At 49.0% G+C, this 57,671-nt stretch carries 49 protein-coding genes and 2 pseudogenes (2 of these 51 cut by a window edge); 21 read left to right on the top strand and 30 right to left on the bottom strand.

The genetic code is table 11. From position 1 onward, the window contains the following. On the top strand, positions 1–144 hold the 3' portion of the coding sequence (gene kdpE, locus BM331_RS04435) for a two-component system response regulator KdpE (protein ID WP_083414678.1). It extends 618 nt beyond the left edge of the window; 144 of the gene's 762 nt are visible here — the last part of the coding sequence; the start codon falls outside the window, past its left edge; it ends in the stop codon at positions 142–144. Here kdpE and BM331_RS04430 read toward each other — a convergent pair. From BM331_RS04430 to BM331_RS04415, 4 genes are all read right to left on the bottom strand, one after another. Then, complete coding sequence (locus BM331_RS04430; RefSeq protein ID WP_083414677.1) at positions 116–1,972, bottom strand: AMP-dependent synthetase/ligase; 1,857 nt, start codon at positions 1,970–1,972, stop codon at positions 116–118. The genes kdpE and BM331_RS04430 overlap by 29 nt on opposite strands. Next, positions 1,969–4,305 (bottom strand): acyl-CoA dehydrogenase, encoded by a 2,337-nt coding sequence (locus BM331_RS04425; RefSeq protein WP_074927409.1) that lies wholly within the window; start codon positions 4,303–4,305, stop codon positions 1,969–1,971. The genes BM331_RS04430 and BM331_RS04425 overlap by 4 nt, the downstream gene beginning before the upstream one ends. Positions 4,306–4,580: 275 nt before the next feature. After that, positions 4,581–4,961 (bottom strand): DoxX family protein, encoded by a 381-nt coding sequence (locus tag BM331_RS04420; protein WP_074927408.1) that lies wholly within the window; start codon positions 4,959–4,961, stop codon positions 4,581–4,583. Positions 4,962–5,009: 48 nt separating this feature from the next. Further along, positions 5,010–5,873, bottom strand: coding sequence for a pirin family protein (locus tag BM331_RS04415; protein WP_074927406.1), 864 nt, complete (start codon positions 5,871–5,873; stop codon positions 5,010–5,012). A 153-nt stretch (positions 5,874–6,026) separates the two neighbouring features. Between BM331_RS04415 and BM331_RS04410 the strand changes: the two genes are divergently transcribed. The 3 genes from BM331_RS04410 (at position 6,027) to BM331_RS04400 (ending at position 8,012) form a co-directional block, all read left to right on the top strand. Beyond that, entirely contained in the window at positions 6,027–6,941 is a 915-nt protein-coding gene (locus tag BM331_RS04410) for a LysR family transcriptional regulator (protein WP_256214817.1), read from the top strand. Then, positions 6,938–7,228 carry a hypothetical protein gene (locus tag BM331_RS04405; RefSeq protein WP_074927403.1) on the top strand — a complete coding sequence of 97 codons (291 nt, stop codon included), beginning with the start codon at positions 6,938–6,940 and terminating at the stop codon, positions 7,226–7,228. The genes BM331_RS04410 and BM331_RS04405 overlap by 4 nt, the downstream gene beginning before the upstream one ends. A gap of 88 nt (positions 7,229–7,316) precedes the next feature. Then, on the top strand, positions 7,317–8,012 hold the full coding sequence (locus tag BM331_RS04400; protein WP_074927401.1) for an FAD-dependent oxidoreductase: 696 nt from the start codon (positions 7,317–7,319) through the stop codon (positions 8,010–8,012). Positions 8,013–8,147: 135 nt separating this feature from the next. Here the strand turns inward: BM331_RS04400 and BM331_RS04395 are convergent, their stop codons facing one another. The 11 genes from BM331_RS04395 to BM331_RS04350 form a co-directional block, all read right to left on the bottom strand. After that, positions 8,148–9,131 (bottom strand): multicopper oxidase domain-containing protein, encoded by a 984-nt coding sequence (locus BM331_RS04395; RefSeq protein WP_074927400.1) that lies wholly within the window; start codon positions 9,129–9,131, stop codon positions 8,148–8,150. Between the two features lie 72 nt (positions 9,132–9,203). Then, positions 9,204–9,938: a DUF2325 domain-containing protein gene (locus BM331_RS04390; protein WP_074927398.1), complete on the bottom strand. Its 735-nt coding sequence runs from the start codon at positions 9,936–9,938 to the stop codon at positions 9,204–9,206. A gap of 158 nt (positions 9,939–10,096) precedes the next feature. Beyond that, a complete protein-coding gene (hemP, locus tag BM331_RS04385; RefSeq protein WP_074927396.1) occupies positions 10,097–10,285 on the bottom strand; it encodes a hemin uptake protein HemP in 189 nt (62 codons plus the stop codon). Between the two features lie 165 nt (positions 10,286–10,450). Continuing rightward, on the bottom strand, positions 10,451–10,576 hold the full coding sequence (locus BM331_RS12160; protein ID WP_256214816.1) for a hypothetical protein: 126 nt from the start codon (positions 10,574–10,576) through the stop codon (positions 10,451–10,453). A 53-nt stretch (positions 10,577–10,629) separates the two neighbouring features. Beyond that, entirely contained in the window at positions 10,630–11,754 is a 1,125-nt protein-coding gene (locus BM331_RS04380; protein ID WP_074927394.1) for an ABC transporter permease, read from the bottom strand. 5 nt (positions 11,755–11,759) lie between these two features. Then, positions 11,760–12,908: an ABC transporter permease gene (locus tag BM331_RS04375; protein WP_074927391.1), complete on the bottom strand. Its 1,149-nt coding sequence runs from the start codon at positions 12,906–12,908 to the stop codon at positions 11,760–11,762. Beyond that, positions 12,905–14,677, bottom strand: coding sequence for an ATP-binding cassette domain-containing protein (locus BM331_RS04370; protein ID WP_074927389.1), 1,773 nt, complete (start codon positions 14,675–14,677; stop codon positions 12,905–12,907). Before BM331_RS04370 ends, BM331_RS04375 begins: the two co-directional genes overlap by 4 nt. A 2-nt stretch (positions 14,678–14,679) precedes the next feature. Then, complete coding sequence (gene hlyD / locus BM331_RS04365) at positions 14,680–15,687, bottom strand: secretion protein HlyD (protein WP_074927387.1); 1,008 nt, start codon at positions 15,685–15,687, stop codon at positions 14,680–14,682. Between the two features lie 418 nt (positions 15,688–16,105). Beyond that, positions 16,106–18,199 carry a TonB-dependent hemoglobin/transferrin/lactoferrin family receptor gene (locus BM331_RS04360; RefSeq protein ID WP_074927385.1) on the bottom strand — a complete coding sequence of 698 codons (2,094 nt, stop codon included), beginning with the start codon at positions 18,197–18,199 and terminating at the stop codon, positions 16,106–16,108. A 93-nt stretch (positions 18,200–18,292) separates the two neighbouring features. Next, positions 18,293–20,014, bottom strand: a complete 1,722-nt coding sequence (locus BM331_RS04355; RefSeq protein ID WP_074927383.1) for a sirohydrochlorin chelatase — start codon at positions 20,012–20,014, stop codon at positions 18,293–18,295. 79 nt (positions 20,015–20,093) lie between these two features. Then, positions 20,094–21,410, bottom strand: a complete 1,317-nt coding sequence (locus BM331_RS04350) for a DUF2325 domain-containing protein (protein ID WP_074927381.1) — start codon at positions 21,408–21,410, stop codon at positions 20,094–20,096. A gap of 227 nt (positions 21,411–21,637) precedes the next feature. On the opposite strand from BM331_RS04350, the gene BM331_RS04345 reads away from it, so the two are divergent. The 5 genes from BM331_RS04345 (at position 21,638) to BM331_RS04325 (ending at position 29,254) form a co-directional block, all read left to right on the top strand. Continuing rightward, the gene (locus BM331_RS04345) at positions 21,638–22,318 is read left to right on the top strand and encodes a hypothetical protein (RefSeq protein ID WP_256214815.1); all 681 of its coding nucleotides are present in this window, start codon (positions 21,638–21,640) and stop codon (positions 22,316–22,318) included. Between the two features lie 125 nt (positions 22,319–22,443). After that, positions 22,444–24,930 (top strand): TonB-dependent receptor, encoded by a 2,487-nt coding sequence (locus tag BM331_RS04340; protein WP_074927377.1) that lies wholly within the window; start codon positions 22,444–22,446, stop codon positions 24,928–24,930. Positions 24,931–25,334: 404 nt separating this feature from the next. Beyond that, positions 25,335–27,449, top strand: coding sequence for a TonB-dependent receptor family protein (locus BM331_RS04335; protein ID WP_083414675.1), 2,115 nt, complete (start codon positions 25,335–25,337; stop codon positions 27,447–27,449). Between the two features lie 66 nt (positions 27,450–27,515). Beyond that, a complete protein-coding gene (locus BM331_RS04330) occupies positions 27,516–28,754 on the top strand; it encodes a sialidase family protein (protein ID WP_074927375.1) in 1,239 nt (412 codons plus the stop codon). Further along, complete coding sequence (locus tag BM331_RS04325) at positions 28,754–29,254, top strand: thioredoxin domain-containing protein (protein WP_074927373.1); 501 nt, start codon at positions 28,754–28,756, stop codon at positions 29,252–29,254. The genes BM331_RS04330 and BM331_RS04325 overlap by 1 nt, the downstream gene beginning before the upstream one ends. A 3-nt stretch (positions 29,255–29,257) precedes the next feature. On the opposite strand, the gene BM331_RS04320 is transcribed toward BM331_RS04325, so the two are convergent. Then, a complete protein-coding gene (locus BM331_RS04320) occupies positions 29,258–29,449 on the bottom strand; it encodes a hypothetical protein (RefSeq protein WP_074927371.1) in 192 nt (63 codons plus the stop codon). 12 nt (positions 29,450–29,461) lie between these two features. Between BM331_RS04320 and BM331_RS04315 the strand changes: the two genes are divergently transcribed. Then, a complete protein-coding gene (locus BM331_RS04315; protein WP_074927369.1) occupies positions 29,462–31,993 on the top strand; it encodes a 3-hydroxyacyl-CoA dehydrogenase/enoyl-CoA hydratase family protein in 2,532 nt (843 codons plus the stop codon). 49 nt (positions 31,994–32,042) lie between these two features. Then, positions 32,043–33,242 carry an acetyl-CoA C-acyltransferase gene (locus tag BM331_RS04310; RefSeq protein ID WP_074927367.1) on the top strand — a complete coding sequence of 400 codons (1,200 nt, stop codon included), beginning with the start codon at positions 32,043–32,045 and terminating at the stop codon, positions 33,240–33,242. 54 nt (positions 33,243–33,296) lie between these two features. Here BM331_RS04310 and BM331_RS04305 read toward each other — a convergent pair whose 3' ends face one another. The 5 genes from BM331_RS04305 to BM331_RS04285 form a co-directional block, all read right to left on the bottom strand. Then, complete coding sequence (locus BM331_RS04305) at positions 33,297–33,635, bottom strand: MliC family protein (protein ID WP_074927365.1); 339 nt, start codon at positions 33,633–33,635, stop codon at positions 33,297–33,299. Between the two features lie 23 nt (positions 33,636–33,658). Next, positions 33,659–34,513, bottom strand: coding sequence for an HNH endonuclease family protein (locus BM331_RS04300; protein WP_074927363.1), 855 nt, complete (start codon positions 34,511–34,513; stop codon positions 33,659–33,661). Continuing rightward, positions 34,510–35,238 carry an OmpA family protein gene (locus tag BM331_RS04295; protein WP_074927361.1) on the bottom strand — a complete coding sequence of 243 codons (729 nt, stop codon included), beginning with the start codon at positions 35,236–35,238 and terminating at the stop codon, positions 34,510–34,512. Before BM331_RS04295 ends, BM331_RS04300 begins: the two co-directional genes overlap by 4 nt. Continuing rightward, positions 35,235–36,467, bottom strand: a complete 1,233-nt coding sequence (locus BM331_RS04290; protein WP_074927359.1) for a hypothetical protein — start codon at positions 36,465–36,467, stop codon at positions 35,235–35,237. Before BM331_RS04290 ends, BM331_RS04295 begins: the two co-directional genes overlap by 4 nt. Positions 36,468–36,577: 110 nt before the next feature. Further along, positions 36,578–36,982, bottom strand: coding sequence for a hypothetical protein (locus BM331_RS04285; protein ID WP_074927357.1), 405 nt, complete (start codon positions 36,980–36,982; stop codon positions 36,578–36,580). A gap of 268 nt (positions 36,983–37,250) precedes the next feature. Here BM331_RS04285 and BM331_RS04280 point away from each other — a divergent pair, with 268 nt between their 5' ends. The 5 genes from BM331_RS04280 to BM331_RS04260 all read left to right on the top strand — a co-directional run bounded on the left by BM331_RS04280 (position 37,251) and on the right by BM331_RS04260 (position 42,962). Beyond that, a complete protein-coding gene (locus BM331_RS04280; RefSeq protein WP_074927355.1) occupies positions 37,251–39,650 on the top strand; it encodes a DNA internalization-related competence protein ComEC/Rec2 in 2,400 nt (799 codons plus the stop codon). Positions 39,651–39,823: 173 nt separating this feature from the next. Beyond that, positions 39,824–40,141, top strand: coding sequence for a flagellar transcriptional regulator FlhD (gene flhD / locus BM331_RS04275; RefSeq protein ID WP_011633826.1), 318 nt, complete (start codon positions 39,824–39,826; stop codon positions 40,139–40,141). A gap of 26 nt (positions 40,142–40,167) precedes the next feature. Next, positions 40,168–40,743, top strand: coding sequence for a flagellar transcriptional regulator FlhC (gene flhC, locus BM331_RS04270; RefSeq protein ID WP_074927353.1), 576 nt, complete (start codon positions 40,168–40,170; stop codon positions 40,741–40,743). 279 nt (positions 40,744–41,022) lie between these two features. Next, the gene (gene murJ, locus BM331_RS04265; RefSeq protein WP_074927351.1) at positions 41,023–42,549 is read left to right on the top strand and encodes a murein biosynthesis integral membrane protein MurJ; all 1,527 of its coding nucleotides are present in this window, start codon (positions 41,023–41,025) and stop codon (positions 42,547–42,549) included. 185 nt (positions 42,550–42,734) lie between these two features. Continuing rightward, complete coding sequence (locus tag BM331_RS04260) at positions 42,735–42,962, top strand: hypothetical protein (RefSeq protein WP_074927350.1); 228 nt, start codon at positions 42,735–42,737, stop codon at positions 42,960–42,962. A gap of 297 nt (positions 42,963–43,259) precedes the next feature. Here the strand turns inward: BM331_RS04260 and bamC are convergent, their stop codons facing one another. The 5 genes from bamC to BM331_RS04235 form a co-directional block, all read right to left on the bottom strand. Then, positions 43,260–44,420 (bottom strand): outer membrane protein assembly factor BamC, encoded by a 1,161-nt coding sequence (gene bamC, locus BM331_RS11830; protein WP_074927348.1) that lies wholly within the window; start codon positions 44,418–44,420, stop codon positions 43,260–43,262. Positions 44,421–44,429: 9 nt separating this feature from the next. Then, a complete protein-coding gene (gene dapA, locus BM331_RS04250) occupies positions 44,430–45,308 on the bottom strand; it encodes a 4-hydroxy-tetrahydrodipicolinate synthase (RefSeq protein ID WP_074927346.1) in 879 nt (292 codons plus the stop codon). 90 nt (positions 45,309–45,398) lie between these two features. After that, positions 45,399–47,990, bottom strand: coding sequence for an ATP-dependent chaperone ClpB (gene clpB / locus BM331_RS04245; protein ID WP_074927344.1), 2,592 nt, complete (start codon positions 47,988–47,990; stop codon positions 45,399–45,401). Between the two features lie 318 nt (positions 47,991–48,308). Then, positions 48,309–48,572 carry a F0F1 ATP synthase subunit B family protein gene (locus BM331_RS04240; RefSeq protein WP_074927342.1) on the bottom strand — a complete coding sequence of 88 codons (264 nt, stop codon included), beginning with the start codon at positions 48,570–48,572 and terminating at the stop codon, positions 48,309–48,311. Positions 48,573–48,900: 328 nt separating this feature from the next. After that, a complete protein-coding gene (locus BM331_RS04235; protein ID WP_074927340.1) occupies positions 48,901–50,394 on the bottom strand; it encodes an FMN-binding glutamate synthase family protein in 1,494 nt (497 codons plus the stop codon). Positions 50,395–50,433: 39 nt separating this feature from the next. Between BM331_RS04235 and nadC the strand changes: the two genes are divergently transcribed. Then, positions 50,434–51,330 carry a carboxylating nicotinate-nucleotide diphosphorylase gene (gene nadC, locus BM331_RS04230; RefSeq protein ID WP_074927338.1) on the top strand — a complete coding sequence of 299 codons (897 nt, stop codon included), beginning with the start codon at positions 50,434–50,436 and terminating at the stop codon, positions 51,328–51,330. On the opposite strand, the gene BM331_RS04225 is transcribed toward nadC, so the two are convergent. After that, positions 51,270–51,896, bottom strand: a complete 627-nt coding sequence (locus BM331_RS04225; RefSeq protein WP_074927336.1) for a phosphoribosyltransferase — start codon at positions 51,894–51,896, stop codon at positions 51,270–51,272. The two genes, nadC and BM331_RS04225, sit on opposite strands and share 61 nt — an antisense overlap. 187 nt (positions 51,897–52,083) lie before the next feature. Further along, positions 52,084–52,233, bottom strand: a pseudogene (locus BM331_RS11585) (IS481 family transposase); the annotation flags it as partial. A 294-nt stretch (positions 52,234–52,527) separates the two neighbouring features. On the opposite strand from BM331_RS11585, the gene BM331_RS04220 reads away from it, so the two are divergent. From BM331_RS04220 to BM331_RS04205, 4 genes are read left to right on the top strand one after another with little or no spacing between them, the layout of a single operon-like run. Next, positions 52,528–52,863: a hypothetical protein gene (locus tag BM331_RS04220; RefSeq protein ID WP_074927334.1), complete on the top strand. Its 336-nt coding sequence runs from the start codon at positions 52,528–52,530 to the stop codon at positions 52,861–52,863. Between the two features lie 13 nt (positions 52,864–52,876). Next, a complete protein-coding gene (locus BM331_RS04215; protein ID WP_256214814.1) occupies positions 52,877–53,047 on the top strand; it encodes a hypothetical protein in 171 nt (56 codons plus the stop codon). A 60-nt stretch (positions 53,048–53,107) separates the two neighbouring features. Further along, positions 53,108–55,267 carry a TonB-dependent receptor gene (locus BM331_RS04210; protein ID WP_256214813.1) on the top strand — a complete coding sequence of 720 codons (2,160 nt, stop codon included), beginning with the start codon at positions 53,108–53,110 and terminating at the stop codon, positions 55,265–55,267. Between the two features lie 5 nt (positions 55,268–55,272). Further along, a complete protein-coding gene (locus BM331_RS04205) occupies positions 55,273–56,493 on the top strand; it encodes a PepSY-associated TM helix domain-containing protein (protein ID WP_074927332.1) in 1,221 nt (406 codons plus the stop codon). Positions 56,494–56,841: 348 nt separating this feature from the next. On the opposite strand, the pseudogene BM331_RS11410 reads toward BM331_RS04205, so the two are convergent. Together BM331_RS11410 and BM331_RS04200 are read right to left on the bottom strand one after the other, a co-directional pair. After that, a pseudogene (locus BM331_RS11410) lies at positions 56,842–57,022 on the bottom strand (hypothetical protein); the annotation flags it as partial. A gap of 89 nt (positions 57,023–57,111) precedes the next feature. Beyond that, on the bottom strand, positions 57,112–57,671 hold the 3' end of the coding sequence (locus BM331_RS04200) for a flagellar hook-length control protein FliK (protein WP_074927330.1). Its footprint extends 727 nt past the window's final position; only the last 560 of its 1,287 coding nucleotides appear in the window; the start codon falls outside the window, past its right edge; it ends in the stop codon at positions 57,112–57,114.

The following is a 57,671-nucleotide window of genomic DNA, read 5'->3' as shown; positions in this document are numbered from 1 at the left end:
GAGATCGATCCTTCGCGTCCACGACATCTGTTGACCGAAGCGGGTATAGGTTACCGCTTTTGCAGATTGGAAAAATATCAGTCAAATGGCGGTACTACGAGTGCGATCAGCGTCGCTAATTGTTCAGATTTTCCTGGCGGCTGACATAAAGCTTGTCAATTTCGGTCTGGTAGTGTTTATAAATATTTTTTCGCTTTAATTTGAGGGTGGGAGTGAGCATTTCATTCTCTACTGTCCAGGGTTCAGGGATCAGCAGTACACGGTGAATTTTGGCGTAGCCCGGGAAGCCGCTGATCTGTCGGGCAATTTTTTCCAGAATGATTTCTTCAGCATATTCATCATAAGCCAGTGCATGCGGATCATTTTTTGCATTGCAGTGTGTAGCAACAACTTCCCATCCATGCTTGCTCAGGACAACCAGTGCGCTCAGATAAGAACGTCCTTCGCCGATAACCATGATCTGTTCGAAGATCGAGTCATGCAGAATGGCCGCTTCCATGTCGGCTGGCGGTATTTTCTCACCGGTGGACGTGACGATAATATCCTTCAGCCGACCGGTAATAGTGATTCTTCCTTGTTCATCGATCTGTGCAGTATCTCCGGAATCAAGCCACCCATCTGCAGATAAAATGGCGTGAGTGGCTTCTGGATTGTTCCAGTAACCCAGCATGACGTTAGGGCCGCGAATCAGCAAGGCATTCTGTTCGCCTAGTTTGACCTCCACTCCGGGAATAGGCTTGCCGACGCTGGCTGGAACATTATCGTTCAGCCGGTTGGCACAGACGACCGGGCTGGTTTCGGTCAGGCCGTAACCTTGCAGGATAGGTAATCCCAAGGCGATAAAAGTATGCGAAACTTCTGGCGATAATGCTGCGCCTCCGCTCATTACCTGCCACAGGCGTCCGCCCAGTTTTTCCATCACCTTGCGCGCTACCAGCCGATCAAGTAGCGGCCACAGCAGGTGCGAAATCCGCCAGCCAGTGCGCTTCTGCTGATATTCAAAACGGCTGTATCCCACATTGACGGCCAGCTTGAATAACAGTCTGGCCACTGCAGAGCCTTCGGCCAGTTTTTCCTGGATTCCCGCATAGATTCTCTCGTAAATTCTGGGTACCGAAATCAGAATGGTGGGCCGGACGATCAAGAGATCTTCCGGTAACTGGCGGGTGGAACGTGCATAGGCGATTGTTGCGCCACACAGCATGGGAGTGTAGTAGCCGGCTGTGCGCTCAAAAGTGTGGGACAGCGGCAGAAATGACAGCAATATATCATCCGGCGTCACCGTAACAATCTGTGCACAAGCATGGGCATTGGACAAAACATTGTGATGGCTCAGCATTACTCCTTTCGGGCGGCCAGTTGTACCGGAAGTGTAAATAATGGTGGCCAGGGAATCAGGCTGATTCTCAGCGAGTGGGCTATTCTCCGATTTTTCCGGCAGCCAGTCTTGCAATGCAATGGCGCGTTGGTCGCCTGTCAGATGAACGTCTTGTGAAGTGGCGTTTATAATGACGATACGCTTCAGTTGGCTAAGTTGACCGGCAACTTCGCTCAATGCATCCCACCGTACCATGTTCTCCAGCAACAGCAGACTGGCACCTGCATTATCCAGACACCAGGCGGCATTTTCAGCTCGATCCTCGATATAAAGCGGTACGACCACTAATCCCAATCCAAGTGCTGCCTGTTCAAACATGACCCATTGCGGGCAATTGCGCACCATGATGGCTACCCGATCGCCAGGAGAGAGATTTTCCCGAGAAAGCGCAGTCTGCCAGAGTTTAACAGCGCTGGCCATGTCATCCCATGTGTAATCCAGCCAGGCTTCCTGGCTGACATCGTAGTCACGATAGGCGGTTGTATGGGGGGTACGTCTGACCTGTTCCCGGAACAATCCATCGAGCGTCCGGGCCGTTTCAACGGGGATCACGCCCATGTCCCGGGATGGTGTGGCAGCGGTTAAATGATTCATGCCGGAATTTCTCCTGGTGGATTACCTGCCTGCTGCAAATCAGGAGAGAAATCATCCACCATGATGACACGGCGACGCAAGGCTTTCATTTCTGCCAATAAAGTGGCTTCTCCATCGCTGATAATACCTTGTGCCAGTGCCTGATTGATTTGTTCATCTTCGTGGGCAGTCAGGGTTTTATCTTTGACTGCTTGCCTCAGTCTGGCTTCAATTGGTTCGCAGGAGATGGCGTTAGCCATGGCTTGCCCGAGTAATGCCAGGGGGTCATCCTTGTCAACTGGCAGGTAAATTCCCGTTGTCAGGCGATCACGTGCTTCTCCTGGGGTCAGAATAAGCCGGGCGACTTGATGTGAAAGCGTATCGGAAGGCGGCTGGCAGTGCATGCCGCGCGGAAAAACCATGAGTCGCAACAGGCACCGCGTAACTTTACTTACCGGGAAATTAAGCAGGAATTCATGGAATGCCTGCTGCATGCGGTAGAGTGCATCCTGCATGGACCAGTGTAAAAATGGCAGATCGGCAGCAGGGCGGCCATCATCCTCAAAACGTTTAAGCGTGGCTGAACAAAGATACAACTGGCTGAGCACATCGCCCAGACGTGCGGAAAGACGTTCACGCCGCTTGAGTGTACCACCCAGCTTCAGCATGGCCATATCCGTTAGCAGCGCAAAGGAAGCAGAGAAACGTGTCAGCTGTCGGTAGTAATTTACAGTTTCACTGGCTGCATTTGCCGGCACTTCTTTGATCAATCGCAGGCTGAAACCAAAAATCAGGCTACAGAACGCATTGCGCAAGGTAAAGGCTGCGTGTCCGATCAATGCCTTATCAAACGATTGCAGACTGCGCTTTCTGTTTTGATCCCAGGCTGCGCTGATTTCCTGCAGCGTGAAAGGATGGGCGCGGATAGCACCCTGTCCGAAGATAATCATGTTGCGCGTCAGGATATTGGCACCTTCTACGGTGATCCCCACCGGTGTCTGCTGATAGGTGCGTGCCAGATAATTGGAGGGTCCCAGGCAAATTCCCTTGCCGCCGTGAATATCCATGGCATCGTTAATCGCTTGGCGGCTGCGTTCAGTCAGATGATATTTGACAATTGCCGAGATAACCGAAGGCTCCTCGCCTTGATCAACCGCGCCAGCAGTCATAATGCGCGCAGCATCCATCATGTAGGTGTTGCCGGCGATGCGAGCAAGTGCTTCCTCCACTCCCTCAAAATACCCAACCGGTAATCTGAATTGTACGCGCACCCGGCCATAGGCACCGCTGCTCCAGGCAGACAGCTTGGCCGCACCGACACTGGTGGCCGGCAGCGAAATCGATCGGCCGACAGAAAGACTGTTCATCAGCATGCGCCAGCCTTGTCCTGCTTTTTCCTGTCCACCAATGATCCAGGCCATGGGAATGAAAACATCCTTGCCGGAATTGGGCCCATTCTGGAAAACGCCATTCAGGGGAAAATGTCTGCGACCAATATCGATCCCCGGTGTGTTGGTTGGAATCAGTGCCAGCGTAATGCCGATATCCTTTTCACCGCCAAGCAATCCATCCGGATCATATAGTCTGAATGCGAGCCCCAGCAAGGTGGCAACCGGCCCCAGCGTGATATAGCGTTTTTCCCAGTTGATGCGTATTCCCAGTACATCCGGCTGACCATCAAACTCAGCGCGGCAGACGATACCGGTATCCGGAATGGATCCGGCATCCGAACCGGCTTCCGGCCCGGTCAATGCAAAACAGGGGATTTCAGTGCCATTGGCCAAGCGCGGCAAATAATGATTTTTCTGCTCTTCCGTTCCGTAATGCAGCAACAATTCGGCCGGACCGAGTGAGTTGGGCACCATCACCGTAACCGCTGCGGTGTTGCTGCGCGAACTGATTTTCATCACCACTTCTGAGTGCGCCAGAGCGGAAAAGCCAAGCCCACCGTATTCCTTGGGAATAATCAGTGCAAAAAAGTGGTTTTCCCGGATGAATTGCCAGACATGCGGCGGGAGATCATGTCGCTCATGCGTAATGTGCCATTCGTCCAGCATGGCACATAATTGTTCAACCGGGCCATCGAGAAAGGCCTGTTCTTCTGCGGTCAGCGTTGGTTTGGGGTAGGCCAGCAGTTTGTTCCAGTCCGGTTTGCCACTAAACAGCTCACCTTCCCACCAGACGGTACCGGCGTCGAGCGCCTCCTGCTCGGTTTGGGAAATTTGTGGCAACAGCTTGCGAAAAACTCTCAAGGCAAGGTTGGAGACAATGTTGCGGCGTAAAAACGGCACCGTGAATAACGCCACGATGAGGACAAGCAACGCGACAAACAGGAGCAAAACAAACTCGGACATGGCTTTCTCCATGAATTTTTAGTGATTATTGATCGCTACACTACCCGAGAATAGGATGCTGTCAAGATTTTGTTTATCCTGAATCCTGTTTTTTCTGCGAGGTAAGTTTTAGAAAAGAAGTTTGGGTGCCAGAAGCTGGTTGAGTTGTTTATCACCAGCGGATTTGGAGTGTACTCAAAAATCTGATTGTGCAGCACGGTACGAGAATAATCAGTGAAAAGCCCAGCTGCATGCAGCTGGGCTAATGATCAGTTTTGGATAATCTGATGATTTCATCAAGCTCTGCTGCTGCGGTTGTCCAGGCTGTAGCCACCGGCACCATGCACTACCAGCAGAGTGAAGCCACCCGCGATGGCAATATTCTTCATGAACATGATCATTTGTGTCTGATCGGCAAGATTGCTGTGAAAAATTACTGCTGTTGCCAGTGTAAACAGTGCTAGAGCGACAGATACCAGGCGGGTTTGCCAGCCAATGATGATTGCCAGACCACCACCCACTTCAAGCAGAATGACCAGCGGCAATAGTGTTCCTGGAACGCCCATTGCATCCATATAGCCTTGTGTATCTGCATAGCTACTAATTTTTGAAATACCTGCGAGTAAAAATATTTGTGCCAGAAGCAGGCGCGCGATGAATTGACCGATTTTTTCCATTTGAACCTCCTTGTCAGTAAATCAATATTTCTTAATAATACTTTTTTATTACTTGCGTTTAATCCATGCTTTATCACGCACAAATTGATTAGATTGATAATCCTGTAGCGCCTCATCAATTTGTTCGCGAGTGCTCATGACAAACGGGCCATACTGCACGATTGGCTCGTGCAACGGTTTTCCGCTGACTACAATGAAACGTGCCTCTTGTTCTCCTGCCACGAAGTCGAAAATGTTGTCATCAGTGGCCATTGCTACCAAAGAATGGAGCGCGACAGCCTGCCCGTTAAATTGTCCATTGCCTTCAAATACATAAACGAAGCTTGTGTTCTGCGCCGGTAACTGGTGCTGAAAATGCTGTCCGGGCTGTAGCTGCACATCAAAATAAGTTACCTGCGTCAAATCATCCTGGATCGGTGCAACGGTATCGCCGAAACGGCCAATTAACACTTTCAGTCGGTAGTCTGCTGTTTCTATTACCGGGAAAGCCGTTGCAGGAAATTCCTGATATTCCGGATGATCCATTTTGTTGACCGCAGGCAGGTTGATCCACAGTTGAAACCCACGCAACAAGCCATTTTCCTGTTTCGGCATTTCAGAATGAATCACCCCACTGGCCGCTTTCATCCATTGTGCTGAACCTGGTTCGAGGTTGCCGGTATTACCCATGCTGTCCTGATGCTGCATATAGCCATCCAGCATATAGGTGAAAGTGATAAACCCTCGGTGCGGATGTGACGGAAAACCGGCAATGTAATCATTCGGATTGTCACTGCTGATGTGATCCAGTAACAGGAAAGGATCATAATTGCGCAATGCTGCTGTGCCGATGGTACGGTGCACGATTACGCCGGCTCCTTCAGGCACTGCTGTCGCGGGGATAATGCGTATAGAATTCGCTAAGGTATTCATTGTTTTCTCCTTTTTCGTCCTGTCATGCATTGACAGGTTCTGCTTACCAGAAGCATTATCTACGTTGTTGTAATAAGAATAAATAGTGTTTTATGTAAATAATTGTTCTTGTATATAGAACAATAAAAGGACTCTATGGATCGATTTGAGAACATGAATACGTTTGCGTATATCGTGGAAGCGGGCAGTATCAGCGCCGCTGCAGATCGTATGGATGTGGCCAAGTCTGTCATCAGCCGACGGTTAAAGGAACTGGAAGCGCACTTGGGCGTTCAGCTATTTCATCGCACTACGCGGCAAATGAAGCTTACCGACAGCGGGCGTGCTTTTTACGAACAATCTGTTCGTATCCTCGCGGATATTCTCGAAGCCGAGCACGCCGTATCGCAATTTCATGGTGCTTTAAAAGGTAATTTGAAAGTGGCAGTTCCACTTAGCTTTGGTTTGATGCATCTGGGCCCGGCCATCACCGCATTCCTGCATACTCATCCGGATATCAAATTTGATCTGGATTTCAATGACCGTCAGGTTGATTTGCTGGCGGAAGGTTTTGATCTTGCCATCCGTATTGCCAGTTTGCCTGATTCCAGCCTGATCGCGCGTTACCTGGCACCGGTTCAAGCCGTTATGTGCGCCAGCCCGGCGTATTTGGAACACATGGGTACGCCGCAGACACCTGAAGAGCTCATCGGGCATCGTTGTCTGGCCTACAGCCTGATCAGTAATAGCGATAACTGGAATGTGTATGACTCTGCGGGACAATTGATCAAAACTAGAATTACGCCCTACCTGAAAGCCAGTAATGGCGAATTTCTGCGTGATGCTGCCGTCGATGGGTTAGGTATCGTATTGCTGCCGGCTTTCATTGTTTATCGGGAAATTGAACACGGCGCGTTGCTGGCGATATTAACGGAATATCACTATTCGCAACTGGCAGCCTATGCTATCTACCCGCAAACTCGTCACCTCTCGCAGCGTGTCAGAGCATTTGTCGATTTCCTGAGTAAGCGATTTGAAGCAATGCCTTATTGGGATTCTTGCTTGCGCCATACAAAAAAGATTTCATGAAGTTTTCTCCAAACTATCAGCTGTACGGGATGAAGCACAAAGTGCGGTTAGCGGGTGTAAATTTTTGTGATGACAACTTGGTTATAAAGCAGGAGGAAGCACAGAAGCTTGACAAGCAATCTGGGGCTGTTTTAATGCTCTTCAGTAGTGATACTGATTACAGTCAGGTGCTTCGTTTGACTGTTGCCGGTGTGGAGAGTCCGGAAAACCCCATTCCTGAGCTAGCCACTATCTTGTTGATTGGACTGGGCAGCATGATGATGCTGTGGCAGTGGCGCCGGAGCTAACAGCAGTAATCAACGCATTTGTCCGTTTTGTATAGGCGTGCAAATAGTCAAGCTAGTCTTTAAATTTTAGAGGAGGTTCAATTCAATTATGCCAACCAGTTACGATGTCAGGTTATTACAGAAAAAGGAAATAGCCGAAGGAACTATGGAATTCACGCTGGAAAAGCCCAAAGGCTTTGAGTATCGCGCGGGTCAATATGGTGATCTGGTGCTGCCGCCTTCCACTGGGCTGGATGACAGCAACAACAAACATGGTTTTTCGTTTGTCAGTGCACCATTTGAGGACACGTTGCGCATGGCCACCCGCATGCGTGATTCTCTCTATAAAAGAGCGGCAGCCAAAGTTCCGGAAGGGGTCATGGTGCAATTACTTGCGCTGTGGGGAGATTTTACACTGCAAAAAAATGAAGCTGTACCGGCAGTATTTATCACAGGTGGCATTGGTATTACACCAGTGCGCAGCATTATTGCGCAAGCCACGCATGATAAAACAAATCACAAAATTACGTTGATTTATGCCAACCGCACACCAGCGCAGGCTGCTTACACTAATGATCTGAAATGGTTTACGGAAGAAAATAAAAATTTTACTTTTGTACCGGTGTACACATCAACCCAGGGTCACGTTAATGCAGAACTCATCAAACAGCATGTACCGGATGTTGCATTGCCGCGCTATTACCTGTCCGGCCCGGAAGGTATGGTCAGAGCTATGCGTTCACTGTTGATCGAAATTGGTGCCGATGAAGATAACATCAGAACAGAAGAGTTTGAAGGGTACTAGCCCAAACATGTGACGATAAACAATTCTGCTGACATTTGCTTGTGCCTGACCTGACTTTTACATTGAAAGGGCCCGGTTCGCCCGTCGTTAGTAGTACCTTAATTTAAGGTTGCTCGTAAAAGCAGAGGTTGATTGTTATTTTACTATCCAGCGAGTAGACATTCCCGCCATCATGTGATCGTTAACGTGGCAGTGGAATAGCCAGTTGCCTGGTGAACGAGGAATCATGTCAACAGATCTCATACTGGCCGGCATAATTTCGATTACGTCAGTTCTATGGCCGCGATCCAGCACAGTCTGGCCATGCCAGTGCGCGGTATGGTTATCCACTTCATTGCCCAGTGCGATCAGATGCCAGCGGACACGCTGCCCGAATGTAGTTTCAAAGCCCGTCAAATTGCCGAAAATACGACCGTTGATCGTATGCTTCAAGCCGCTTTCCTCATCATTCTCTTCGTTGAATATCATGTATAGCGCGATAAACTCCTGATCAATATCACGCGGCACAGGACCTCTACTCGAACGTGCTTTGTTGGCAGCGGTGATAATGATGGTTCCGATCAACCCCAGGTTGATTTCGTGTTCTGCCATGACATGCGAGTGATAGAGCCAGACAATGGATGAAGGGTCATCCGGACCAGGGCCGGCATCCCGATCAACGACCCAAGTATAAGTGTAGCGACCGCCCGGCGGAATATTGCCGCCTGCACCACCATCAGCACCTTCATTATCCTTGTTATACATCACACCATGAGGGTGTATTGACAGTGGCAGATCGGTGTTATTCAGAAAATGAACCTTGATAATATCGCCCACTACTGCACGGATGGTGGGGCCCAAAATCCCCATCCATTCTGGTTGAGGTATAGGTTGAGAGTAACTGTTATCGGTATAACCGATATAGCGATATTTGGTGTAAACCAATGTATTTCCGTAGACACCCAGACCATTTTCAGGATTGATCAGATTTCCGCCAGACGGAGCATAATTCCAGTCTGTTTTTTCTGCAGCGATCCAATATTCCTGTGTTGTATTCCTGGCCTGTGCTGAAAAAGATACCACCAGCAGAGACAGAAGGATAAATAGAGCCAGATATGGCCATAAAAATTTTGTATGCATGGGTGGTGATCCTTCCTTTAATTTCCTTCCAGTGCTCAGTGCTGTTAGTAACGGGTTCTGTATCTGTGATGATCAAGTTGCCAACGGATGAGATGAACCCAGTCTGCCCGGGTAGCAGTTATTGCGGGAGAGAATTTCCACCGCCTTGCGAAAGGTGGCCAGATCTGATCGCTCCAGAATTGCACAGTATTTGCGGGTACGCTGGCAATATCGCCTGACGGTAAAAAAATCTTCATGGTTGATGCAGTCCGCCGGACAAATCACAATATTTACACAATCAAGCAGGGCGAGCAGACAATTTGCATTATCCTGCACACTACTGCGGAATGCCATAAAGTGGCCACCAGCAGCCTCAATCAGACGGTGATAATCCGGATAGAGTGCTGCACGCCCGCCTATACATAAAACAGACTGATCAACAAGATGACAGCAATCATCTTTCGGACAGTTGATAGTTGGCGTGACGGGATATGGATGTGGCCGACCTGATCTGATCCAGTGCAGGCTGGTATCAACTGGCGTTTTCAGTGTGTTGATATTGCTGTTGTAATCAATTGGGGTCTTGGTGTATGCAGGATTTTCAGGCTGAAGTCGGACTGTGTTCCCGTGCGCGGTACGTGACAAAGCTGAGCAGATCAAGTGGTACAAATGCTTTAATCTCCATCCCAGCCTTGGAACTTGTTGCTTGTCTTGATAGAAAAACGTAGTGAACACTGCTTTGCTTCGATGAATTTTGGGTAATTTGCTGGAATTTGGCTGTACATCCTGACCGACTGGCACCAATGCTGTTTTTTCCAGAAATTTCATAATCAATTCCATCTCAGAAAAAAAGGCTGGCTTGCCCCGGGAGGAGGGGCTGGCTTGCCGTCATAAATCACTGGAAGAGGAGAGAGAGAACTGCCAGTGATTGCTATGAAAGTTAATATCTATCAGCTTTGAGCGTAGATCAGAAATACGCTTGTAAATTATTTTGTCAGTATCAGTTTATCGTTGCGAGTCAGGCGTAAGTGATATTGTTCGCCCCGATGCTGAATGAGTATTTCATTGCCTATCCCGAACAAAACTTTGCTGCTGATCAACTTGATGGGAAATTGTGAAATCAGTTTGTCATTCAATTCAGAATCTGCCTGGTATTGGGTATCGATGATATTCATATCTCGTTCCAGCTGTATTGGTTAATGAGAATGATTATCATTATATAGATAAAAATAATTTGTGCAAGAGTTTTTTTGAAGAAAACTGAATTCTGGAAGGGGTACAGAGATTAATCTCTCAGGTTATTTCTCTTTTGGCGGTTTTGACTGGAGACTTTGCAGTCCTTATACCGGTAACATATCTATATTTTCCTGCTGACAGGCAGTAGCAAGGACACGATAATCGTGCTTCTGCAGACCATGAGCAGTGCAATGGCCGGTGCCGCTGGAGCGTCCGCTGATTAATGTCATTTTCTTCATTTTTCGTTTTACGTAATTTAGATTGAGAATTCAGATTCCCGTTTTTATTGTAACCGGTTACGGGTAAAGATGATTGCCATGGGCAGCGTAGTGAGGGAAATTGCTGCCAGTGGCCAGAGGTTTGCAAGGATGTCCCAAGGTGGAAGCGCCTTGAGAAAACAGCCTTCGATAATGATCAAAAAATGAGTGAGCGGGATGGCTTGAGACAGCCATTGCAACAATACTGGCATGTTTTCGATTGGCGTAGCGAAACCGGATATCAGTACGGTTGGCACGCCGATGACGAACCCACCCAAAATGGCTTGCTGCTGCGTCATACTAATGGCAGAAATTACCAAGCCAATGCCTACCGCAGACAAGATAAACAGAATGAGTCCGACCAGTAACAATCCAAATGATCCCGTAAATGGAATGTGGAAAAACCATACTGCCATACTAATCATCAGGAAAGCGAGCAGGGTGCTGATGACCAGTGCTGGCAGTGATTTGGATAAAATAATTTCCAGCGTTGAAGCAGGGGATACCAGCAGTTGATCGAAAGTCCCAAGCTCGCGCTCCCGGGCAATAGAGAGTGCTGTGATCATGAGTGCACTGAAAAAGGCGAGTGTTCCGGTCAAGCCGGGAACCATAAACCAGAGGTAAACCAGATTGGGGTTAAACCAGTGGCGTACAACTACAGATGTTTCCGGTGCCGGAACGGGGTTTGCCGTAAAGCGAATATCTTTGGCGATGGTGGAGAGATAGCCAGTAACGATTTGCCCGGAATTACTGCGCCGGCCATCAACCAGTACCTGTACATGGCCACTTCCGTTAATGGCAATCGTGCGAGAGAAATCGGCAGGAATGGTGATTGCGGCAATCACTTTTCCTTGTGTCAGCTGTTCACGTAACGCTGTATTACTGTGAACATGGTGCACATGTGCAATGAAACGTGCTGCTTCCAGATGCCATACGACTTCCTGCGCTTCTCGTCCTGTATCCTGGTTATACACGGCAATATCGACATTACGCACCTCCAGGGTAGCCGCATAAGCAAATATCAGCAGCTGCAGCAATGGTGGTACGAACACTACAACCCGGTTGCGTGGATCACGCAGGATGCAGAGCAGTTCTTTGACGAACTGGGCGTGCAAGCGAATAAGGATAATGCGGAAATTCTGGTATGACATCGTCGCTACTCCAGACTTTTACGTGTGTGGCGCTGCGCGATCAGAAAAAATACCAGACCAATTGTCGCCATACCGATCAGATCGGGGATGAAAACTTCCCAGATATCGCCTGCCAGAAATATCGTTTTCAGCGAAGAGACGAAATAGCGCGCCGGAATCAGCCAGGTAATTGCCCGGACGGGGGCAGGCATGGCATCAATCTCGAACAGGAAACCAGACAACATAAACGCGGGCAGATAACCGGAAAACAGGGCCAGCTGTGAGGCGAGGAACTGGTTGCGTGTCAGTGATGAAATCAGCAATCCCTGGCCCAGGGCCGGTATCATGAAAACAGCGGAAAGTACCAGCAATGCAGGCAGGGAGCCACGCAATGGTACATCGAACAGGAATACGGCCAGCGCCGCTGCGATCAGAGTGGATAACATGCCGAGCACGAAATACGGCAGTAGCTTGCCGGCCAGAATCTCCAGCACTGATGCCGGCGTGGACAAAATAACTTCCATCGTGCCGCGTTCCCATTCGCGTGCTACGACCAGTGCCGTCAGCAGGGTGCCAATAATAGTCATGATAATGGCAATGGCGCCCGGTACTAAGGCACTTCGGCTGGCTAGCTCGGGATTGAACCAATAACGCGGCTCCAGCTGAACAGCTGGTGTTGACATGGTTTCAGTAAAACTGGCTGCCCAGGTTTGTATAACCCCTTGAGTGTAATTGGCAACAAAATCAGCCGTATTGGGCTGCGAACCATCGGTGATGATTTGTACCAGCGGCTGGCCTGTTTCAGCAAAATGCCGTTCAAAATCTTGCGGAATGACGACATAGCCACGTAATTCACCGCTAACCAGTTTTCCAGCTATTTCGCGGCGATCATATGCGTAGGTTACATCCAGATAGAGCGTTCCGGAAAATGCATCGGCCAGCGTTCGTGCGGTTGCCCCTGGTGATTCCAGCACGACACCGATGCGTACATGGCGTACATCCAGCGATACAGCGTAGGCAAACAGGAACAGTAGAATCAGCGGTAAAACCAGTGCGATTAGCAGCGTTGACGGATCGCGTATTGCCTGCAGACTTTCCTTGCGTACCAAAGCCATAAAGCGCACCGGATCAAAGTGACGTACCGTTATTTTCTCCTGGCCGGATGCGCTGTTCATATTTCTATCTCATCGGTGAGTGCCGAGGTTTCTATCAGATGAATAAAAGCATCTTCCATGGTTGGGTCAGGACAGTTGGCGCTGGCGGCATCCCGTTTAAGTGCGTCAGGCGTATCCAGTGCAATCAGGCGTGCACGGTAGAGTATTGCTACGCGATCACAGTATTCAGCTTCATCCATGAAGTGGGTAGTAACCATGATTGTCACGCCTTTGCGTGCCAAGCCGTTGATATGCGTCCAGAATTCACGTCGTGTAATTGGATCAACACCTGAGGTTGGTTCATCCAGAAACAGTACCGGTGGACGATGCATTAGTGCACAGGCCAGTGCCAGGCGCTGTTTGTGTCCCAGTGGCAGTGAGCCGGGTGCGACAGATAACCAGCGGCGCAGATCGAAGATACTAATCATTTCTTCGATACGATCGCGCCGTATGTTGCTGCCTAATCCATATACCCCGGCGGAGAATTCCAGATTCTGCTGCACTGAAAGCAGATCGTAGAGTGAAAATTTTTGTGCCATGTAGCCCAGCTGTGCTTTTGCAATACCGGGTGCCCGGCGCAGATCCAGCCCGACAACATGTGCTTCGCCACTGGTGGGTTTAAGCAATCCGCACAACATTTTGAAAGTGGTTGATTTACCTGCGCCATTCGGGCCGAGCAACCCAAAAATCTCACCTTTATGTACTTCGAAACTGACGTTGTCAGTTGCAATGAAATCACCAAAACGTTTTGTCAGGTTATGGCAGGAAACAGCACTGCTGGTAGTTAATTCAACAGGTGGTAGATGTTCAGCCAACGCTGATGTGCCACCTGGTCCGCCACCCAGCAGATCAATGAAGGCATCTTCAAAACGGGCTGGAACAGGCACCAACTGCGCACCGGTTCGATTAGCCAGCATCTGAATCTGCTCAGGGCTTGAGCCAACACGCAATACCAAGCGCACGCTGGCACCCTGAATAACACCATCGCTGACACTGTCCAAATCTAGTGCCTCAGCAAGTACAGCACGGCGCTGCGTGCCAACCGCTTCCAGTCGAAAGCTGCGATTCCTGAGATGTTGGGTTAATTCTCCGGGAGGGCCATCAAAAGCGAACTGGCCTTCGTTGAGTAGCAGCACGCTGTCGCAGCGCTCAGCTTCATCAAGATAAGCTGTGGACCAGATAACCGCCATGCCTTCGCCGGTCAGTTCCTGCACCATATGCCACAAATCCTGTCGGCTGACCGGATCGACGCCGACACTGGGTTCATCCAGTAACAGTACCTTAGGACGTGCCATCAGGGCACAGGCCAACCCCAATTTTTGTTTCATGCCACCAGAGAGTTTTCCGGACAGACGTTTGGTGAAAGGCGCAAGACGGGTGAAATCAAGGAGTCTGGTAAACAGAGCAGTCTGCTGGCTGGTATCCATGCCGCGCAGTTGTGCCTGCAGGTGCATGTTCTCTATCACAGTCAGGTCTTCGTACAAACCGAAGCGTTGCGGCATATAGCCACTTATGACATGAATCGCGTCATTGTTTGTCACTACATCAAAGTCGGCTAGCGTGACATGGCCAGTATCTGGCCTCAACAAACCGGCCAGAATTCGTAGCAAGGTGGTTTTACCAGCACCATCCGGGCCGACCAGGCCGGTCAGGCGACCGTAGAAAATCTTTGCGCTCAGGTCACGCAAAGCATGTACGTTGTCAAAATGCTTATTGAGCTGATCGATAACAATGGCCGCTTTGTCATGTTCTGTAGCAGCAGAAACTGGCGGGATCGCTGCGGTATACATATTCAGGAACCTTCGGCGGACAGATCAGCTGTCGGGCGGGTATCCACTTCCACTGTAACCGGCATACCCTGTCGTAATGCGGGATCAGCATCATTTACTACGATCCGCAGACGATAAACCAGATCAGTGCGTAGCTCGGTAGTTTCTACTGTTTTGGGCGTGAATTCGGCGCGTGGCGAGATAAAACCAATCTGGCCGTGATAGATCTTCCTTGAGGAATCGCTGCGTATCTGAACGGGTGCGCCGGGTGTTATACGACCTAGCACGGTCTCGTTAATATAAGCACGCACGTATACCGGATGATCAAGACTCAAATTGTAGATGGCGTTCTGGCTGGCAACCATACTGCCGGGCTCACGTATTCTGGCAATTACTGTGCCATCACTGGGCGCATAAAGCTCGGTATCAGCCAAAGCTGTGGTTGCCTGATCCTGGGTAGCAATTGCAGCGGCTAACTGTGCATCGGCTGCTGCAATATCTTCCTTGCGAAATCCTTCTTCTGCCTGGGATAAGGCCGCTTTGGCTGCTCTGACTCCGGCGACGGCCTGGTCACGCGCAGCACGGGTGCTGTCTACATCATGTTGGCTGCTTGCTCTGGATGGGAGCAGTTTGCTGACGCGCACATAATCATGTTCAGCCCGGTGTGCGAGTGCTTGCGCCTGTTTGAGCGCTTCCCGTGTCTGGGTGATTTCCTGCGGACGTAAACCGCTATGCATTTTAGCCAGCTCAGCTCGTGCCACCTGCACCGATGCCTGTGCAGCGGCTAGTGCCTCCTGATACGGTTGTGCATCAAGTGTTGCCATGCGTGTGCCTGCCACAACGAAATCCCCTTCATCGAACAGAACCTGTGCGACACGCCCTGGTTGGCGAAAAGCGAGTTGCACCTCTCTGATATCAACGTTGCCATATAGATATAGCAGGTTCTCGTTCTGATCAGTGCGCTGTATCCATGCGAAGATACCACTGCCCACAATGAGAAGCATAATAATGAGAGCCAGAATACGTTTCATGGTAGGTGGTAATTCGTCATATCGTCTCGTTCATTCTGTACAGCTGAAGTTAGAAGAAAATACACTGTTGCCCGCCTAACTGCAAAAATATACCGCTACCAGGGAAGGTGGGAGAAAAGGGGAGGGCAGGAGAAAGAGATGGAAACCCTTTGGGTGAACAGTATCCGGAAAGACTGCAATCTCTTTGTAGTGACAGGCAGGACAAGTTGTTCAGTGATTATCAGAGTAAAGTTCTACTGATTATGAACATCGCCAGTCAGCGCGGTTTTATGCTGCAATATCAAGGGCTGGAAATGCTTTCGCCACTATCAGGAAGATAAATCGGAATCACCGGCCGGTGATATTGAACAGCTACTGTAACCTGCCCACATCATTCAGATTCAAGCTCCTATATGAGCAAAACTGGACAGCACACGAATCAGAACTGATAAGAGACCGCCAGTTTGTAGTTGCGCCCCGGATCTTTCAGTACGTTGAGGTGACGGCGATAATCCTTGTCAGTCAGATTGTCGATTCCAAAATCAAGACGTAGCCCTTTAGTTGGGCCGTTTTGTGGTAGCCAGGTCAGTGTCAGGTCGTGCAATGTATAGCCTGGAGTAGGTGTGCCGCCTGTTGGTACTCGGTTTTGCGCATCAACGATACTGCTGCGCCATCCCAGGGAAAGATCATAGGTTGGCCAATTTAACCCGGCCATTACAATCCATTTATCCGGCTGAACATTGGACAATACCCCGCCATTCGTCCGGTTATGACCTCGTGTCTGAGCGTAAGAGAAGCCGGTGTAGCCATATTTTGCTGCGTAGCTGGCTTCTAATTCAAACCCTTTCAGTAGGGCATCGTGTACGTTGTCACTGGTCGTGGTGCCGCCTCTGCCGGGGTTGCCAGGAACCGGGCGAAAGACAAAATCAACCATCAGATCAACGAAATTTCTAACCTTATTATGAAAATAGGTTCCACGCATTGTCAGTTGATCGTTTTCAAACAGCAGATCTGATTTTTGTATGCGCGCACCGATTTCCTTGTTAAAGGCAGTTTCCGGCTTGAGATTAGAATTGGGTACAAACAGATTGGCGCACCTTGGTCCGCAAGTGAAATGTGTGCCGGTCGTGAACAGTTCGCTTAGTGTCGGTGCGCGAAATGCTTCGCTATAGCCGCCAGTAATCGACAGCCACTCGGTTACCTTAAGCAATCCGCCAAGTTTAAAATTGACGCGATTGTTTTGATTGGAGCTGACAGACATGCCATCTGCCTTGCTGCTGAAATAATCCCAGCGCACACCGGGGATGAGTGACAAGCGTTCCCACAGCGTGATCTCATCCTGCAGATACAGCCCGACGACATCTGATTCTCCCCGGGGGAATTCCGGTCGTGTAGCGCCATTGCGTTTCCCCCTGGCTTCATTATGAAAATAATCAACGCCATAGGTAATCAACTGGGTTGTAAAACTGTTCAGCACAAGATGGGAACTGTTGTGTGCATTGATGCCGGTCGTGGAGAAGTCGGTTTCATCACGCCGCCGGTCGAACAGCCGTTTCTCAAGACTGTAGGTGGTGTTATGGTAGACCAGCACTTCGGGATTGAGCCAGGCATTATCCACGTTTTCATAACGATAGCGCAGGGTATAGTTGCGCTGCTCGGTATCCCGGTCCACCAGTGTGTTGGCCGTAGAAGCAGCTTGCGAATTGGAAGGTACTTTCCCGGCCTGATCGAACGTTTGTGCAGAAAACGTGAAGTGATGATCGCCTGGTGTCCAGTTAAATTTGGCCAGACTGGCATAGGATTCGAAGCGGGAATTTTGCAGTTTGGAGCCGTCACCGTGACGGATGTCATCGGCTGCATTACGGTAGGAAAAATCAAGCAGATAGTCGAATTGTTCTCCAACCAGCCCGTAAGCACTGATGCCGGGGATATATTGCTCGTTCATGCTTTGAAATCCCCCGCGAACTTTCATGCCGAAACGCTCATCAGGGCGCAGCAGATCGGTCGCATCCAGTGTGGTAAACGATATCACTCCACCCAGCGCACCACTGCCCCATACAGCAGAAGCTGGTCCACGCATGACATCCACACGTTTGAGCAGACTGGGGTCGGTAAAGATACGAGCATTGTGACCACGGTTAAAATCCTGCCTGGCACCATCCAGCAGGAACAGGATGCGATTATCTCCCATGCCGCGTATGGCCGGATTCAGTCCCAGATTACGCGGCCCACCGCCCAGTTCAACGTTAGGCAGGTAGCGTAGTACGTCGCCAATATCGGCTGCTTGTCGGGTCCGTATCTGCTCGGTATCGACCACACTGACTGATTCAGGCACTTCGCTTACCTTTCGGCTGGTGCGGGTGGCGGTAACGGTGATTTCCTTCAAGTCAGCGGAAGCCAGTCTGTTTTCAGATTTTGCGCCAGCTGATGCTGTCTGCGCATGAACAGGATTGGAAAGCATCGATACAGCCATGATGATTGAAAAATACGAAATGTTAGGTGCGGCTGGATAATGCTTGAATCTTGATGACATAAAAAACACTTCCTCCAGAAATGAGTAATTTCTGGCTGGCTGGCGTGGTGCTGGCTGGCTGGAACAGCGGCTTTTGTTGCCGCAATAATATTTTTAGTTATTGATGGCTTCCTCGTGTTGTTTTATTCCTTGCTGAATCTGCTCATCGACCCATTGTGTGAACAAGGAGTGAGGCGCAAAACTTTCTCCCAGTTCGAACTTGAGTCCATCCAGGAATTTTTTTTCCGGGCCAGTGCTGGTCGTGCGCGCAGGGATGACGATGGCTGTCCCCCCTTGTTTGTTGGCTTCAGTCACCATGGCTCTTGTTTTCTTAACCCAGGGTGCACGTTTTTCCGGCCAATCCTCGCGCCAGGTGGCAACCTTGAATGCCTTGAAGTTTTCACCGCCATTACTGCGCATCTGATGAGTGATACTTTCCAGATTTTGTAGCCACTCATTGTTGCGTTGATCATCCTGTGTGCCGTGTGCAGTCAGAATGACAGTTTCTTTAGATGGATCCTTGGAGAGTGCAAGTACACGATCGAACAGGGCTTTTGCAAACAGAGGGCTATCCTCATAACCACCCGTCCAGATGACTGGCAGGGATGTCATGATTCTGGGAACGGGCTTGCCGGATTCTCCATGCCCATGTTTGCCGTGCCCATTCTGTGTATCGCTATTGGCTATATTTTGCTCAGCCTGGTGATCTTCAATATCTATTCCAACCAGGTGTGCGATTTCTTTACGGAATGAATTTTTTGTTGCGAAGGCACTGACGATGATGGCTGCTTTGGCGCCGCGCTGTTCCAGCTTGTGCAGTGCATGTTCGATCGTAAGAGGGTCCGCCATGGAAAAGGCAAACTCGATTCTGTAGCGATCTATTAAAGGCTGTACTGCTGTACGCAGGTTCTCGTTCCAGTGGAAATCCGAGCCGTGAGCAAACAGGATGACGCCGGTATCTTCTGTCGCCAGGGGCAGGTTGCGATTGGCTTCCCGCTCCATCCACATCGCCAGCTGCTGTGGCTCGATTCCAAAACTGTTGAGTGCCGTATTCTGGGGCAGCAGTCGTTCCAGCCGTGCTTCGAGCGACATCATGCTGTCGTGTTTGGGGCCGAGAGCAAACACGACAACCTGGTTCTTGCTATTTCTGGTTGGCGGAAGAGAGGTCAGTACGTTAGAAAGTTTCCGTTTTGTACTGTTCATGTAGCCTTCCGGAGATTCGTTTTCTGCTCTTTCCGGAAGGATCAGGGCATTGATCGAACGAAAACTGATTCCTGCTGATGCCTGCTTGATAATTCGCATCCAGTCGTTATACATCGCGCGTCTGTCCGTATCATTTTGCGTGCCATAACCCACTACCAGCAGGTGCTGGCGGGCCGTGTGTTCCATGGCACGCAACCAGGTGGCAAGCGCTTCAACTGCGAAATAGCTTTCACCATAAGGGGGTGCAAAAACAGTGGGTACAGTTTTATTTTCCCGCGTAATCAGCTGATGAACGAGTTGATAACGTGGTTCTGCCGTAGAAATAAACAGAGGCAATACCACAATGCGGCTGACATTGCGGCTATGCAGGGTGGTGAGAGCAGATTGCAGGGTTTGCTGGGTGCGCTCGTCAGTAACGAATACCAGCGCAGCCGGGTGGCTGGCCGAGAATGGCTCAAATGCATCACGAATTTCCTCATTGCCGACAAAACCGCGATCGGCTGCAACTACCAGAAAACCGGTTTGGTCTGACGGTTCCACATTGGCTGCATATACCCCTTCAACACTCAGCAGAACAAATGCCAATAAATAAAGCGATATAACAGTTTTTACTGTTTTAATTCCAAAAAACATGCTTTCTCCGTGTTATGAATCGAAAAACAAAAGGGGCAAGACTGCCCGGTGGACAACCCCGGTGGACAACACTGGGCGGCTATGCTGTGGTTTCAGGTAATTGACTGAATGAATTATTGATGCTGGCTTCACCTGCTGCAATTTTTGCTAATGCCGTAGCGAAGCTGGAAATGCCCGTTCCCTTGAACAACAAACAAGGCTTGCGCCCCAGGCGGCAAAGTCTTTTGATCTGGTAGTAGGCAGCATGGCTGACGCAATCAGTCGGGCAAATCACCGCTGTAGCGCCGTATATCATTTCCGGTAAGCGGGATAACGCATCTTCCTGTCCACCGTCGTGATGTGACAATTTGAGGCCAAGCTGTCTGGCAAGTGTGCGGTAGTGCGGCAGCTGTGCGGATCGACCGCCTACGCACAGGATGCAGTCATAAGAAGCGGTGGGGATATCAGTCGTATCGGCTGGTTCTTTATCAGTGGTATTAGTGGAGCTGAAAGCCAGTAGCAGATTTTCCAGCGAGTTTCGCTCAGTGTGCAAGGCATCCCGTTCACGATAAAGCTCGGCCAGACTGTGGCAGGCGTTTTTGAGTGACTGCTTGAGTTCGTCAGCTTGCGCAACCTTGATCTGCAGTTGCTCGTTTTCTGTTGTCAGCTGTACTAGACGCTGCCCCATACTAAGCATGGCACGGCCGGATTCCAGCATTTCCAGACGCTGACGCAGTGTGTCATCTTCCCGTCGGGATTGTTGTAATTGGCGGATTTCTACAGCCGCCTGTTCCAGTCGCTGGCGTAGGCGCAATTCGGTTTGTACGTGTTTTTCTTTGGTCTGTTCCAGTTGCTCGGCCAGCTCCTTCAGTGTCTGTCCTGTCTGGTTTGCCCGGTTCTGTGTAACTGAAAGCTCGGCAACTGCTTCATGCATGTGCATGTGGACCATGTCGTGAATCTGTTCCCTGATTGCAGGGCTGATGCGCTTGTGGGTAAGCGCTGCCCACAGCGGTCCGGCTATTTTCCCGTTGGAAAAATGTGTTTTCCAGAGTGCCAGTACCTCGTTATCGGTTTTGGCTGCCTCGAATTGTTTGATATGGCTCTGATGCAATCTGTCCAGATGCTTATGAATCGTTTCTGATACGGTGTTTCTGGACGTTACACAGCATACTGCTTCGACATGCAAAGCATGCGCGTTGTTTATCGGAGCATTAAAGTGAAAGCGTCTGGCAAAGCATTCAAGATCTGCAGGTGGCAGACAAAGACCGATAACAGGACAGTGATGTGATCTGTCCAACTCCCAGAGTTTCATGCGTTTTACAGGAGAAGTGTGGATGTCAATTGCTTTCTCTGGTAATCCGGCTTCAGGTAATAAGGCGTTGATTTCCGGCTGTCGCAGAATCGCTGGTGCATGCATACGCTATCTCCTTGTGGTGAAAATATCAATCTGAATCAAATCATAAAGAATACAATGAGAATAATAATAATTATCATTACTCAGGTCAATTGCAATATTGTAACTGATCGTGTGTGGCTCATGATCAGGGTTTTCATTTGCGCATTGAGATGCGGCAATTTGTCACATTCTTATCCTTTTTAGGATCGGTTATTCTCTGGGTTTTGACGTAAATCATGCAGAAGTCGATGTTTTCTCTTCCTGTGCTGGCCGGATTCTTTCTTGCACTTGCCTCTGCGGTTACGATCGCAGCCGGGTCAGGTGCTGACGATTCAACTTGGCAACCATTCGTCATGCAGGCTTCAATTCCTCCCAAGACTGCGCTTGCAGTAGGGGTGGCGCTGGATCAAGAGGGGTGGTTATGGCTGGTAAAAATGGTTAATCAGCGCTTGCTGGTTTCCAGATCGGAAGATGACGGCAGGCATTTTTCCGAGCCGGCGACAGTGACCCCCGTACCGGAAAATATTGGTAATGATGGCGAGGATCGGTTGCATTTGACCTGGTTTACCAGTGGTACTGCCGGACAGGGGCAGTTTTACAAACGGATCAGTAGTGACCTGGAGTCGAAATCCATGGCGCTGGGTGATGCAGATGTGCAACCCAACCATGCAGCAGTGGTTGTACATGGCGAAACTGTCATCCTGACCTGGCGTGAATTTGATGGGAATGTTTATTCCATAAGGATGATGTTTTCGAATGATGCTGATAGAACCTGGAGTGAGCCGTGGCGCCTGATGCTGTCTGCCGGGGCAAGCGATTACCCGGTGCCGTTGATCAGTAACGATAAAGCTTTAATTGTATGGAATACCGAAAATGAAGGGCTGCGAATTCTACCTGTTGAAAGAGTAATCACTCGATCCAGCAGCTGAAAACTATCTTCAAAACAACAATAAACAGCAGACAGTTTATGACATCTATCACAAATAAGTGATATGGCATCAGGCATTACTGCGCATCTAATTATTAATCACAAACTGAAAGGATAGTTCAGATCATGAAGCAATTTCCTCTGGCATTGATCGTCGTGCTTTGTGCGGCATCAAGTTACGCTGCTCCGGGTGATGGTTCACCTGGAAAGCAAATACCAGGTGAGAACAGGGAGTATGTAGGAGAGCAATTGATGCAAGCGACTGAATCGAGCGGTGATGTCAGTGCTGACAAGGAAAAAGGGAAGAAGAAAAAAACAGGTGAGATTGCCACGCAAAATGGAACCATTTTCAGGGAAATGGTGGTGACAGGCGAGATAGAGCGGGATTCACACTTTACTTCACCTTCAACGCGTGTAACCCGGGCGCAAGTTGAGCAGCAGAATGCGCAAACTACAGAAGAAGTGCTCAAATATATGCCCAGCCTGCAAATACGCCAGCGTTACGTGGGAGATCCGAATGGTGTGCTGGGGATCCGTGGGGCAGATATGTTTTCAACCGCGCGCAGCATGGTCTATGCCGATGGTCTGCCACTGCATAACTTTTTGCAGGCTTCTTTCAATGGAGCACCACGCTGGTCACTGGTCGGGCCGAACGAGATCGATTCGGTTGACATTGTTTATGGCCCTTTTTCGGCCGAGTACAGTGGTAACTCAATAGGGGGTGTCGCCAATATTAGAACGCGTATGCCGAACAAGCAGGAGTTTTATGCTGAGGGCAGTGTGTTCATTCAGCCTTACAAGAATTACGGGTCGGATAAGGGAACATTCATCGGTGACCGGCAATATTTCTCTTACGGTAATCGAATACAGGACAAATTCACGGTGTTTCTGGCTTACAACCGGTTGGAGGCCCAAGGGCATCCACAATCCTATTTCATCGATAATACCGGATTGTTCAATGTGCCCGGAGGGGCGCCGGTGACTGGAGGTGTCAGGATGCCGGATACGCGCGGCACGCCCAGTATCATTTATGGTGATACCGGCCCCGAGAAAGTGAATACTCACTTGTTCAAGGGCAAATTGGGGTATGACATTACTTCTGACCTGCAGACGCTGTTCACCGTAGCGTATGAAGAACGCACCCGCAACCAGAATCATCCCAATAACTATCTGCATACAGCAAACGGTGATTATTTTTGGGGAGGAAGTTCACCTGTCTGTAACTCGGTTGTCACCTGTTCAAATCCGGGCAATGCTTCCTTGGATGGCACCCGTTTCGACGTGGTGCGAAATGGTTTTGGCAGTAGCCGCGACAAACGTGAGACATTGAATCTGGGTTTATCACTGCGCGGTGCGCTAACGCCTGGCTGGGATGTTGATACCACGCTCAGCTATTTCGATGTGTTGAAGGATATTCGGGCGACGGCATTCTTCAATCATGCTGATCCGGGCAATACCGGTGTTGGACAATTGCAGGATTTCCGCAAATTTAACTGGTGGAATTACGATCTCAAGCTGAGTACACCGATGCTGCTGGGTTACGACAAACTGTCGTTTCTGGCCGGATATCATTTTGACCAGTACAACCTCAGTTTCCGGCAATATAGCCTGACCAATTATGATGACTTGACCCGGGGTGCCTTGCAGTCTAACCGCAATAATGATGGCCGGACATCGACCCATGCGATCTTTGCACAATCAATGTTCCGTTTCCTGCCAGACTGGGATATTACGGCTGGTGTGCGTCAGGAATGGTGGGAAGCAAGCAAAGGGGTTGCTTCCAATGTGGCTGTGCCCGATCGCACTGAAACAGCCACTTCTCCCAAGGTTTCGTTCGGATATGAGCCTGGTCAATGGAAATTCCGCTATTCGTTCGGGCGTGCGCATCGCTTCCCGGTGATTGCGGAGCTTTTCCAGTCACTCGGTACGCCTACCAGCATTCTGGCAGCAAATGCTCTGCTCAAACCTGAAAATGGCGTGCACCATAACTTTATGATGGAGTATGGGTTGCCGAAGGGTTACGTCCGTGTCAACGTATTCCGGGATGACATCAAGGATGCCATCCGCCAGATCACTTCCGCCTCGGGAGCACTGACAACCAGTGCCTTCCAGAATATTGGCGAAGTCGGCACAACCGGAGTGGAGCTGATTTTCGAACAGAGAAATGTTCTCGGTACACGATTTGATTTCATGTTCAACGGCACCTGGATGAATTCAAAAGTGGAAGACGGCCCGGTTGTAAAATTCACCGAATCAACCGGCATGCCTACCAACTACAGCCTGACCGGGAAACAGGTCATTCGCCTGCCACACTGGCGAGCCAACTTTTTCGGCACTTACCATATGACGGATGCCTGGGACGTTTCCTTATCTGGTCGCTATACCAGCGATTCATATAACGATCCTGATAACAAGGATCACGTGAACAATGTATTCGGTTCCCAGAGTGATTTTTTCTTCATGGATTTCAAAACCAGTTACCGGTACAAATTTCATAACGGGTTGAAAAGCCGATTTTCATTTGGTATCAGTAACCTCAATAATGATAAGGCTTGGGTATACCATCCTTATCCGCAACGTACTTATCTGCTTGAGGCAGCGTTTAGTTATTGAGCCCAAATAATCCATCCACTGTCATTCAGCGTTCTGATGGATCATTTAGATTGAAGTTATGGGTAACCAAGAGCAGGGCCTTTCCGGTTGAGTTTGATACAAAACACATCTCGGCTATCTGGTGAAACTCAGCCTGTCGGAATTTTTGTCATATTCTCCGTCTATGTGTCATCTGGTAACAACCCTGTCGCTGGATACGTCTCCAGGCCATGTTTAACTGGGGATGCGACAATTTGTCGCATTGAGATGCCTTTCTGCCCGGCTTATGATTGAGGCCCTCAATAATTGGTCATCATATAGGGAGCTTCTAAAATTGGTTTCTGGGTGAATTTTACGCTTCGTCCCGCACCATCAGATTTTTAGAGATACCCATACGTTTTAAAGGCTTCAAAACAGGGAAAAACATGAAAGGCAGAAAAATTAAACAAAAATGTGGATTTGGAGTCAAAAAGATTGGTTACGGCAAGTCTTTAATGCCATTGACGGTTGCGATAACCGGAGTGCTGACAGCTGTTATACCAGTCTGGGCACAGGCGCAAAGTACGGATGAACCGATACAACTGAAAACAATCCAGGTGATAGCACCAGAGATAGAGCCAGCGATCACGGTACAGAGTTTGCCGGAAGCAGAACGTGCCATGCGCCGGGTGCCGGGTGGCGCCAATGTGGTTGATAGCGAAACGTATGCCACGGGCCGTGCTTCAACAGTGCAGGATGCGCTGGGGTATTCGCCTGGCGTATTCGTCCAGTCTCGTGCTGGTGCTGAAGAGGCCCGTTTGTCGATTCGTGGTTCGGGTATTCAGCGCACATTCCATTTGCGCGGCATCAAGATTTTGCAGGATGGATCGCGGCTGAATCTGGCCGATGGTGGGGCGGATTTCCAGGCAATTGAACCGTTGGCTGCCCGCTATATTGAAGTGTTCCGGGGAGGTAATGCATTACAGTACGGATCAACTATGCTGGGGGGGGCGATCAATTTTGTTACGCCAACTGGTTACGATGCTGAACGTTTCCGGGCGCGTGGTGAGGCGGGCAGTTATGGCTATAACCGGCTGATGGCTTCTTCCGGTGGTGTGCATGGCTCGCTAGATTATTTTGCCAGTATCTCTCGCTACAGCCAGGATGGTTTCCGTGATTGGGCCGCTACCGATAACTGGCGCATGTTTAGTAATGCTGGTTACCGTATCACCCCTGATCTGGAAACACGTTTTTACTTGACCTATGTTAAATCTGACTCAGAGCTGCCAGGCAATCTGACCAAAGCACAATTAAAATCTGATCCCAGGCAGGCGAATGCGTTTAGTCTGTTTGGACGGCAAAAACGTGACATTGATCTTATCCGGGTAGCCAACCGTACCGTTCTGAAATTGGGTAGCAATCAACAACTGGAATTTTCCGGATTCTATTCACACAAGAATCTGTGGCATCCCATTTACCAGGTGCTGTCCCAGCCCACTAATGATTATGGCGTGGGATTACGCTATATCAATGAAATGCCGGTGGCGGGTTATCGTAATCGATTTGTACTGGGTTTCGAGCCGACTTGGGGTAATGTCATGGATAGCCGTTTTGTGAACGTTCGCGGTAATGCGGGTGCGCGTACCGCTAAATTTGATCAGCATGCCAGCAGTTATGTAGTGTATGGAGAAAATCAGTTTTATCTGCTGCCACAACTGTCGCTGATTGCGGGTGGGCAGTACACTTACACCACGCGCAAACAGAAGGATCTGTTTACAGCAGGTGCTCTGGATCGAAGCAAGAGCTACCAGCGTTTCACTCCTAAGGCCGGGGTGATCTATGACCTGAATCCGGATATACAATTTTTTAGTAACGTCAGTACCAGTTTCGAGCCGCCCAGTTTTGCTGAGTTGACCAGCGGGCCGGTCATCGCGCCGACATTTGCAAAGGCACAGCGTGCGATCACATTTGAAGTTGGCAGCCGGGGGCGTTTTGCTATGGCTGAATGGGATGTAGCATTGTATCGCGCGCATGTACGCAATGAACTGCTTGCGCTGGTAGATCCTGCTACCAGTTCTCCGATAGGTACGGCCAATGCGGATAAAACTGTGCACCAGGGGATCGAGCTGGGTTTGGATATTGAGCTGGTAAAAATGTTTTATTTGCGTCAGATGTATATGTTCAATGATTTCAAATTCGATAAGGATGCCGCTTTCGGTAATAACCAGCTGGCCGGTATTCCGCGTCATTTCTATAAGGCTGAGCTGACGTATCGCCACGCTGACGGCTACTATATTGGTCCGAATGTGGAGTGGTCACCGCAGAAGTATTATGTGGATCACGCCAATACAGTGCATGCCGATTCCTACGCGCTACTGGGTTTTAAAATTGGTAAACGGAGTAAAAGTGGATTTTCCTGGTTTGCCGAGGCGCGCAATCTGACCGATCGTAAATATGCCGCCACTACCGGTGTAATCGATAATGCAAAAGGCATCGATCAGGCTTTGTTCCTGCCGGGAGACGGGCGCTCCTTCTTTGCCGGGCTGGAATATCGTATGTAGCACATTCATTCTTCCGCTGGCTGGGTCGGCTGGCGAGAGTGAATGTTTAACTTAAATGGAGTGAAGATGTCGATTAAACATTTCATTGCAGCAATTTTTATTGCTGCAATTTCTGCCGCAATTCCTTTTACTCAGGCGGCAGAACATGCACATGACGCCAAGGCAGCAAAGCCCAAGCATGATATGAACAAGATGTGGGCAGAAATGCGTACCCGGGCGGTTGGTATGGCTGTTTCCGTGGCGGCCGATGAGAAGGGTGTGTTGTGGCTGGCACGTATGCAGGACGGTCATATCAAGGTGAGCCGGTCTGAAGATAATGGCAAGCATTTTTCCGAAGAGGTGACCGTCAATCCACAACCGGAAGCAATTTTGGCAGAAGGGCAGAATCGGCCAAAGATTGCGGTACGCAATGGCGTCATTGTCGTTACCTGGGTGCAGGCATTGCCAAAAGTATTTTCCGGCAATATCCGTTTTGCTCGTTCAGCGGATGGAGGCAAAACTTTTTCAGCACCAATGACAGTCAATGATGATCACGAAGAAACCAGTCATGGTTTCAGTACGCTGACACTGGATGATCGTGGCCATGTAACAGTGGTCTGGTTTGATGGACGTGAGCGCGATGCGGCCGTCAAGTCCGGGCAGGAATACACTGGCAGTACAGTTTATTACGCAGTGTCAGAAGATGGAGGGGCGAGTTTTTCAGCGAATCGTAAATTGGCAGATCATGCGTGTGAATGCTGCCGGATCAGTATGACTCTGGGGGTTGATGACACTCCGTTTGTTTTCTGGCGCCATATCTTCGATGGCAGCATGCGCGACTTTGCACTGGCACGACTGGGTGCACAACCTAAGGTAGTTCGGGCAAGTGAGGATGGCTGGGAAATTAATGCTTGTCCGCATCATGGGGGTGATATTGCGGCGGATGCTGTGGGTGGCATTCATCTGGCATGGTTTACCGGTAATTCGGAGCATCCTGGATTATTTTATCGGCGTATTGATGGTGAAAAAATGACTACGACTACGCCACATGCGTTTGGTGATCTTGATTTTCAACCTGGCCATCCGGCTATATTCGCGCATGACAAACAAGTGTTTCTGGCCTGGCGCGAATTTGATGGCGACAATTACCGGATGATGACCTCTGCTTCAGCAGATCGAGGCGATACCTGGTCAACAGCACGTGCCGTGGCAACAACCAGTGGCGCAGCGGATTTGCCCGTATTTGTCACAGGTACACACAAACCGTTTGTTGTATGGAACAGTACACAAGACGGGATACGTCTTTTTGATGTGGGAGGTGATTAATGATGCATCGTTTACTGTTTATATTGCTGCTGGTAGTGGCAGGTACTGCTTCGGCAGCGGATAACTTGCGTCCCTTTGTGTCCGGCAGCATGGCGCAAATCCAGGAAGAGTACACTGGCAAGCCTTTTGTAATGTTTCTCTGGTCGCTAACCTGCACCTACTGCCCAACTGAACTGGAAATGCTCGGAAAATTCAAACAGCAGCATCCAGAGCTGAATCTGGTATTGATTGCAACGGATACACCGGAGGATAGGCCGGAAATCGTTTCTCATCTTGCCGGCTACGGATTAAGTGAGATTGAGAGTAACTGGGTATTTGCTGAAGATATGCCTGAGCGTTTGCGTTTCGAGATCGATCGCCGCTGGTATGGTGAAGTGCCGCGTACCTATTTTTATGATCAAACGCATGAACGCCTGGTCAAGACCGGTCTGGTCGGTGAGGCATTTGTCAAGGAATGGCTGGCACTTGTCAGTGCGAATATGCCATCGGCAGGTAAGTAATCCCTATTCGTTCTTTCCCGGTCGGGTTGGTGTTCCCTGTTTCTCATCCGCTGATTCGACCGTATCTTCTACCGAAACCTTCATTCTTTCCAGCCGGGCCGCTTGCTCTTTAGGGCCCATGCTTGTAATCTTTTTTATCAGGCTCAATTCTGCCCCAGCTGCGGGTAGGTAGTGTCTGTCCTGAAATCTGATCATGCGGGAGGTATCTTGAGCAATCCATTCATCGTAAGAAAGGCTGCGGTACTGGGGGCGGGGGTCATGGGGGCGCAGATTGCGGCGCATCTAGTCAACGCCAACATAGAGACATTACTGTTCGAATTACCGGCCGAATCGGGCAACCCCGATGCCAATGTACTGAAGGCGATCGCGAAACTGAAAAAGCAGGATCCTGCCCCTTTGTCGGTGATCGACCGAGCAAGTTGTATTGAGCCCGCCAATTACGAGCAGCATCTGGAAAAGCTGGGGGATTGTGATCTCGTGATCGAGGCAATTACCGAACGGCTGGAGATGAAATCGGAACTGTACGAAAAAATCGCGCCCTATCTAAATAATCAGGCCATTCTGGCCAGCAATACTTCCGGTCTCTCCATCAACCAACTGGCTGTAGCCGTTCCTGAAGCTCTGCGGCCGCGCTTTTGCGGCATTCATTTCTTTAATCCACCCCGTTACATGTATCTGGTGGAATTGATCCCTGGCAAACACAGTGATCAAGGCGTACTTGACGCGCTGGAAAGTTTTCTGGTGACCAGTCTGGGTAAAGGTGTTATCCACGCCAAGGATACGCCCAACTTTGTTGCCAACCGAGTGGGGGTCTTTTCCATGCTGGCGACTATGCATCATGCCCGGCAATTCGGTCTGAATTTTGATCTGGTGGATAAATTGACTGGCCCGCTGATCGGACGACCGAAAAGTGCGACGTTTCGCACTGCCGATCTGGTCGGACTGGATGTGCTGACGCATGTCGTACAAACCATGTGGGATGGGTTGGTGGATGACCCGTGGCACAGCTATTACACAGCTCCGGACTGGTTGCAAAGATTGGTTGATCAGGGTGCACTCGGACAGAAGAGTGGCAAGGGGGTTTATCAGAAGCAGGGCAAGGAAATCCATGTATTGAATCCGGATACGGATACGTATCAACTGGCACAGAGTGAGGTTGACAGTGAAATCGAAGCGCTGCTGAAACAGCAAGATCCTGTAGCCCGGTTTGTGGCGCTGCACGATCATCCCCATCCGCAGGCTCGATTCCTGTGGGCAGTTCATCGTGATTTGTTTCATTATTGCGCAGTTCACCTGGAATCAATTGCTCATAATGCGCGTGACCTTGATCTGGCGATACGTTGGGGATTTGGCTGGCGACGGGGCCCTTTCGAGATCTGGCAGGCGGCGGGATGGAATACGCTTGCCGGCTGGATAGCAGCGGATATTGCTGCGGGCAAAGCCATGGCTGCAACGCCGCTACCAGCCTGGGTGCAGGTAGTTGGACAGAGTGCTGCTCGGGGAGTACACGCGCAGGAAGGTTCCTATGCGCCGGTGGCAGACAATTTACAGCCGCGTTCACAGTTGCCGGTGTACCAGCGTCAGCCATTCCCGGACAGACTGGTTGGCGAGGAAACTATTTATGGTGAAACGATTCTGGAAACAGACGCACTGCGCATGTGGCATACCGGGGATCAGATTGCCATCGTCAGTTTCAAAACCAAGAAACATACCATTGATAATCTGGTGCTGCAGGGGATGCAGCAGGTGATTGCCGAAGCCGAGCGCCATTTTCGCGCACTGGTGATCTGGCAAACCGAACCGCCGTTCTCACTGGGTGCTAACCTGCAAAAGGCAACCGAGAAACCAAAAACCGAAGTCTCTTCAGCAGCACCATCGGTGCCACCAGTACCCCCGACACCACCTTCTGCGTTTGACAGGTTCATCAAAAAATTTAAAAAATCGGCACAATCCACTATCCTGCAGGCGGCGCGCAGCCTGGATATGGCTGACAAGCTGATGGCCGGAAAGCTGGCTGAAGTGGAAGTGATGATTGCCCATTTTCAGCAAATCTCGCAGCAGCTCCGTTACAGCACGATACCGACGGTTGCTGCGGTCGATAACATGGCGCTGGGCGGAGGATGCGAGTTTGCCATGCACTGTGATCGCGCGGTGGCAACGCTGGAAACCTACATCGGCCTGGTTGAGGCGGGTGTAGGGCTGCTACCAGCCGGAGGTGGATGTAAGGAGTTTGCCTTGCGTGCCGCGCGCAATGCGATTGATGGAGACCCTTTCCTTTATCTGAAGCATTATTTTCAGACGGTAGCCATGGCGCAACTGGCGAAAAGTGCAGAGCATGCAAAGGTATTACATTATCTGCAACCTGCTGATGTGATTGTCATGAATCGTTTTGAATTACTGTATGTTGCCAAGGCACAAGCGCTTGTGCTGGCCGAGGCCGGTTATCGTCCACCATTGCGTCCGCGTGAAATCGTGGTGGCAGGGGCAACGGGAGCCGCTACGATCAAAAGCAATATGGTCAATCTGCTGGAAGGTGGATTTATTTCCGAGCATGATTATCTGATTGGCAGCAAGATTGCGCATGTTATGTGTGGCGGTGATATTGTCGCAGGCAGCCGGGTGGATGAAGAATGGTTACTGAAGCTGGAGCGTACAGCATTCATCGAGCTGCTGGCGACTGAGAAGACGCAGGATCGCATTGCGCATACGCTGAAAACCGGTAAACCGCTGCGTAATTGAGCTGTGGCAGGTACGATGGAATAACATTCAAGTATTAAAGGAGAAGTTGATGACCAGGCAAGTGCAGGATGCTTATATCGTAGCCGCCACACGCACACCGGTAGGCAAGGCGCCACGGGGTATGTTCAAGGATGTGCGGCCAGATGACATGCTGGTACATGTGTTGCAGGCAGCATTGAAACAGTGTGCAGGGTTGGATCCGGCAGCTGTCGAGGATGTGGTTGCCGGTTGCGCCATGCCGGAAGCGGAGCAGGGGATCAATGTTGCGCGGGTGGCGTTGTTACTGGCGGGTTTGCCGGTGAGTGTGCCAGGAGTGACAGTCAACCGGTTTTGCGCCTCCGGTCTGCAGGCGGTTGCCATGGCAGCTGACCGGATTCGGTTAGGTGAAGCGGATGTCATCATTGCTGGCGGCACCGAAAGTATGAGTATGGTACCCATGATGGGCAATAAGGTGGCGATGAACCCGGCGTTATTCAAGAAGGGCGGACAGGTTGCCATTGCCTATGGCATGGGGATTACTGCCGAAAAAGTGGCAGAGCAATGGAAAGTCAGCCGCGAGGAACAGGATGAATTTGCCCTGGAAAGCCATCATCGAGCGATTCGTGCCATTGAACAAGGTGAATTCAAGGATGAAATTTCACCTTATCCCGTTCAGGAAAACCGCTCGGATCTGGGTACGCATGAAATCCATAGTTCCTCCATTACCAGGGATACCGACGAAGGGCCACGGGCGGACACCGGACCGGAAGCACTTGCCCGGTTACGCCCGGTATTCGCAGCGCACGGATCTGTCACGGCGGGTAACAGCTCACAGATGTCGGATGGAGCCGGTGCAGTAGTGGTAGTGAGCGAGGCAGCGTTAAAGCGTTTTAATCTGACACCGATCGGGCGTTTCATTGGCTACACGGTTGCTGGCGTACCGCCGGAAATCATGGGAGTGGGCCCCGTCAAGGCGATTCCTAAAGTGCTGAAACAAATCGGCATCAAACAGGATGAACTCGATTGGATCGAATTGAACGAGGCATTCGCTGCGCAAAGTCTGGCTGTTATCCATGATCTCGGATTAGATCGGGCAAAAGTCAATCCACTGGGTGGAGCGATTGCACTGGGTCATCCACTGGGTGCAACCGGTGCGATTCGTGTGGCAACATTACTGAGCGGATTACGTCGTCACAAACTCAAATATGGCATGGTCACCATGTGCATTGGCGGCGGAATGGGAGCGGCAGGCGTATTTGAAGCGCTATAAATAAAACAATCAGTCCGATGGAGCAAATCGGACTGATTTTGGAGGGTTGCTGATTTATTGGGTAGGTGCCTGCAATTTTCCTGCGAAAATTATTTGATTGCTGGTGGAATAAGTTGCCTCGCCCTGATGTTCCCACCATTCATTTTCTTCCAGGACATAACGCGCACCTGATGCAGATACCGCAAGAACAAGAATCTCTGTTCTGCCATCGGGAAAAGTAAGCGTGACCGTATCATCATCCCGATAAACCGCCCGTACTGCCTGCCTGGAATCTGAAACAAAAGTTACCGAGCTGATGATTGAAGTCGTGGGGCTGGGGGGTGTTAGCGGTGTGCAGGATGCCAGGGTCGCAAGTAGCGAGAAGAGGATAAAATATTTTAGAAATAGTTTCATACGATTACCTGGTATTGGGGTTGTTATAAGGATCTGGCTACAAATTTTCTATAACCTGTGTTGTTTATCATATGTTCGTGATTTGGTTGTTGCGCATGACAACTGATACAAAGGACAGCAAGATTACTCTTGTTATTATCATGCTTAAGGCCATTTATATGGTGGACATGAAGCCACTTCCTTTTTGAAGGTGCAGAAAAATCACTTCTACAGCTTTGGCAGATCCAGCCTAAATCTCCTCTAAGTTTTTGGCTTATCTTTGCAAAATTTTCTGGATATATATTTAGTGGGGCGTTGTTTGATGTATTTCCGGGTAATCTGGAATGAAGAGATTTCGGATATTGCTCAAAAAAATCGTCTATTTTGAACTCTCTTACGACTTCACTCCTTTTTTGTCGTGGCCATGACATCATAAAACCATTAAAGGTAAGGAAATTTAGACAATTTTGACAAACGTCCAGTTTGTACAATCCAGAGCTGATATTTTTGCCTTGAATAATATTCAGATTAAAATGCCCGTCAGTCCTTATTGAGACAACATAGCGTTCAAACCGATTATTTTCCCGCATCTGCAGAAGAGTTCTACAGTTTGCCAAGTGGAATTTGGGCTGGATTTCTCTTTCACCCATAACTGAGACATCTCTAATATAGAGGATAACGCGACTGTCTTTATAGGCTAATGTGCCATCTGAAAGAATGGCCAGCTTATCAAGTGATATATCGAGACCATCTTGAGAAGTTAATTTTTCTAATTCCTGCCTGGTTAATCGAGCCGGATCAATTGATACTGTTAAGTCGCCATAAACATCTTGTGGAATCCCCATTTTTGCTTTAACGAAATTCAATGGCTTGAATTCAAAGAAATCCGGTAGTTTCATTGTTGTGCCGTTTTAAGAATTTCTGAAATACGGGCATCTGCGTTCGTTCTAACTTTGAACTCAACACGCTGCGAACCTTCTCTGTTTTCAGTTCCATCTGTATGGTAAATGAGCCTTGAAGAGGAAAGTCCGTTTGCTGTCAGGTGTGCTTTGAGCCAAGGCTGTTTTTTTTGCACTTGAGGGAGTGCGAGTACATGCTGCAAGGTGCTACGGGTTCTTGATTGCGACAATGTCATATTAAGAAAATAAGCCTCATCTGAGTTTGTGCTGTTGTTCCAAATGCTTGAGGTGTGACCTTCTATCCTGATTTCTTCAATTGAATCTCTATATTTATCAGCATCAAGAATTTGGATATAGCGCGGGAAGAAATTGTCCAAAATCTGAATAAACTTGGGCTTTAAATTGTCTTTTCCCATATCGAACAACACGCTGGGTTCTTTGAAGCGAAATGTTAAATCTTGATCCAGCTCGGCTCCCCAATCGGATAGATTTTCTTTAAATTCGGAATGCAAATCCTGGTAAAGCTTTGCCTTCATCTCATTGTAGACAAGAGCAATATCCTTTACCTTTTTTGCATCGCTCTCGACTTTAACCATAAAAATAATGGCAATCAGCATAAATATCATCATCAACCCAGCCATTAAATCTGCCAGAGGTATCCAGTGCTCCTCCTTGGCAGAGTTGGTGGCGTTGTTTTGCTGAGTAAAAGCACTATGAAATGTCATGATGATTGCCTGGCTAAATGAACAATGTCCCGGAGCCTATCAGTGAGGGGGCCGTAATCATCAACAAATTTCTCCGATAATGCGGCTAGCTGTCGTCCCAAACTTTCTAGGGATTTTTTCAATTCTTCTGTTAAGGCAGCATCCAGAATGGAGATCTGCTTATTAGTTTTTTCTGCCATATCACCTAAATGATCGTTGAACGCTTGATTAATTCTGGAGAAATCTTGCCCAACGTTTTCAATCGAAGATCTGATCAACTGGGTGTTTTTTGTAAGTGCCTCTCCCACTTCTTTCTGGTTGGCAGTGACCGATCTTGTAAGCTGCTCGGTTAGTTCCAATACTTTCTTTTCTACTTCAGGCAGGCTACCAGAGGCTGATTTGAGCAAACCAGCCAGAGATCCCAACATGTTGGTCAATTGTTGTTTTTGTGTTTCCAGAGCAGTCAAGAGCTTTGATAGATTGGCTGTAATCGTAGTGAAACGTTCTGCTTCTGACACCAGCTTTTGATAATTATCTGAAGCTGTCCCCATTGAATCTACAATTTTTGTATGACGTTCAGTTGTGGCTTCAATATGGGCTTTGTATTGGCTTTGCCAGATCAGCAGCTTTCCTACAGCCTCATTGAGTTGTTTGAAGTTATCTCCGAATTGTTCTGTTAGTTTGGAATTGAAATCTTTGATAACATCCCGTAAGGTTTCAACCAAAGGCTTGGATCCTATTTCTGAGAGCTTTCGCAGGGATTCTAGTTGTATATTTTTTATCGTATCTAGGCGATCATTAGTATCTTGTCTTGTCAACTTTAACTGTGAAACTAGTGTTGAGTCGTTATTGCCGACCAAGGATTGCTGAATATTTTGTAACAATTCCACGAGATCCGCAGAGGTGGCTTTTTCCTGATTTTCGGAGTCGGTGGTTTTTTGTTCCGTATTGGTAAAAAAATGGCGAAACTTGATAGTCAGCGCGCCCCCCACTCCGGCAACAGAAGCCCAAAAAGCTGTTTTTAACCCGGCTAATAGCATAGGGATACTGGCTTGGATGTTGGCAGCATCGAAATCAGCTAGTCCAAGAGCAATACCAAAGAAAGTAGCAAAGATTCCTGTGGTTGTAAGAATTGTAGGACCGTAGACTAAAGTTTTATCATCGTATCTGATATGGAAATATAGGATCAGAATTGATATAAATCCGAGAAATAACAGAGTATGGATGGGTAGTGTAGTAAAAAATGACATAGTTTAGAAAAATTCAAAATAGTTTTCTTGGTTAAATAAACTGCTTATTCGGCAGAAACTTTAGATTTCTCTGCTACAACTATTCCAGTAGATCTCGGAGGTTATTTTAATTAGAGCTGTCTTTTAGGAGTAGTACCTACGATTGACTGAACGTGATCTTTTTCGTCATACGTAATAGTGATTTGTCTTTTATGTCCTTGCGTTGCTTCTATGGGCGTACCGACAACTTCCCAAAGTCCAAGAGTGAGAACATCCATTACTCCGTGCCCGATGGCCCGTCCAGCACTTGCTTCGTTACCAAGCTCATATTCATAAGTATCCTGTCGTTTTCTGTCTTCCAGTGTTGTCGTAGTAATGGGATATCCAAGATGTAATTCTATTTCTCCACGTGTGGCACCAACCCTGATTGCCCCGAGATTGGGATCCTGTTTTCCGGACAATGCCATTCCGACTGAGCACCCGGATAAAACAGTTAGGGTGATCACGGTTAAGAACATATGGGTGATCTTTTTCATCGATAAATCTCCTTCGAGAATTTGGTATTGCTTTTAAACGGCTCTTTTTCTACTGAATTGAGAAAATGAGGAAATAAGAGAGAATGCTATGTAGTAGATAGTGTTTTGATCGTGAGGCGGCAGTGTTTCTAATGGCACTTAAAAGTAGATCATGATTTCAGATAATGGCGATACCTGACGTTAACATCACCAATACTTTCATTTTTATTTATCAGAGGTATCTGGCTAACCGGGTTTTCCCAGGTTGTCATTCTCTGACATCAAATCAGTGTTGATCGGAATTTACAGTCTTGCATTTGTGTTCGGTGCAGTCTGGTTACTGCAACAGCCCGTTTTGCCCGAAATTTATTGGGCGATTGGGCTGATTCCGGTAGTGCTGGCAGCTTCAATTCTTCCCCGACTCCAATTCCGTTTTTCCGTGTGGATAAGCAGGTGTCTATTGCTTGCCGTTATGCTGGGTGCTGGCTTTTGCTGGACAGCGTTATGGGCGCAGATGAGGTTGGCAGACAGTCTGCCGTATGAATGGGAAGGGAAAGATATTGTAGTTACCGGTGTTGTTCCGGAAATGCCGCAGTTTGCCCGGTACAGCATGCGTTTCCGGTTTGATGTGGAGCAGGTGCTGACGCCGGATGCGGTGGTGCCTGCCCGCATTCAGCTTTCCTGGTATCGGGATAACAGGCGTGAGGGAGCTGCTTTGCCTCATATCACAGCGGGAGAGCGTTGGCAGTTAACCGTCCGGTTAAAGCGTCCGCATGGCAGCGCCAATCCGCATGTGCTGGATTATGAAGCCAGGTTACTTGAGCGTAACGTGCGTGCAACAGGTTATGTGCGAGCAGGGCAGGATAACAGGCGACTTGAAGTATGGGGCAGTGATCCACGATATTTCTTTGAGCGTAAACGTGATGAAATTCGCAGTCATTTTCAGCATTATCTGACTGATCATCCGTATGCAGGGGTGCTAATCGCGCTGGTAGTGGGTGATCAACATGCCATTCCGTCGGAGCAGTGGGAGATTTTTACCCGAACCGGCACCAGTCATCTCATGGCAATTTCCGGTTCGCATATTACGCTGGTGGCCGGGCTGGTGTTTTTGCTGGCTTATTGGGCATGGCGTCGTATTGGTCTTGCACTGTGGTTGCCTGCCCGCAAGTTTGCGCTGATGTGTGGGTTGATCGTTGCTATCGGTTATGCATTACTGGCTGGTTTTGCTGTGCCAGTAAAGCGTGCGTTATTCATGATGATCATCATCGTGGCGGCATTCTGGGGTAACCAGCGCGTGCGTACACTGCCTGTGTTGGGGTGGGTGCTATTGCTGGTTGTGGTGCTAGATCCGTGGTCGGTCATTGCGCCAGGTTTCTGGTTGTCGTTTGCAGCAGTGGCGTTAATCTGCCTGGTAGTATCCGGCCGGATTGGTCGATCAGGTGCAATAACCGGCTGGGTGCGCATACAGTGGGCGATTACGCTTGGTTTGTTTCCGCTGCTGCTGATCCTGTTTCAGCAGATTTCATTGATATCACCTGTTGCCAATGCGGTAGCGATACCAGTGATTACCCTTATCATCGTTCCGCTGGCATTGCTGGCTACTATTCCCGGGCTGGAATTTCTGCTGTTGGTTGCATATCCCTTTCTGCAAATTACGATGGCTGTGTTGCAGTGGCTGGGGGAGCTTCCTCTAGCCACCTGGCAACAGCATGCACCGCCTTTATGGGCGGTGATTGCAGCGACCATCGGGGTGATATGGCTACTGCTGCCAGGCGGGCCAGGGCTGGGTGTATCAGCTGGTTTTCCTGCAAGATGGTTGGGCATACTGGCAGGCTTACCGTTATTTCTGGTCTCTCCTGAAAAGCCAGCTGCGGGAGAGCTCTGGTTAACTGTGCTGGATGTGGGGCAGGGGTTGTCTGTGGTGTTACGTACCCGCAACCACACCCTGCTTTACGATACCGGGCCAAGGTATGGTGACAGTGATAGCGGAAAGTATGTGGTTTTACCATTCCTGCGTGGAGAGGGTATTCAGACGCTGGATAGGATGATCGTTTCCCACGCGGACTCGGATCACAGTGGCGGGGCATTGTCGATATTGGCGAGCATAAAAACCGGAACGTTGCTGGCATCAATTGCAGCTGACCATCCGATACGGCAGGCTGTTCCTGATAATCGCTATTGTCTTGCAGGAGATTCGTGGTGGTGGGACGAGGTACATTTCGAAATCCTGCATCCGCTGGAACCGGAGTCTTTGCTACAGAAACACAAGACTAATGAATTGAGTTGTGTGCTCAAAGTAACAACGCTTCATGGCAGTGTATTAATGCCGGGAGATATTGACCAGAAAACAGAGGCAGGTCTGCTGCAATATGCTGGTACTTCGCTTGCTTCCAGCGTGTTGATTGTGCCGCATCATGGTAGCCGATCTTCATCTTCAGAAGCTTTTGTACGACAAGTTGATCCTGACTATGCCATTTTTACAGTGGGTTACCGAAGCCGGTTTGGGCACCCGCACCCGGAAATAATAGGGCGCTATCAGGCGCAAGGTAGCCAGTTACAGCGCAGTGATCATGATGGAGCGGTGTTGATGCGTTTTGTCCGGGGCACTATAGAAGTTGATACCTGGAGAAAGCTTAATCGCCGTTTCTGGCATGACAAGTGGCCTGCGGTAGGCGAAGTAGACTGAGCATTATCCCTCGCAACAAGCGTCTGAAACTTACTGCTTCTGTTTGTAGGAAAAACTCCTACAAATTTTTAGGCCAAATTCCTACGGTTGATATGGTAACAGCCCGCTTTCCTCAATTTGCTCTCTGGTTAAAAATGCTTACATCATTTTTGAGATCAGAAGGAGCAGTGAAAATGGGGACAAATCAGATTTTAGACGAAATCAGGGAAGTCAATCTCAGTTATTTGCTGCTGGCTCAACAAATGCTGCGTGAAGACAGAGTTGCTGCAATGTACCGTTTAGGTATTGACGAGGATATAGCGGATATTCTGATCAAACTGACTAACAGCCAGTTACTGAAAATGGCTGGATCCAACATGTTGTTGTGCCGGTTCCGTTTTGATGACAGCCTGATTGCAGAAATACTTACAAGTCATAAACAGGATCGTGCACTGACACAATCCCACGCTGCAATACTCATGGCAGGGCAGCCTGCTGAAAAAATTTCCTGAGCACCCGTATAGAGGAGGAAGCAATCATGAAAGTAAAAAGTATTTTATCCGAAGGTAAACAGATTCAGCTTGCCACTGAATTGGTTCGGCTGGGTGCAAGGCTGCAAGTGCTCGAAGTATCTACCACACTCAGTCGCGAACGCCTGGTGAAGCTGTATAAGGAAGTTAAAGGCGTTTCTCCTCCCAAGGGCATGCTTCCCTATTCCGAAGACTGGTTTACAGGTTGGCAACCTAACATGCATTCATCATTATTTGTCAATATTTACAATTACATTACTCAGTACACGAATGTTCGGGATATTGATGCCATTATCAAGAGCTATCAGCTGTATCTGGAGCATATCGAGGTTAACCACCTACAGTGTATATTGAGTTTTACACGCGCATGGACATTGGTGCGTTTTATGGAGAGTAAGGTACTTTCCGTTACATCCTGCGTTAAATGTACCGGGAATTTCCTGGTGCACAGCCTGGATATTCAATCCAACCATGTATGCGGGCTTTGTCATGTTCCTTCACGTGCTGGTAAAACCAAGCGAGCAGCTGCGCAGAAGGCCAAAGAGGCTCAGGAAGTCAAAATCAGAGAAGTGTGTGCGGTCTGATATCTTTTGACAGCGTTTTCTGATCCGGTTTCATTGATTTACCACAAATAGTCAGCAGCACTTGGTTTTTCTGAATGGGGCCAAGTGCTTTACTTCAAGACCAGCCCTGAAAAAATAGCAGGGCTTCTCTAACGATCCTTCATTCATGTGTCAGTAAATTTCTGGTACCTTCACATAAAATCCGGGATAATCGGCCAAAGTTAATCTTGCCTGGTTACCTGGAATCATTTTCGAGACTCAGACTCTCTAGTACTATCAATCCTGGAAACATTCTGACAATTGAACCTACTCAAAGCACTTGCCACTGTCAGTGGTATGACATTGGTTTCGCGTATTCTCGGTTTTGTACGAGATCTGATCATTGCAAGGATATTTGGCGCAGGGATAGCGACTGATGCTTTCTTCGTGGCTTTTCGTATTCCAAATCTGCTTAGGCGCTTGTTTGCAGAAGGCGCTTTCTCCCAGGCGTTTGTTCCTGTTCTAGCGGAGTACAAGAATAACCGCACCGATGAACAGACCCGTGAACTCATCGATCACGTGGCCACTTTGCTCGGCGCGGCATTGTTTGTAGTGACATTGCTGGGTATTCTGGCAGCGCCACTGATCATCTATATCAGTGCTCCAGGATTTACGACAGCGCCGGATAAATTTGAACTGACAGTCGAATTGCTCCGGATTACCTTTCCTTATATTCTGTTTATTTCGCTGGTGGCATTGGCGGGCGGTATCCTGAATACCTACGGCCATTTCTCTGTACCTGCTCTGACACCGGTTTTGCTGAATCTTTCCTTTATCGGCTGTGCGTTATGGCTTGCGCCGTTGATGGATCCTCCTGTGCTGGCACTAGCCTGGGCGGTATTCATTGGTGGCATTTTACAGCTGGCTTTTCAGATACCCTTTCTACTGCGCTTGAAAAGACTGCCACGATTGCGTTTCAGGTTTCGTGACAGCGGGGCATGGCGTGTGCTCAAACTTATGGGGCCGGCGGTATTTGGTGTTTCCATTGGGCAAATCAGCCTGTTAATCAATACCATCTTTGCATCATTGCTGATAACCGGGAGTGTTTCATGGCTGTACTATGCTGATCGGCTGATGGAATTTCCGGCAGGCATGCTGGGTGTGGCACTGGGTACCGTTATTTTGCCTTCACTATCACGTCACTATACGGAGAATAGCTCAGAGGAGTTTTCCCGCCTGCTGGACTGGGGGCTGCGTCTGACTTTTTTATTAACACTGCCAGCCGCTGTAGCACTAGCGTTGCTTGCCATACCCCTTATAACGACATTGTTTTACTATGGCGCCTTCTCCATGGAGGATGTCTGGATGACCCGGGAAGCGCTGATTGCCTATAGCATTGGTTTGCTCGGGTTGATACTGGTAAAAGTGCTGGCGCCAGGTTTTTATGCTCGGCAGAATATCAGAACTCCGGTCAAGGTCGCGATTTTGACGCTTGTTGCTACACAGCTCATGAACCTTGCGTTCATTATTCCACTGAAACATGCCGGACTTGCATTGGCGATCGGCTTGGGTGCATGTCTTAATGCGGGCATGCTTTATGCCAAATTGCGTTCCCACGGAATTTATCAGCCTTTACCTGGATGGGGATTATTCATACTCAAAATTCTGATTGCCATAATCGTGATGGGTGTGGGGCTATGGTTGACAGCCGGGAGTAATACCGAGTGGTTTGTGCTTACAGCAACTGAGCGAGTGGTGAAATTGGGGCTAATGGTAGTGCAGGGTGGCATCAGCTATTTTGCGTGTCTATGGGTATTGGGATTTCGGTTACATGATTTCTCGCGGTAATAACTCGATGTATCGCTGACATACCCTGTTTTGTTTGTAGGGACGGTGTTTCAATAGACATCCCCTCTATGAGATGCGTAAGAAGGAGATGCTTTTAACCCATTCGACTCAAGCAATAACAGTTTTATTCTACTGCTTGAGCTGAGAGATATTTCTGTTATATACTGCCGTTCGCAGCAAGGTTTATGAAATTTTTTAAAGGAACTTTAATAATGAAATTTGCTTACGCAGCTGTTATCGCTACCGCAGTTCTGTTGGTGGCGTGCGGACGTCCTCATCAAGCTGTTCAAGAGTCGGAAAGAGAGAACTATGAAAAAATCATATCCGGCCAAAAAATAGAATGCGAACATGGGGTTGACGCAAATGGCAAGTGCTTGAAAGAAGGTGATACTGGTATCCCAGAAGCGCACTAAGCTAAAAAATGTATCTGTACAAAAAAACCGCCTTTTTAGGCGGTTTTTTTGTACAGATACAAACTTCACCATGAAAAAATTGTGGTGAAAAAATACCTACAAGTATCGTGGTATTTTCGGATATTCGCTATGTAAGTATTTTATTCTCCACGAGAAGGGGGATTAAATTCGTGGAGAATAAAGAGATGTACTGCACCAGTTGTAGTCAAGCCAACCAAGTATGGGGTAAGTAAATATATACCTATTTGTTATGCTCGCTGCCCATTCGTATAGGACGAGCGGCGCGATCAGCTTACTTTACTTAAGTTGTTCGTATAACAAATTAAGAATACGTTTAGCTGTTTCTGATTCTTCAGTGATTCCATCCGTGTTAAGTACACTAACTTCGCTATTTAAACTGACTTCACTTATCTTGATCTGATATTTCTCTGCTGTAGAATCTTTATTAGTGTCATTGGACCAGAAAGCTAGCTTGGAAAGTAAGCCTTTCCCCTTATCCGCTTTGTGGATTTCCTCACTGGGGCTGATATAGCGGACAAAGTAAATCCCGCTCGAACGATCCCGATCTTCCACCGTAAAGCCGATCCGATCAAGCTCAAGGCCAACCCGACGCCATGCGCGGTCAAACGGTTCTTTTATGATCAATATACCTTTCCGGGTTTTATCCAGGAATGCCCGTTCTTCAACTGCACCGCTTGCAGCAACTTCAGCCGTTGCACGTTCTTCATCCACGCCGAAACGTTGCATCAGGCGGTTCAGCATCTCTGCTTCCAGTTCGGGATCTGATTTGCGTGGCTGCCAGATAGTGCGATTGGTATTGCGATCTGCCAACACTTCAATCATGCCCCGGTGACTGATAAAAATTTCGGTTGCACCGGATTGATCTTGCTCCAGGCGGGTACGAAACTTGTCACGTTCGGCGGTGGAGTAAAGGCTGTCAAGGAAAGTTGATAGCGCACTTCGGATAAGATCCTGGGGTATTTTGGCCCGGTTTTCTGCCCAGTCAGTTTCCATGATTCCCAGATCGGGTGCTTCCACCTTGAGCAGGAATCCCATATCTTGCCAGAATTCCTTGATAACTGGCCATACTGCGGCGGGCTCGCGTGGCACAACCAGCCAGCGCTGAGTACCGGAGCGTTCGATATGAATTCCGTTCTGCAGCGCAGTGGCAGAGAGTACAGGTAAATTTGCCCGCTCCCTTGATAGTCCGCTCCGGGCGCTGTTGTAAGTCGAGAACGTAGCACTGCCGGATGCATCAACATCCGGAATGGCAAATCGTTCGTTTGTTTCGGGACTGGTCAGATCAGGCGGGACTTCAAGTGGAGGAAGTTTTCCTGCCGACTTGTAATCAATCTTTTTATTTTCGGGTAGCAGGTTGCAGCCTGAAACGAGGATCGCCAGCGTAATATTTGCAATCAGAAATTTTCTCAGACGTCTGTTCGGACGCTTCTTAAACATGGTAAACCTTTAAACCGTGATACCAGCCTGCTGCATCGCTTTTCTGATCAGTTCATGATGCTGGCTGGATAAAGCTGTCAATGGCAGGCGTATGTTTTCGTTGATTAATCCCATTTTTGCTACCGCCCATTTGACCGGGATGGGATTGGCCTCAATAAACAAATCAATATGCAGTTTGAATAATCGGGCATTGATTGCCCGTGCCTGAACCAGATCGCCGGACAGGGCTGCAGTACACATTTCGTGCATCAGTCGCGGGGCGACGTTGGCGGTAACCGAGATAACACCATGTCCACCCAGCAGCAATAGAGCCAATGAGGTGGCGTCATCTCCACTGTAAACGGCAAAATTATCCGGTACACGTTGCACCAAATCACATCCACGTGCAATGTTGCCAGTGGCGTCCTTGACGCCAACGATACCGGGAATCTGCGCCAGCCGTAATGTGGTTTCATTACTGATATCTGCCACAGTCCGCCCCGGTACGTTATATAAGATCATCGGGATATCGACTGCCTCAGCGATCGCTTTGAAATGCCGATACAGCCCTTCCTGAGTCGGCTTGTTGTAGTAGGGTGCAACGGACAAGCAGGCATCCGCGCCGGCATTTTTCGAAAATACGGTGAGCTCGATTGCTTCCCGTGTCGAATTGGCACCGGTACCGGCGATGATCGGAATACGTCCAGCTGCATAGGAAACGGCTGTTCGAATCAGCAGATCATGCTCATCAAAATCTACGGTGGGAGACTCCCCCGTGGTACCGACTACAACAATGCCATCCGTTCCCTGTTCGATATGAAAGTCGATCAGGGCACAGAATCTATCCAGATCCAATGCCCCATCTTCCAGCATGGGAGTAACAATCGCTACATGACTGCCTTTGAACATGGCACTTTGTCCATATAAAAAATAATAATCATTATTCTACCCGAAACAGTCTGCTTTCATTCAATTTCAGCGATTAGCCATAAGTCAGGCTTAATACTGTTTCGAGAACTGCATACAGCCGTCGCCATATTCAACCAGGATAGTATCTCCAGCAGAGAAATTACCCTCCAGCAGCTCTCTGGAAAGTGGATTTTCGATCTGAGACTGAATGGCACGTTTTAGGGGCCGTGCGCCGAATACCGGATCAAAACCAGCCTCAGCCAGTTTTGCCAGAGCTGATTCTGAAACCACCAGTTTCATCTCCATTTGTACTAATCTGGCTCCCAGATTACTCAACTGAATTTGGGCAATCGACTTGATGTGCGCTTCATCCAGCGAATGGAAAACAACCACCTCATCAATACGGTTAATAAACTCTGGTCGGAAATAGGTTTTAACTTCCCCCATTACTGCTTGCTTGATGGCTTGGTAATCATCGCCACTCATCTGCTGGATCATTTGCGAGCCCAGGTTGGAAGTCATGACGATAACCGTGTTTTTGAAATCCACGGTGCGCCCCTGGCCATCCGTCATCCGACCGTCGTCCAGCACCTGCAGCAACACATTGAACACGTCTGGATGTGCTTTTTCTACTTCATCAAGCAGAATGACAGAATAAGGCTTGCGTCGTATCTGTTCAGTCAGATAACCGCCTTCCTCATAGCCAACATATCCCGGTGGCGCGCCAATCAGACGCGCGACTGAATGTTTTTCCATGAATTCAGACATATCCACCCGGATGAGATGTTCCTCGGAATCAAACAGGAATCCTGCCAATGCCTTGCACAACTCAGTTTTACCTACTCCGGTCGGTCCCAGGAACAGGAAAGAGCCATAGGGTCGGTTGGGGTCGGACAGCCCGGAACGGGAGCGCCGGATTGCGTCGGAAATCAGCCGGACAGCCTCATCCTGACCGATAACCCGTTCATGCAACTTATCTTCCATGAACAACAATTTTTCACGCTCGCCCTGCATCATTTTGGAAACCGGGATACCAGTTGCACGCGAAACAACTTCAGCGATTTCCTCAGCGCCTACCTGGGTGCGGAATAATTTTGGCTGTGTGGTCTCTTCGACTGATTCATCGTGATGCAGTTGCTCTGCAAGCTGTGTTTCCAGTTGTGGAATACGGCCGTATAGTAACTCCGATGCTTTTTGCAAATCCCCCTTACGCCGTGCGGCTTCTTCTTCCCGACGCAGTTTTTCAAGCTCTTCCTTGATTTCCTGTGAACCTTTCGCGCGGGATTTTTCTGCTTTCAGGATTTCGTCCAGATCGGCGTATTCACGCTCCAGTTTTTCGATTTCCTCTTCTAGCAGTGCCAGACGTTTTTTTGAAGCCTCATCTTTTTCTCTTTTGACAGCTTCACGTTCAATCTTCAGCTGAATCAGGCGTCGATCAAGTTTATCCATGACTTCCGGCTTGGAATCCTGCTCCATGCGAATGCGTGCGGCCGCCTCGTCGATCAGGTCAATCGCCTTGTCTGGCAGGAAGCGATCGGTAATGTAGCGGTGAGACAGTTCAGCTGCCGCAACAATGGCCGGATCGGTGATTTCGACTTTATGATGCAACTCATATTTTTCCTGCAGCCCGCGCAGGATAGCGATCGTCGCCTCGACGCCGGGTTCGTCCACCAGCACTTTCTGGAAACGGCGTTCCAGCGCGGCATCCTTTTCAACGTATTTGCGGTATTCATCCAGCGTGGTTGCACCCACGCAATGCAGTTCACCGCGCGCCAGTGCAGGTTTAAGCATATTACCGGCATCCATCGCGCCTTCTGCCTTGCCAGCACCGACCATCGTATGCAGCTCATCAATGAACACGATAGTGCGACCTTCATCTTGCGCCAGCTCTTTCAGTACAGTCTTCAACCGTTCTTCAAATTCGCCACGATATTTGGCGCCAGCCAGCAGCGCTGCCATGTCCAGCGATAACACTCGCTTGTTTTTCAGTGTTTCGGGTACTTCGCCATTGATGATACGTTGTGCCAATCCTTCCACAATGGCTGTTTTGCCGACGCCCGGTTCACCAATCAGGACGGGGTTGTTCTTGGTGCGCCGTTGCAATACCTGAATTGTCCGCCGGATTTCGTCATCTCGTCCAATCACGGGGTCCAGCTTGCCTGAGCGGGCACGTTCGGTCAGATCCAGTGTGTATTTCTTCAGGGCTTCCCGACTGCCTTCTGCTTCAGCATCGGTTACCTGTTCTCCACCGCGTACAGAATCGATCGTCTGCTCCAGTGCAGCGCGTGTAACACCGTATTGTTTCAGTAATCGTCCGGTCTCACCTTTATCTTCCAGTACAGCCAGCAGAAACATTTCTGAAGCAATGTACTGATCTCCTCTTTTCTGTGCCTCCTTGTCGGTCAGGTTGAGCAGATTGCCCAGATCACGAGAAATATTGACCTCTCCACCTGCTCCTTCCACTTTTGGCAACAGTTTCAGGCTTTGTGTCAATGCCTGGCGCAATGGCTGAACATTCACTCCGGCACGTTGCAGCAGCGAGGCAATACTACCGTCTTCCTGCTGCATCAGCGCGAGCAGAAGATGCTGCGGTTCGATATAGGGATGATCCTGCCCCAGCGCCATGCTTTGCGCATCGGCGAGAGCCTGCTGAAACTTGGTGGTAAATTTGTCGAACCGCATGTCATCTCCTGAAGTGAAGTAAAGATTGGAATGCCCTTACTATATGGCGTGGTGGCGAAATTTCAACCCGGTAGCGCGATTTGATTTTTAAACTGGGGATGAGCTGGTGAAGTATTGGTTGCTGGTTGGCTAGCTAGTGATTACGGGGGGCGGAAGTGATCGTCCCTTCAATTCAAATTGAAATGGTGGCTATTTGATAATTAGCCGGGAGAGGTATCCCTTAATTCTAAGCGTGTTTCTTGATGAGATTGCTGCCGATCCAGATGAAAGAAATCGCTCCACTACTGCTGGAAGCAGTGGAGCTGGTGATGGATAGATTTAATCAATTTTATTTTTGATTTCAGAAGCCTTGTCTTTGGCCGCATCATAGGTTTCATTTGCTCGATTTTTGGCTTTCTGTTTCAGGCATTCAGCTTCGCTGTCCGTGCATGCTGCTTCTTTGGCGCGATTAATTGCCTTATTGGTGGATCGTTTCATATTGTCTGTCTGTGTATCGAGTTTTTCAATGAGAGATTCTTCCGCAAATGCTCCGGAGAATGATAAGGACATAATCAGTGCTACTGATAAATATAAAAATTTCATTTTATCTACTCCTGTGTGATTGGGTTTTGTTGAGTTACGAATACCTCACTCAAGTTGATTGTTTGCTGGTGATGGATTGTGTTTCACGTTGATCAGACTCTTAGAATCTGTTCAATATCTCACTGAAGGGCGCATTACGGCGTTGAAATTGAACTGCATCCCTTGATCGAGATCCTGAAAGGTTCGGGAGATCAAAGATTCCTTTGGGTCATAATCTTCAGAACGGTATCATAAAAAGTGTTGTAATCGGAAATGCTTGTACTATCAATATTTCACAAATGCTTTCTTGGCTACATCTCTTATGGTGGATGATTTCATTTTCAGGGTACTAATTGGAGCGTTGGTTTCTTATCTCCGGATAGGGATGCAGCATGTTCAACGCAATACTTTTTCCGGCGGTTTCCACGATACGGATATGCTCCCGCCGCAGTTCACGGGCATGCCGCAATCCGCAGGAATGAGCAATCATGCCGATTTCGTGATTAACGTTGATGGCGTAATTGGCCACTCGCAGATATTTCTCTTCCACTACCAGGCCACGTTGCAGGCGTGAGTTATTGGTGGTGATACCGGTTGGGCAGGTGTTCAGGTGACAGCGCATGGCCTGAATGCAACCCAGGGAAAACATGAATCCGCGAGCGGTGTTGACAAAATCCGCACCTGCACACAATGCCCATGCGCATTTGGCAGAGGTAACCAGTTTGCCTGCTGCAACCACGCGGATACGCTGTCTCAGGCCGGATTCGATCAGGGCATCGACCACCCGCGGTAGCGCCTCGATAATCGGCAGCCCGGCATAATCGATCAGTGCTTGTGGAGCCGCGCCGCTGCCACCTTCACCACCATCAATCGTCAGGAAATCGGGGGCATATTCCGGTCCTCGACGCAAGATGGCATCGCACAATTCATTGATAAAATGCCAGCCGCCAATCGCTGTTTTGACACCGACCGGTCGCCCGGTCAACTCCCGGATAAAGGCAATCTGATCCAGCAGTTCTTCAATATTGCCAATATCGTGATGTCGGTTGGGACTGATGGAATCTTGCCAGGGGGGGATACCCCGGATAGCGGCAATTTCCGGACTGACTTTGCATGCCGGTAGCATACCGCCTTTACCTGGTTTTGCTCCCTGGGAAAGCTTGATTTCAAACGCCTTAACGGATTGGGCAATTTCCCGTGCACGGGCGGCGGAGAACTTTCCCCGCTCATCCCGGATACCGTATTTGGCTGTACCGATCTGCATGATGATGTCGCATTCCCCTTCCAGGTGAAAAGGAGCCAATCCCCCTTCACCTGTACTTAGCCAGCACCCGGCTTTGGCTGCACCAAGCGAGAGCGCACGCACAGCTGGTGCGGAAATGGCACCATAGCTCATGCCGCTGATGTTGATGATGGATTGCGCCAGAAAAGGCTGATCACAGTAACCCTCGCCAATGGACAGGGAGGGGGTGGGCAGCTGATCTTCTTCCAGTATGGGAAAAGCGGCATTGACGAAAATGAGCGCCCCAGGCTCGCGCAGATCGTATGTGGAGCCAAAACCAACGGTGCTTTCCATATTTTTGGCATTTTTATAGATCCAGCTCCGGGTAGCGCGATTGAATGGCATTTCATCACGATCCCCGGTAAAGAAATATTGGCGGAAATATTTCCCTTGGGTTTCAAAAAAATAACGCAATCGTCCGATGATGGGATAATTGCGCAATATGGTGTGCTTTTTCTGGGTGGTATCGCGGATAAAAAAGATAACGATGGCACCCACGATAATCAGCCCCAAAATAGTGGCAGTGCTGAAAATGATCAGATTGATCAGGCTGTCTGGCATGGTGTCTGGAATGATGTTTTAAATAGATGAGTGTGAAGCATGTTGCAAAGTGAAGCAATCAGCAAGCAGGTTCGACAAGCGCTGGATGAAGATATTGGCACCGGTGATCTGACAGCCACCCTGATCCAATCTGATCAGTGTCTGCGTGCGCAGGTGGTCGCCCGGGAAGCCGTTACCATTTGTGGCATTCCGTGGTTTGATGAAAGTTTCCATCAACTATCTCCGGCTATCAGGATTGACTGGCGTGTTAGTGAGGGGCAGCAGGTTGGCAGTGATCAATTGTTGTGTGTACTCAATGGCAATGCGCGAACCTTGTTGACAGCAGAGCGCACTGCCTTGAATTTTTTGCAAATGCTCTCTGCAGTGGCGACACGTACCCGGCGGTTTGTCGATGTGGTCGAAGGTACAGGTGTGCAGATTGTTGATACCCGCAAAACCTTGCCAGGGTTGCGCCTGGCGCAAAAATACGCCGTGCGCTGCGGAGGGGGAGTCAATCACCGCACCGGGTTGTATGACGGGATTCTGATCAAGGAAAATCACATTATTGCGGCTGGCAGTATTGAAGCTGCTCTACGCAGCGCTGCTGAAATTGCACCTCCAGGGGTATTCATCCAGATTGAAGTAGAAACACGGAATGAGTTTATACAAGCCCTGTCTGCCGGGGCACGTATGGTTCTGCTGGATAACTTTGATCTGCCCGATCTGCAGGATGCCGTCACCTATAACCGGCAATTTTTGGGCAAGCCTGCTGTACTTGAAGCCTCCGGCAACGTTACGCTTGATACGGTGCGAGTGATTGCTGAAACAGGTGTGGACCGGATCTCAATCGGTAGCCTGACCAAGGATATACAGGCGGCGGATTTATCGATGCGTTTTTACGATGAGGCTTCCAGTGCAGCGATGACTTCATCGTCATTGATCTGCGGAAACAAGTGATAAAACTGGCCGACTGAATAAAATATTGCTGGTGTTTCCAGGCAGATAACCTCATCTGCGAGTGGAGTAATATCAGTCAGTGTTCTGGCTGGCGCGACCGGAACAGCGCAGATCAGTTTGCGCGGTTGCTGGAGGCGGACAGCGTGCAATGCTGCAATCATAGTGGATCCGGTCGCCAAGCCATCATCTACCACAATTGCGATTCGGTCATGCGGATTAATTGCCGGACGAACAGGCGTATAACGTATCCGCCGTTCATGTAGTAATTCGAGCTGTGCGGCTTTTTCAGTTGCAATGTATTCGCGAGTGGCGCCACTCCGGGCGGCATGGTCAGCCAGATAAACTTGTCCATTTTCATCGATGGCGCCAATTGCAAACTCTGGATTTCCTGGTGCACGCAGCTTGCGAACCAGCACAACATCCAGTTCACCTTCCAACTTGTTTGCGATGATGCGGGACATGGGCACCGCGCCCCGTGGAATTGCCAGTATCAGCGGATTTTGTCCCTGATAAACTTTGAGCTGCTCTGCCAGCTGGATAGCGGCTGCTGTACGATCCTCAAACATCTTTTGCACCTCCACAGTACACTGATTTTGTATCCTACATCGGCAGATGTTGATTGGCGATAGCTGCTACCTTGGCTTGCTGATCAGTCGTGATGATGGTGACAATAACGGTGGGGGTGAAAAAGATGACGTGCCTCTTTCCATAGATTAAAAAATGGCTCCATTTTTTTGATCAGTTTTACCACAAATGATAGCGTTTGACGGTTGCTTCCTTTAGGGCGCAGTTCATGCACTCGACCTGGCCACTGATCCAGAGATGATTCGGTCTGGTTGAGCGATGTTCCATATCATTTTCCAGGTAGACGCGGTCGAAGATATGCAAACAGGCATACCTGTCCTCTAACTCCTCCTGTGTTGGTGGCGAATCATACAGTACACGCTCACAAAGCGGGACTAAACAACTCTCTCTAGGGAACAGGGTAGGTGGTAGTGATTTTTACTGTCAGCGTGTCACGTCAGTAATAAGTTGGCGCTTGAGTTTGTAAATGGAAGTGGTTATTATTTGCATAATCATTATTATATGAGTCATAAAAAATTAAAAAGGATTTAATTAAGGATGGACATGCTTCAGGCACCAAACTCCAATTATCTTGCCGCACGTCGCCGGACTTTATGACAGCTTCTTGAATCCATGCTGTTCGAGAATATTCTTGAGTATTCGGAGAGATCGCTTTCAACAGGTTGTTCCGAGTACACCATTAAAGCGGTGGGTACCAATGGCAAATCTGTCAGTTACGGCAGAATAAGGTTACAAGATCCAGTCACCAGAATATCGGAACAATCGAGAGGTGAGGCACTATCGGTTGCCTTATTCCTTGGAGAGATCGCATCAGAAATTGATGGGGAAGAGAATAAATACAGTTTTTTTATCTCTGAGTTGAACAATACAGTTGTGAAAGATGCGGAAGCATTAAGATTCAATTCAAATCTGAAGAAAATCATATTCCAGACCCGGTCTCAAGCATAAGAAAGTCAATATCGTGGGGCAATTGTGTACCCCTAAGGATTTGTTAGCTTTCGATGAAATGGTGAGTGAAGTTCGGGTGGGGGATATTGTTCTGTTTTCACATGCAGGGGCATATGCCTGGCATATATCCCATCACGATTTTCTGCGCCATGCTCATCCTGAGCATATCTATTTGCCAGCCTAGACTAGCGTATTCCCCGTTTATTTCATTATTTCGCAGCATTATCAAAGTCAGAGAATCATGTTGAACAATAAAATATATAGAGTCAGCATCATGGTCAGCGCCTTGCTGGGCGCTATGCCGATGGAGGGATTGGCTACAGAGGATGAGAGTGGAAAGGCAGGAACAGTAACAAAGTTACCCGTGATCAAGGTGCAGGGAAGTACCGAGAAGGGGCCGGATGAATTGCCTGATGCATATGCGGGAGGACAACAGGCCAGAGGTGGGCGCGTCGGGTTGCTGGGTAATAAGGATCTGATGGATACACCCTTCAGCGTGACAAATTATACGGCCCAAACAATCAAGGATCAGCAAGCACGTACAGTGACAGATGTAACTTTGAATGATGCTTCCGTCAGATCCATCAATCCTCCATCCGGGCGTTTCGAGCAATTCAGTATCCGTGGGTTTACGGTGCTTAATAGCGAAATAGCATTTGGTGGGTTATATGGCATTGTTCCGACTTATTCCGTACCGGTAGAAGCGATAGAACGAGTGGAAATCATCAAAGGACCCAATGCATTACTGAATGGTATGGCGCCAAGCGGTGGTGTTGGCGGAACGATCAACATCGTGCCTAAACGGTCAGATGACAGGCCAGTAATCCAGCTGACCGGCTCTTATCTGTCCAATAGTCAATTTGGCGGCCATGCGGACATCGGGCGCCGTTTTGGCAAGGATAACAGTTTTGGTGTCCGGCTCAACAGTGTTTATCAGGATGGCAATACTCCATTCAGGCGTCAATCCATACGGCGTAACGTTCATAACCTCGCGCTGGATTTTCGTGGAGAAGCGCTACGTTTGTTTGCAGATGTTGCCTACCAGGAGCGCCGCGTGGAAGCTCCATTGGAACGAGTGGGAGTGATCCGCGGAGTAAGACCTCCCTCAGCTAGGCACATCGATTCTGGCATGACACCCTCATGGACTGACGCAAATGGCCAAGATATTTATGGTGTGTTCAGAGCAGAATACGATATATCCCCAATCCTCAATGCTTATGCAGCCATTGGTGCGCGGCGAGGAGATTACGACTTTATGCGGGCAGCAGTGAGCATGAGAAATGCCAATGGAGATTTCATTACGCAACCCTTTCGGTATTTGTACAAGGAAAATGCGCTGTCAGCAGAGGCTGGGTTGCATGCTAAATTTGAGACTGGTCCCATTGCACATGCGACCAATCTGGGTGTGAGTGATTTCCGTTTGGAATATGGAAATGCGCGACAGAACTTTGCTAATATCCGATCCAATGTTTTCAACCCGGTTGAGTACCCTGAGCCAATGCAAGGCGGCTTGTCTCATCATTTACCGATTGTGAATAAAACACATCTATCAAGCATTGCACTGAGCGATACCTTGTCCATATTGGACGAGCAAGCACAATTGACTTTAGGTGCGCGCGTGCAACGGGTGCAGGTGAATGGTTATAGTCCGGTTACCGGTTCCAGGACAACACATTATGACAAAGCAGCGGTAACTCCCGCGGTGGGGTTGTTGATCAAGCCGTGGAAGAAAGTCTCGCTGTATGCCAACTACATCGAGGCGCTTACCCAAGGATCAACGCCTACTGCCGGGGCAATTAATATCAACGATATTTTTCCGCCATCCAAGACCAGGCAAGTAGAGGCAGGTATCAAAGTGGATTTTGGCAAGCTGATGACAACGGCAAGCTTCTTCAGAATCAGGCAACCTATTGGCTTCACTGATCCTGCAACGCTTATTTTTGCTATGGACGGGAAGCAACAGAATCAGGGGGTGGAAATGAATGTGTTTGGCGAGCCATTTTCTGGTGTTCGTTTCCAAGGAGGAGTAATGTACCTCAATGGTGAACTGACCAAGACAGCAGGAGCCATCAATGATGGGAAGACAGCACCGGGCGTACCTGATGTTACTGCTAATCTGGGGGGTGAATGGGACGTTAGGATTATTCCCGGCCTGACGTTAACCGCGCGTTCTATCTACACGGGTGCACAGTATCTGGATGCCGCAAATACCCAGAAAATTCCTTCATGGGTACGGTTTGATCTGGGTGCGAGATATGCAGTACAACACATCGCAACTCCTGTGACGATCCGTGCCAATATTCTGAATGTGTTCGACAAACGGTACTGGTCATCTGCAGCAGCCAGCGGCCTGACATTAGGGGATAGGCGCACGTTGATGGTATCGGCAACGGTGGATTTCTGATTGCAATGACATCAGTTATTCGTTCTGGTGTGTTATCCAGATCATTTTGGGTAAGGCTACATCGTTATATCGGGTTGGTCATTGCCGCTTTTCTGGTTATGTTGGGATTGACTGGCAGTGTGATTGCTTTTGAGCACGAACTGGACGCCTGGTTAAATCCGGAATTGTTTCGCGTGTCCGAGCAGACTGCGCCGGTATTGTCGTTGGATGCAATAGCCAGACATGCGCAACAGTTTGATCCTGATGCTGAGATTATCACGATACGGATCAAACGTAATCATGGGGAAAGTATCAGAGTTGACCTAAAAACAGAACGGGGCACGATGTGGGAGCTATTTCTGAACCCGTTTAGTGGTGAGGCGCTGGGGGCGAGAGTACGCGGCACGTTTGTCATGGATCGGGCACATGTCATTCCCATGGTGTACAGGTTGCATACCAATCTGTACCTGCCAGGGCGTTGGGGTACCTGGTTGCTAGGTGGCATTGCCCTGATCTGGATGGTGGATTGTCTCGTCGGTTTTTATCTGACACTCCCTCCGCCATTGAGATCAAGGGAAAAGAACAGTTCTTGCAGAAATTGGTTGTCGCGCTGGAAACCATCATGGGGTATCAAGAGACAGGCTGGCTGGGTCAGATTCAATTTTGATCTGCACCGGGCAAGCGGTCTATGGTTCTGGCCTGTGCTCTTCATGGTGGCAATGAGCGGTGCATATTTCAACCTGAATGCAGAGGTATTCAGGCCGATCGTGGGATTGTTCGGGGACTTGACACCTGATCCACGCAAAACACTGCCCAAGACACTGCCCAAGACATTGCAATCAGGTGCTGATCCAGTATTGGGTTTTTCAGATGCGGTGTTGGTGGCGCGTCAGCGGTTGCCAGCCGGAAATGATGATCTGGAGTTGTCGTTTGTAAGGTACATGCCTGACCTAAATGTATATCGCGTGGCCTTCGATCATAAGGGAAGAGGAAGCAAAGCGTTTGCGATCGAAGCGGAGCAAGTGTTCATTAACGGTGACAACGGTACATTAACAGGACAGCGAGGGTATGACAGTGGTACCAGGGCGGATCGTTTTCTTGCCTGGCAATTCCCAATACACAGTGGACAGATATTAGGTATGTATGGACGTGTGCTGATATGCATCATGGGAATGTTGACCGCAATACTGGCCATAACAGGTGTCATTATCTGGTCCAGGAAACGCAAGAGCAGAGGGATCAAGTGAATGCGATACAATCCGGGTTTTTCTGTCTGTGTCCTTGGTAATAGGGTTAGCAAGTTTATAATCAAGGTTCTGGTCGGGCCGATACCGATACAAGCCGGTATTCCGATCTACTGTAGAATCTTGGCACGAGTCTCAAATACCTTGTGGGTACATTGGAAATATCTTGCAGGCCAGCAGTAATGACACAAAGGAAGAGTTCAAGCGGGTATCTGGGGTTCCTGTTGCCCAATCATTGGTGATCCCGGATTTTTTATCCGGATGGATCTTCAATTTCTCTGGACAGGATGCCTGGTAGTTGTAGCAGCTCACATTTGAAACCGGCCGGGCTCGCAATCGACGCTGTTTTGGGATGTCGGACTCCACGATAAGTATCTTGAAGACCTTAAACCACTTGTCTGAAGCAGACCAGGCGTTGAACCGCTTATAGTGTACCTTCGACAGTCATTCGCAAATCGCGGGTGTTGCGGATGGTTAATTTATGCAGCAGAAAGTTTCGGCCAGTGCTCGTCGCTGAGTATAATCGAGCCATTGCAGACTCGTATTGGTGTTGTGTGGGGGCTACAACGATACGATTTTTCTCTTATAAAGCAAGAAAATAGCCTGAAACGGTAACAGACCCTAAGCGAACGTGTCAATGATTCCCGAGTGCTTGGTGATCAATGAAGCCGGTGTATGTGCCCCGGTGGAGTTGTGCGGGAAACGGTTATTCCTGGATGAGTGAGAAGAATTATCCCTTCCGTTTTCTGCCTGTTGCTGCGGGGTATCTGCACTGACCGAAGTATCTGCCAGCGTAATGCCATTTTCTGCCATGATTTCGCGCAATCTGGGTAAATTGGCTTCGATGACCTCACGTACGGCAGCATGATGCGAAACAAATTGTGCCGTAAGCTGGTGATCGTCGGATAATTGCAGTGAGATTTCTATCGGACCGAGGTGCGCCGGGTGTAACTTCAATTCTGCTGCCTGCATTCGTTGCGTTGCCAGCCAAGTGATTTTCCGGCCGAATTCTTCAGGCCAATCGGGATGTCCAAATTCTGCGACGATAGCCGGGGCATTATTCATGGCATCAGCAGTAGCAATATCAGTCAATGGAGTGATATTGGTATGCATTGCTACAGGCGTCATTGAAGTTGACAAGGCTTTACTACTGTCGACGAAGTTTGCCGCATCAATTGCCT

It is taken from the genome of Nitrosomonas eutropha (genome assembly GCF_900116685.1).
Lineage (GTDB): Bacteria > Pseudomonadota > Gammaproteobacteria > Burkholderiales > Nitrosomonadaceae > Nitrosomonas > Nitrosomonas eutropha_A.
This window is presented reverse-complemented; position numbering and strand designations above follow the sequence as displayed.

Bases quoted from the DNA above. Each gene is read 5' to 3' on its own strand.
- BM331_RS04430 (WP_083414677.1), bottom strand. From the start codon at position 1,972: ATGAATCATTTAACCGCTGCCACACCATCCCGGGACATGGGCGTGATC.
- BM331_RS04425 (WP_074927409.1), bottom strand. From the start codon at position 4,305: ATGTCCGAGTTTGTTTTGCTCCTGTTTGTCGCGTTGCTTGTCCTCATC.
- BM331_RS04420 (WP_074927408.1), bottom strand. From the start codon at position 4,961: ATGGAAAAAATCGGTCAATTCATCGCGCGCCTGCTTCTGGCACAAATA.
- BM331_RS04415 (WP_074927406.1), bottom strand. From the start codon at position 5,873: ATGAATACCTTAGCGAATTCTATACGCATTATCCCCGCGACAGCAGTG.
- BM331_RS04410 (WP_256214817.1), top strand. From the start codon at position 6,027: ATGAATACGTTTGCGTATATCGTGGAAGCGGGCAGTATCAGCGCCGCT.
- BM331_RS04405 (WP_074927403.1), top strand. From the start codon at position 6,938: ATGAAGTTTTCTCCAAACTATCAGCTGTACGGGATGAAGCACAAAGTG.
- BM331_RS04400 (WP_074927401.1), top strand. From the start codon at position 7,317: ATGCCAACCAGTTACGATGTCAGGTTATTACAGAAAAAGGAAATAGCC.
- BM331_RS04395 (WP_074927400.1), bottom strand. From the start codon at position 9,131: ATGCATACAAAATTTTTATGGCCATATCTGGCTCTATTTATCCTTCTG.
- BM331_RS04390 (WP_074927398.1), bottom strand. From the start codon at position 9,938: ATGAAATTTCTGGAAAAAACAGCATTGGTGCCAGTCGGTCAGGATGTA.
- hemP (WP_074927396.1), bottom strand. From the start codon at position 10,285: ATGAATATCATCGATACCCAATACCAGGCAGATTCTGAATTGAATGAC.
- BM331_RS12160 (WP_256214816.1), bottom strand. From the start codon at position 10,576: ATGACATTAATCAGCGGACGCTCCAGCGGCACCGGCCATTGCACTGCT.
- BM331_RS04380 (WP_074927394.1), bottom strand. From the start codon at position 11,754: ATGTCATACCAGAATTTCCGCATTATCCTTATTCGCTTGCACGCCCAG.
- BM331_RS04375 (WP_074927391.1), bottom strand. From the start codon at position 12,908: ATGAACAGCGCATCCGGCCAGGAGAAAATAACGGTACGTCACTTTGAT.
- BM331_RS04370 (WP_074927389.1), bottom strand. From the start codon at position 14,677: ATGTATACCGCAGCGATCCCGCCAGTTTCTGCTGCTACAGAACATGAC.
- hlyD (WP_074927387.1), bottom strand. From the start codon at position 15,687: ATGAAACGTATTCTGGCTCTCATTATTATGCTTCTCATTGTGGGCAGT.
- BM331_RS04360 (WP_074927385.1), bottom strand. From the start codon at position 18,199: ATGTCATCAAGATTCAAGCATTATCCAGCCGCACCTAACATTTCGTAT.
- BM331_RS04355 (WP_074927383.1), bottom strand. From the start codon at position 20,014: ATGTTTTTTGGAATTAAAACAGTAAAAACTGTTATATCGCTTTATTTA.
- BM331_RS04350 (WP_074927381.1), bottom strand. From the start codon at position 21,410: ATGCATGCACCAGCGATTCTGCGACAGCCGGAAATCAACGCCTTATTA.
- BM331_RS04345 (WP_256214815.1), top strand. From the start codon at position 21,638: ATGTTTTCTCTTCCTGTGCTGGCCGGATTCTTTCTTGCACTTGCCTCT.
- BM331_RS04340 (WP_074927377.1), top strand. From the start codon at position 22,444: ATGAAGCAATTTCCTCTGGCATTGATCGTCGTGCTTTGTGCGGCATCA.
- BM331_RS04335 (WP_083414675.1), top strand. From the start codon at position 25,335: ATGAAAGGCAGAAAAATTAAACAAAAATGTGGATTTGGAGTCAAAAAG.
- BM331_RS04330 (WP_074927375.1), top strand. From the start codon at position 27,516: ATGTCGATTAAACATTTCATTGCAGCAATTTTTATTGCTGCAATTTCT.
- BM331_RS04325 (WP_074927373.1), top strand. From the start codon at position 28,754: ATGATGCATCGTTTACTGTTTATATTGCTGCTGGTAGTGGCAGGTACT.
- BM331_RS04320 (WP_074927371.1), bottom strand. From the start codon at position 29,449: ATGATCAGATTTCAGGACAGACACTACCTACCCGCAGCTGGGGCAGAA.
- BM331_RS04310 (WP_074927367.1), top strand. From the start codon at position 32,043: ATGACCAGGCAAGTGCAGGATGCTTATATCGTAGCCGCCACACGCACA.
- BM331_RS04305 (WP_074927365.1), bottom strand. From the start codon at position 33,635: ATGAAACTATTTCTAAAATATTTTATCCTCTTCTCGCTACTTGCGACC.
- BM331_RS04300 (WP_074927363.1), bottom strand. From the start codon at position 34,513: ATGAAACTACCGGATTTCTTTGAATTCAAGCCATTGAATTTCGTTAAA.
- BM331_RS04295 (WP_074927361.1), bottom strand. From the start codon at position 35,238: ATGACATTTCATAGTGCTTTTACTCAGCAAAACAACGCCACCAACTCT.
- BM331_RS04290 (WP_074927359.1), bottom strand. From the start codon at position 36,467: ATGTCATTTTTTACTACACTACCCATCCATACTCTGTTATTTCTCGGA.
- BM331_RS04285 (WP_074927357.1), bottom strand. From the start codon at position 36,982: ATGAAAAAGATCACCCATATGTTCTTAACCGTGATCACCCTAACTGTT.
- flhD (WP_011633826.1), top strand. From the start codon at position 39,824: ATGGGGACAAATCAGATTTTAGACGAAATCAGGGAAGTCAATCTCAGT.
- flhC (WP_074927353.1), top strand. From the start codon at position 40,168: ATGAAAGTAAAAAGTATTTTATCCGAAGGTAAACAGATTCAGCTTGCC.
- BM331_RS04260 (WP_074927350.1), top strand. From the start codon at position 42,735: ATGAAATTTTTTAAAGGAACTTTAATAATGAAATTTGCTTACGCAGCT.
- bamC (WP_074927348.1), bottom strand. From the start codon at position 44,420: ATGTTTAAGAAGCGTCCGAACAGACGTCTGAGAAAATTTCTGATTGCA.
- dapA (WP_074927346.1), bottom strand. From the start codon at position 45,308: ATGTTCAAAGGCAGTCATGTAGCGATTGTTACTCCCATGCTGGAAGAT.
- clpB (WP_074927344.1), bottom strand. From the start codon at position 47,990: ATGCGGTTCGACAAATTTACCACCAAGTTTCAGCAGGCTCTCGCCGAT.
- BM331_RS04240 (WP_074927342.1), bottom strand. From the start codon at position 48,572: ATGAAATTTTTATATTTATCAGTAGCACTGATTATGTCCTTATCATTC.
- BM331_RS04235 (WP_074927340.1), bottom strand. From the start codon at position 50,394: ATGCCAGACAGCCTGATCAATCTGATCATTTTCAGCACTGCCACTATT.
- nadC (WP_074927338.1), top strand. From the start codon at position 50,434: ATGTTGCAAAGTGAAGCAATCAGCAAGCAGGTTCGACAAGCGCTGGAT.
- BM331_RS04225 (WP_074927336.1), bottom strand. From the start codon at position 51,896: ATGTTTGAGGATCGTACAGCAGCCGCTATCCAGCTGGCAGAGCAGCTC.
- BM331_RS04220 (WP_074927334.1), top strand. From the start codon at position 52,528: ATGCTGTTCGAGAATATTCTTGAGTATTCGGAGAGATCGCTTTCAACA.
- BM331_RS04205 (WP_074927332.1), top strand. From the start codon at position 55,273: ATGACATCAGTTATTCGTTCTGGTGTGTTATCCAGATCATTTTGGGTA.